We start from the raw sequence: 55,361 nt of genomic DNA, 5'->3' as shown, positions 1-55,361 counted from the left end.
TTTGACCTACAAGAAGTCCTAACCCGACCCAGCCTGCCCAGCGTAACATGCCGCCCAAAATGCCAAGGACGCGTGTACTCATATTGGAAACTTTAGGCACAACATTTTTTGTGCCATCGCCCATTTTTGATACCGCCTGCCCTAAGTTATTTGCAGTGCTTGTTGCGGTAGCCAATTGACCGGAAGAGGTTTGAGCAGTCTTACCCAAGCCACCCAATGCAGGAAGGAGTGTTGTAACTAGGCGACTAACTAGGCTTAATTTCCCAAAAAATAAACTTGTCGCTAAGGTTAGGGCGCCAAAACCAGCTCCAAGACCTGTCACAATGGCAATTGCGGGATGCAAATTCATCAAGTTTGCAATGCCGTCTACCGCTTTGGTTAGACCATTAACGAAGCCCGTTAAAAAAGGTAGAAGCGGAGCAAATGATTCAGCCAAACGTCCCAATGAAGCCATTAGGTTGTCTGTGCTACCCTTTAATGTGTCTTGAGCTTCTTTTAGGGCCTGCTGACTTTCTGCTGAACGTTTAGCGCTTTCTGCCACTTCATTTGCGCGGTCAATGAAGCGTTTATCTAACATGGTGGTCAAACCGTCTACGGTTTTATTTGACCAGCCCATGCCAGAAGCCCAACGAGTAAAGCCCGTGCGCTCAATTTTGTTTTGTTCATTCGGATCAACAACTTTGCCTTCGCTGTTGATCATCTGACCTTTCTGGTTGTAGGTCCAACGCTTGGTCCCTTCACCAAAGAAGCGGGTGAAGTTATCTTCACGCATCATGTAATCAAGAATCTGACCGCGTAAAGATGAGAAGAACTTAACCGGATCTTCGCCCATCGACTTCAAGTCCTTGAAGCCCGCGTTCTTCATCATTTTGGTAAATTCTTTGATATTTTTAGCGTTTTCTCTGAACGCCTTCTCAGCATCGCCGTCCTTGAATTCGTTGAGGATATCGGCGCCCATCAGATCGGTTACGGCACGATTGGTAATTGTCTTACCCGAACCGTATAAACCCATCATCTTGAGCATCGTACCTACGGTTGCGATACCCCCGCCACCACCGTTACCACCACCAGCGGTCTTGAACTGCTCACCAAGCGCTGCGATTTTTAACCAGCCATCGGCTGAGACGTCAGCTCGCATACCGCCCATGTTACGCGCAATGGTTTCAACGTCGGCAATTTTGATTTTGCCGTTTGAAATATTGGAGATTTTTAACAGCGTCTCGAATGATTTGTTAATTTCATCGACATTGTTCATGACTTGGCGGGATTCGGCGAATCCGTACAAGTTTTTCACTAGGTCGCTGTTTGAACCTGTTTCATTACCCGTTGCACGTAAGATGTGAGCCACACGGGTAGCAGTTGCTAATGTGGCATCAATGGTCTTTTCGTGGTTGCCACCCATTGCAGCCATAGCGTCAAGACGGGCATCAATGGCTTCTGTATTGGTGAGATATTTCTCAGTCTTGGTTAAATCTCTGGATTTTTGAAGGAATCGTTCTTGTTCTTCTTTTGGAAGATTCCACAATGATAGACGGAATTTAGATTGCTCTAATTCCATATTTTTGTGTACAGCGCCGCCTAGACCTTGATTGATCTTGATACTTGCGTACATTGCGGCAAGGTCTTTGGCAACAGACATTTGCTCTCGATGCAATAGCTCTTGAGCCTTACGCTCTTCATTAAGCTGCTGCATTCTCACGCGATGAGCGTCACGTTCCGCCTGCTCGGCAGCGCGTTGAGCAGCTTGATCTCGGTTATTGAGCGTTCTTGTCCACCAACCCGTATAATCAAGTTCCAGCTTACGACGAGCATCCGCAGTTCGTGTCTGAGCTTGGCGTTCTTCATCGATGTTTCGAATTAGAGGGCGCTGTTTTAGGCGTGCATCGGCTTCTCGGCGTTCGCGTTTGTCGAGTTCGCGATTAAACCAGTTTGAATACTCCTGCTCTAATTGACGTCGTTTTTCAATGCGTCTGCGCTCAGCCTCTTCCTCTCTTCGTTCACGGTTAAAGAGCGCTTCTTTCCACCAAGCCTCGGTTCTCTTTTCAAGCTCTTGGCGTTTACGTGCTGTGTCTAGGCTCTTTTGTTCCTGACGGGATTTGGCTTGTTCTACAGATTGCTGGTTTTTAAGTGCGCGGGTGCGTTCAATCTGCTGATTGAGCAGGTTTACACCTTTTTGCAGCTCGCCATTTTGATATTCAATATCACGAATGACAGACTTGATTTGCTCCTTAACAAGCTTGGCCGCATCTGCCTCTTTACGCCACAATTCAATATTTGCGCGCATTTCCACTGCTTTTTCAGAAGTGGAATTCTTGTTCTTGCCGAAGAATGTGCCGTTATAAAGTTTTTGCTGTACTGCTAAATTAACTTCCGCACGTTTCTGAATCTGTGCGGCCTTATAAGCCATTTCACGGCGTTCAGCGAGCAGCTTCTCGTTATTCTTAATCTCAGCCTGTAAAGCTCTAGCGTTATTCGCAAGTGTTCGTTTTGATTGCTTCTCTAGTTCGTCACCAGTCGCTTTTGCGTGTGCCTCAAGAATCTGCTGACCCTTTGAAACTCTATTCAAAAGTGGGTTTAAATTTTTGAGCTTTTTCTCGTAGGCTTGCGTAAAGTCAGCCAAATTTTCAATACTTTTGGCTGCTTGCGCTGTGGTTTTGGCAGTTTTTGATGCCGATTTGTCTACGCTATCCAATGAGCGTGAAAGTGAGTCAGTATTTTTCTGAACCCCACTTAACATTTTCAAGGAAGCTGCCAGATTGTCATCAAGCGTTTTGAATGAGGAAGAGAGCTGGCGAATATCTCCGCCCAAACCACTAAGAATCTTCTCCAAGCTTTCGACGGAAGCGTTGGTTTTCCCCAGATTGCTGTCTAGCTTATCTAGGCGATCTGATGCCTTTTGAATAGCTTGGTCAAATTGATTGACATCAAGTTTGAGCGTATTGTTAATTTCGCCAGCCATATTTACTGCCTCGGTGCGCTAAGTCTTCGCAGCATTTCAAGACCGTCTCTGTCCAATTTGGCTTCTAATGGATTTGATTTAACTTTTACGACATCCCCCCGTTCCGCGAGTAATTGGTCGGTAACGTCTTTGGTCAAGGTAGATTTACTGTTACCGCTCATGAACGCTGCCGCACCAAACGTGGCTGCTGTAGAAACGTTTAGATGGCGTAAGTCGTTTCTGGCCTGAATGCGTTGAATGTTTTTGCTAAGAAGCCAGAAAATGCGTATTGGTAGTTTCAATACGCATTCATAGCTCATTGAATAGAAGTGCATGATTTGGCAAAAGATGAAGCCAAAATCGATTGCCAATACTTCTACTTTCCCTCTGGGTCTTCCTGAGTCTCTTCGGATGAGACTTCCTCTACCCCTTCGACGTCGTTGCCTTTTGCAAATTCAGCAATGGCTTGAATCTGGCTTACGTCAAGCTTGTTGATTTCTTCTTCCGTCATGGTTGGAATAGCCAAGCCGACGACTTTTCTCGTTAAGCGAACTTCATCTGCCAATGTGAATTCGCCCTTTTCTGCGCGTTCCACAATCGACTTGGACTCATCGACGATTTGGAGAAACTGCTCCACATTCAATGTGCGGATTTCGTGATTTTTTCCATTTACGACGACTACACGTTTTTCTACTGATTTAACTAATGGATCTAGGTTGAGTAATTTCATAAGCGAACTTCCTGAAAAATCTTATAAAGCAGCCTCACGGGTATGAGGCTGCATAAATATATTAGTAAGTGCTTACTAATATATTGTGAGAAAATTAAGCTTTAGCTGCTGGTGGTGTAACTGTGCCGACCTGATAAAGCACTTCATCATTGCCTTCAATGACTGGGTAGCCTTTGAAGTTACAGTTGAAGATTCGTTCTTCATCAAGCTTATAAGCAAAGGTCATGGCACCCGGAGTTGCCGCTTTAGGAACGCGTACTGCATCGTTGTAGTTCAATGAGCCGTTTACGCCTTTAGGAACCAATACCAACTCGTCAGCGAAATCAAGCAAGTTCACGCCAACGCCTGTAGGTACAATGGCTTTTGAAGTTCCGGCTGTTGAATCTGTTACCAGTTTTGCACCCGGCATAGTGGCAACAAGGTTATCTAACGTGGTTTCAGCCAAAGGAACGGCTACGGTAATGGTACGACCCATTACATATTCAGAAATTGGGGTATTACCGTATTGGTCTACTTGAACTTCGTGGGTTTCAGTTTCTACCGTCACTTCAACGCCACCTTTGGTGAAGCCAAGATCAACACCGCCAAAGAAGACTTTACATACACCAAGCTTAACGTTTGAGGTATCGTTGTTAGCCATACATTACTCCAATACTATTAATAAGCGCTTACTAATAATTGCATTGCCAAGAATACCATAATGTTTGGAATTTAAACACTTTCACTAGAACAAAGTTTTAATAAACTCGTCCGCTCTGTGCTGCAAAAGTTTGGTAATTTGCACTTCGTATTTGACTCTGGCCCGTTCCATGAATCGACCGCCCGCAACTTCGCCAAGTAGTGCGCTATTCATCACGGAATATTCGGAAGGCTGGAACTCTCCTCCAGTACGACCGACGCTCATGTGCTCGTGTACAAAGAAGAAATACTTTGCAACCGTTGCTCCGCGACTCGGCTGATTCAAATTAACGTAAACGGTATGCTGACCCAAGCCTCCCTTAAAGAACTGTCCTAGCTTGTTACGTTCATAACCGACCCGACGATATTTGATCGATTCGCGTAATCCACCATATTCAATGGGTGCCATAGCCTTGGCAGTATCGCGCATCTGTTTGGCAATACTGCCTAGCTCGGAATCCAGAACATTTGGCATTTCACTTAACTTGGTGAGTTTCTTGCGAAGCTCATTGAGTCCTGTGGTCTGAAGGTTCTTTCGGGCCATTAGGTAATCTCGCTAAAGGCAATCTTGAAGTCTGATGCCAGTTCGAGAGTGTTCCCTTCTGAGATCGGATATTCGATTGGCTCATTGTCCGGATAACATTGTTTAATGTGCATACCTTCAACAAAATGGTTATCCAGTGTAAGAAGCTTGAATACCTTCTTCATCAATTTATAACCCGTCTCATAATTGGTGGTCCTTACAATGACCTTGAATTCGGTGTTGTAATGACCCTTTAACTCATGATCAATTTTGGTTCCGTTGATTGGATTCCTTAGCAGGATTCCGTTTGTTACGGAAATTGGCATCATGTTGATAAACAGGTTTTGCCCTAAAGTGGCGACCCCTGCATCATTGAGCATTTGAGCGATAGGAATTAGTGGATTCATTCGTTATCACTCCAGTAGGTACATGCCGCTTCGGTGTGATCATGCTTGCCGCGAATATCAAACCGTTTATGGACTGATTTCACCACATACATGTCCCCACCAAACTCAATGATTGAGTCAATGGTTGCCGTGGTTTTGGGTTCAAGCAAAATGACCAGATCTGCAACCACTTCCCTTGCGTTGCCGCGCGAAGCAGACGAGTCCGCACGAACTGAGGTCTTGTTGCTTTGCTGAATCATCTTGACGATGGCGCAACGTTCCTTTCGTCTTAGCCCAAATTTGGCTAAACCGAAGTGATCATAGCCATTCCTTGCCCGAACGAAGCAGAACTGATTAGGTGTGAACATCTGTGTAGCCTACAGGTAAGTCATATCCATTCGGATGGAAGTGATGTCTTACGTCTTTTAAAGCCACATAACCTGCCTGCCCTTGAATGGACACAGGCTTATCAATGTCAGGTACAGCAATCAGGTCAATGCCAGATTCATGCAATGCCTTAATCTGGTGATCTACAAGTGATTGATAAATGAAATCCCGAACGATGGTTTTTACAAGACTAGATGGCTCTCTCCATTTACGCCCTGCACTATCTGTTGCGGTAATTTCCAGTTCAGCCATTTTCTTTTGTACTAACAAGCCCATTGCGCCGTGAGCATTATTCTTTCCAAGCAGTTCAATCGCCTTGTTTTGGATTCCTGTAGAAATTGCGCGGTTCGCTTGGCGCAACATATCAATGGAAATAGATACAAGTTGATTTTTGACATGTTCAAGTTCGAACATGTTGTAAGCCACCTCTTGAGCGTCCAAATTTGATGCAATCTGCTCAAGAGTGTTGCCAGCAGCTTCAAGGAATAAATAATGTGCGTTAGCCACAAAATTCTTGGCGTTTTCAATCTGATACTGCGAAGGCGTATAGCCTGCGCGCCTTGTAGTGAAAAAAGCGCCATTTATTGCCATAACATAATTATCCATGAGACTCGTGAATCTCATTGAGAAATAATCCAACAAATAGCGCTTTTGTTCGTCCATTTTAAACCCTCGCAATAACCTTGCTTGTCGATACAAAGCCACTCAAATATCTTAGAGTTGCCTTGCTAACCGCTAACCTGAGTTGTCGCCCACCGATATAGCTCTCATGGGTTTCGCCAATGGTTTTGGATTTAAGGCCCTGTGCAAGAGCTAATTCGATGGGATCACCACCGCCAAGAATTGCATTCGCTTCCGCAACTTGCGCCTTTCTCAAGGCAGCCTTAAATTGCTCTGATAGCTTCTGGTAGGCGGATGGTGTCGTGGCTCGTAAATTGACACTTGGAATATTGAGCGTGCAAATCCGCTGTCTCGCCTCAATCAAAGCCGCTACCTTACGAACTTCGCCTTCTGTGAGGAAAACTTCCGTTTCCGGCATCGTCAATGCTGTCAGCTTTGCCTGATTTAATGTCTGAAAACTGTTTAAACCTACAATCAACCGTTCTCTTGGTGAAATGAGGTAGCTGACGTCAAACGCATAGGTATTCCCATCCCGATTGATTAGATCAAATTGGAGAATACGCAAATGATCGATCTCAATTGAGTCCATGTCCTCAACCTTGATTTCCATAGGGTTGAGAGCGGGAATCTGGTTATATTCAGCCTCTACAGTTACCTTGGTTTGGGTGACATCGAATTCGGCCTTTGGCTTAATCTCTACACCGTTTTGATCGACAATACGGTAGCTTCCTTGGGTCACTTCAAGGGGATTTCCGTCGTCATCGACAAAGTTGATAGGAAGAGATACTGACGTTCCGGCAAGGTAGTAATTCATCAGGTATTATTCCTGTGCATTCATGATGGCTTTGATTAATGTGGCAATTGAATTGCCTTTGACATTAAATTCGGCTGCAATCTCGCGTAATCCCGCAATGCCACTTTCATCAGCAATCTTTTCCAAAGCTTCCTGAGTGTATTTAGGTTCCGCTTTCTTGGCTGTACTTTCCTGCTTTTCTACCCCAGTCGTTAAACTGGCAACCTGATCGGAATGCTGCTGAACCTGATCTGCATTTAAGTGAGCATGACCAGTAATCGAGTGCAGCAATTCAAGTCCCGACTGTTGGCGAATATCAGGTGCGGGAGTCATAAGGTTCTGTGTATGAATTGCACCTAAATTCGCGGGATCGCCGTTTTCCCATACTGCGCCAATGGTACTTGCAATGCGAATTGCATCATTAGGCATCACGTCATATTTCGATAAGCCATTTTCAAAAAATACCACGCCCATTTGACCTGTATAATTTTCGAATCCAGCTCCGGTTAATTTTAATTTCATGCTTAATCCAACCTGCCATTTTAGTTAAATAATAAGTTATAACTAATATTTAAACAATCAATATAAATAATGCTTTCAATAAAAAAGAGACTATTTCTAGTCTCTTTTTTATCAATAAGTGCTAACTAATATTTATAGTTAAATATTAGTCACGCCACGAATTGCTGCAATTGAGCGAGTGGATTTAAGAGCTAAACCACAGTACCACTTGATACGTGTACGAGTAGCATCTTTGTTTTGCACTGTACCGATGTCTTCAACAACGATACCTGCATTTCCACCACCATAAAGGCCGTGTAAACCGTCAACTTCATTTAAGCGTACAGCATAAATCGAAGTGGTTTTTGAGTTCGTGCCTTTCACTTCATCGCCGGCAATCCAATCATTCATGATGATAGGAATACCGTTGTGAGTAAGCATTGGGCGACCAAAGTTAGATAACTGTTGCATTACGGCATCAGTACCATAGGTTGCACGAAGCAATGCACGGTAGGCACGGATCGTACCACGACGCATTACGATCACGTCTGCGCCATTCGGCACAGCGTCACACAATTCGTCCAACATGGTAAGAGTTAATGGATTGCCGTCAGCACCAGCGTCAACGATTTGAGTAGAGGTTACAAGCTTGTCAAAGCCGTCAAACTCTTTCGCGTTAGTTTTCGAATCACCACGAGCCAAAGTACGGTGGAATTCGCGAGCAACACCTTTGGCCTTTTGCTTGATTTGAATCGCCTTTTGAGCGTTCGTATCACCCATTGTAGAGTCTAAGAATTTATCAACATCAACGTCACCAGCTAAGATGCGTAAATGCGCTGTCACTTCGTCGAATGTTGAGCCTTCTTCTTCGATCACTTCATTAGGATCAAGCCAGTTGGCACCACCAAGGGTTTTTTCACGGTTGTAAACATATGCCTTACCATTTACTTGTGTAAAAGGCAAAATGGCAAAAAGGTCATCGCGGTCAATGATTTCTTCAACAACGCCTTGAACAAGTTGGTTGTTCGAGAGTTTTTCCGCTTCTTCGCGCAATAAAGGCATTAATAATGCTCCATTTACTGATTAGCTTTCTTCGGACGAACTAACTCTCTCTAGCGCCGATGGTTACTGGTCAAATATTAGCAAACGCCTATTTGATTATCAATAAGCGCTTACTAATAATTTTTAGTGAAAATATTAACTTTCACCCCTTAAGCCAGCCATGATTTTTTCCAAGGAAGTCTTAGGTTGCTCTTTCTGCAAACCTTTATTTTCTTGCTTGGTTTTTGAGCCAGCTCCAGGATTAACTTTAGAGCGGATCAAGGTGTCTCGCTCTGGATCTGCTTCGATGATTTTTTGCATCGCTTTGTCGAAAGATAACGGATTGCCATAACTGTCAACCAATGCAGTACGATTTGCAGCGCCGCGAGGTTTGTCATAGCCAATCACTTCTCCATTTTCGATTTCAAAGTGTGCGCCATATAAAGCACGCGCCTTATTTGGGGTTAAGGTCAATTCCTCTGCAATGTATGCGGAACGTGAGAAGTTAGAGCCGATAGTTAATTCATTGATCTGGCTATCCTTGCTTCCCAACTGTTGTTGTAAGTCTTTAATTTGTTGTTGCAGACGATTAACTTCTGCCTGATGCTGTTGGGCCATACTTTGCTTAACGCGCTCGTATTCCCCTTTTTCTTCCAGCTCACGAGTTTCTTTTTCTTTTTGAGCGGCAATTGCCTTACGTGCCAATTCTGGATCAATGTCTGCAAACTGGCGTTTGAATTCGTCAAATTCTTGAAGAAGCTTCTTTTCACGATCCTTGCGTTTCATTACTTCCTTGATTAATTCAGCTTCTTTGTCGGTAAGCTTGTTTTTACCACCATTAGGCTGTTTGTCTTTTTGCTCATCGGCATCATCTTTATCTTTTTCCGAATCAGCCTCTTTGCCCTGATCGTCATCGTCAGTAACATCGTCATTGTTACCGCCGCCCTCACCGCCACCGCCGAGGTCATTTCCCTCGCCGTCTGCTGGGTTTCGTAAAACGCCGCCGTTAATAAGTAATTGCATCCATAAAGGCATAATGTGTCTCCGCTGTTCTCTTAGCTAAAATCTCGCTGTTCTCTTAGCTTGTTGATTCTGTCACTTGCCCTTGGCGAGTTTTTTTGTTCGCCTTTGTTGAGCTATTGGACGATGGTTTGGTTGGTGTGCCGGAAGAGGAGCGTGTAATGTTACGCTTTAGATTCCCCTCTCCCGTCGTATCGGTAGTTCTGTTGGTCAACTCTTCCAAAGGGTCTGTCGGCCAGTTCTTTAGGTCGCGTAGCATTTCGTCTTTCAACGCCTTGCTTAATTGAGGAAAGAGCTTTTCAACAATGGACTCCATTTGATGTCTGCGAATGGTTTCTGGTGCATCAATCAGCATCAGGCGTGCAGCAATATCAAATTCGTCGTATAAGCCGCGTGTATCGAAGTTATCTGGATATGAAACTAAAGGAGTGCTGTCTTCCTTCAATTTGACCCCATGACGTTTGCAAACCAGATCAACGATTTTGTTTTCAATCGCTTCAAGGCTATCTGCCTTCGCTGCTAACAATGCGTTTACCCGTTCAAAGTCATAGGCTTTAGCTACACCAGAACTATTGTCGATACCTACGGCGTTATCCTGTTTGGTTCTTTCGCCGGCCAACCCAACGGTGTGATAGATTTCGTTAATGATTTTGGTGACCACTTGAATGATCAGGTCAGCCTGCTTTACATCAGGCGATAGGTAGTAAGGTTTTGCGCCATCAGACCCATCATAGGTAAAGAGACGTTTGGTGCCCATTTCAATGAGCTTTTTCTCGCTTTCATCGCCCGGCAGCATGCCTTGTACTGGCATGGCTAACTGGCTGAAGGTTTGGTCCTGAATGATGGCGTCAAGGTTTGATAGATAATTGGCAACCGCCCTGTCCAGATAGGCGATGTCATCGATCAGGGATGGTGCAGAATATTCTTCGTCTGAAATGATGTTGTCAGCCAGAATGATTGGGACTTCACCAATGGTATTGCTACCTCGATCAATCTCTTTAATCGTAATCTTGCCGTTCTGATCATCATTCTGCTTTTCGAACAGTTTCCATTCCGTTTTCGTCCATAAGCGGAAGCGGTGAATCGCCTTGCCTGTTGAATTTAGTGGATCCTCATCATCGCGAACCACTTCATGAATCAGCATCCAGTTTAATTTGCCGTGATCATCAAACGAATAATCCAGCATTTGAAGCGGAGTGATGATGTAGGCGTAAGCAGATAGCCCAGCTTCCTTTTCTTCCCGTTTGTTTAAGGGTCTTTGATCTTCTGGTACCGCATCCATATCAATAACTACCCCAATACGACCGTAAATTGAGGTTTTCTTACTGATCTGGCGAACGAAATCATTAATCGTCAAGCCGCTCTTGGTGCAGTTTTTCCAAAACTTCACCACGTCGGCAGGAGCATCTACCTTATTGCGGGTGATTTCCTGCTTGAATAAATATTTATTAATTAAATCTACAACTTCGCGGGTATGGTTGAAACGATAAGCGCGTGAGATACGATCCTTGAATTCGGCATCACCCTCTTTGATGTATTTGAAGATATGATGATTAAACCATTCTCTGCCACCGCTATAGGTGTCATCCATAAACATCCAGTGTTTGGACATGGCTTCATATAGTGGATGACGACGTGATACTAAACGTACAAGAGGGTCATTCGCTTCTTCTGAGGAAGCGGTCGAACTTATTGCATGTCGGTCGTATGAGGATAGTTCGGTTGTCATCTTATCGCCTTCAAAATATTAGTAAGCGCTTACTAATAATATAGGTTAAATTGAAACGCCTTTAATTTCAATCTTACGAAGTGGGAATTGGTGTTCGATTGCATATCCAATGGCGTCGGCACTGTGTTCTACACCACCTGATTTATCAACATCACGTCCACCTGGTTTGTAGATGGTCTGTTCAAATGAATTGATCAAATGCTTACATTTTTCATCAACCCTTAATGCAACTGTTCCATCCGCAGTTCTCAACATGCGGTTAACTGCATTTACCCTGTCGGCAATTGCAGGGTGCTTTCTTCTGTAAAGAATTTTCTTAAATCCCTTCTCGCGCATGATGTCCAAGTCGGACTCACCACGAGCATGTTGGCGTTGACCGCCAGCAGGATCGGGGAAAATGACAATCTGTTTCATATACCGCCAGTATTTCCGTTCAATCTCTTCACAAATCTCTTCCGTGTTAGAGCCAAACTGGACAATCTCATCAACCACCCAAACTTCGCCATTTGGTTGCGGCTGCATGATGACGGTACTCATTGGGTCGATGTTAAAGTCCATGCCGATCCAGATTGGCAGTTTTGGATCAAAAGGATATTTCCCGACATGTTCCTTACGATCAAACGGGTAATAAACACGTCCAGACATGGTTTCGAAGGAAGCCAAAAATTCCTGCTTGAATGATTTCTCATCCATATCGGCTCTAGCCGCTTCAATTTCCGATTCAGGAATAAATGGAGATGTAATGGTTGGGAACTGCCATGACTGCCATTGGCCAGCTTTGACCTTTTTCGGGTCTTGTCCCTGCATATAGACGGTATATAACTGGTTATATGCTTTAGGTGTGCCGATAAAGATGGCATGACCACCTGTAGAGGCAAGGGTAGGACGCAAACATTGTGTCCATGCCTCTTCGCTAATGTCTTGGAATTCGTCCAATACCAAGAAATCGATACCCACACCACGCAAAGAGTCTGGGTCATCAGCGCCTTTAAGTTCAATCAGGGTGCCATTAACAAGTTCAATAGATAGACTTGAATGGTTAATCTTAACTACCCACTTCCTAGGAATGGCTTCAATCAAATCCTTCCACATGATTTGTTTTGCCATTCGGTAAGTTGGCGCTACGTACCAGATTCTTTGTCTTGGCTTTCTACTTTTACTGATAATCAGAGTACGCGAAAGGCTGGTCTTACCCCATCGGCGACCAGCAACCACTACGCGAAATCGAGCATTTGAAAGATAGACTTCCATTTGCTTTGGATGCAATGAAAGCCGAACCTTATCTGCCATCTAAAACCATCATTCCCCTGAATCATTTGATGGCTCTAACATGTCCTCATCTTCAAAGTCGTAATTACCATTGTTGAAATCACGCTCTTTCAATTGTTGAACCTGATCGGCCGTCAATTCTTCAATTACCAATTCCGGAAGTTGAGTAGCATCTACAGCATCAGGCTTATCCAAACCTAAAACGGCGTACCGTTCTTGGCGGATCTTTGCCAAAACATTCGAAGCGATTTCTAGTGCTTTTAAATTTTGTTGAATCGCCGCATAAGCACCGCCCTTTGCCTTGGCAGTGACAATTTCATTCCAAGTCAGGCGAGCTAGACCCGTCGCCATCTTGTAATGTTCTTCTTTGGTTTCCTTAATTCTTTGGCTATGTACGGTCCCTTCTGACAAAATATCTTCGGCGACCTGTTTGGAGATACGCTCGGAATGTTCCTTGGCCTTCTCCCCTTTCGTGATTTTCCGCTTCTTCATGTGAAGGGAAACGGAAGTTGCGCTTACCCCGACTTTCTTGGCTAAGTCCTCTAGGGTCACATCACCAGAAGCCCATAACGCCTCTGCTTCTGCCCAAGCACTTGCTGAAGGGTATCTGCGTTTGTTGGCTGTTTCTTCAGTCATGCAATCACCTAAAAAAAAGGCGCGTACCAGCTACTAAATGATATGCGCCCTCTAAAAAGTCAGACACGCACCATTTCAAACATGTCCGATGGCCTCTAGGATAAGCAAAATAAAACCAAAAGTAAATAATAAGCGCTTATTAATAATTTTATTTAAGAGTAATAAGCAAGCGCATACCAAAGCACGCAAGCTAGTGCTGTATTTTCACTTTCAAATGGTCTGGTTACGTAAAATTCAGAGCCAAGAATAAAGACTGCAACAAACTTGTCTTGAAGCTGTTCGGCTTTCTCTAAAGCTTTTTTAGAGCGTCTTTTGGAGGATTCATGGCTGGCTGGAAGGATGAGTGGATGTAAGTTTAATTTGTATAACTCCCTGAAAGTTATATTCTTATCCTCGCAATAGTCCGGACAGTGTGTATAGCCATCTTCCTTCCTGATTGCGAACTCTCCACAGATCGCCGTGTCATGGCCCAATAAAATATCAATTTCAGAATTTCCGACGATGCCTGGCTCAAAATCTTCGCCGATAAGAAAGATTTCCTGTACTTGGGACATTTGGGAGTTCCGCAGTTTTCCGAATATATTAATAATACAATAAAGTAAGCACTTATTAATAATATATTATTCGAAGAGTTGCGGAAAACCCAAATTACCCAAATGTCGGAATTAAACAAGGTCGGGCTGTTTTTTATGTTTAATGGCTTTACTCTCGGTATGGGCTTTATTGATTTCCACTAACTTGCGGTATTCAGTCAGGACGTTTCCAAAAATCTCATCAATGGTATAAGCCTCAAATTCACGCGAAGGCTCGTGTTCATGTAGGCTTTCCGCGAATTCCTGCCATATGTGAACACACTCATGGCAAAGCACGGTTAGTACCTCATTTTCGTCAGCGTCAAACATCCTCGGATAATAGATCGCGGCAATCAACTCGCCCGAATTGTTGGCGGCATAGAAAGTGATGGCTTTAAAATGGGACTGAAAATGCTCTTTAGCAATCTCGTAAAGCGCATGATGGCTTTCATCTTCCATAGCCAAGAATTGTTTTGGGTCTTGGACCAAAACATACCATAAGCGATTGTACGGAGTGCGGAACCAACTTGGCGAGGTTTTCTTAACGCTTTTTACCTTAGAAGATTTTTTCAATTTCCTCATCCTCATTTTCTACAAGTACCTGCCGTAGCGAAGGTACATAGGCGTTTAGTATTTCCTCGCCCAATGGCTTGATGCTGACGACCGTAAATCTACGCCCGTTTCTCACCACGTTTTGCCCGCTCTTCTCAATCAGGCCTCTTTTAATCAGAAAATTTAGGCTGCATGTAATGGCTTGTCGGGTGCAGGTGTAACTCACGGCGTCATGAAGCTGTTCGATTGAGAGCAAAGAACCGTCTGGATTTTTATCGCGAATCTTTGTCAGTAATTCGATCTGTTTTGGGGTTAGACCTAATTGCATTCGAATAAAAGCCCTCTTGATTTAATGAGTTCAACATTTAGGGGTTCGTCTGGTTTCTGACAGTCAAATGCCAAAATTGATACCCGTTTGGGAATCTCGTGCTCAGGATGTTTGGCTTTGTAGATCAAGTCAGGATTGGTATAGACCCCATATAACGGAGACGCAAAAACCAGTTGTTGAATGTTCTTTAGCAGCTTTTCGACAGGCATGCTCTCTACACGGCTAAAACCATTCAGCCGGTTATTGCCGGATTTTTCCAAAGAGCTGTATTGGTAATAGAACTTCCGCATTTCAGCGATGATCTTCTTTTTGATAGGTTCGGGTTTGGAGCTCAGCTCCTCCAGAATCCCCACAACATCTGTCGGATGCTTGGTTTCAAACCATTTCACAAAGAAGTCCACACCGCGTTGATAATTGGTCGCCTGCTTAGGCGGGGTGAACTTGATGCCTGCCCTTTCCGCGAATGGATTGAATTTCGACATCGAGCTTTGGAACTCGGTATGTTTTCTATCCACCATGCGCATCATTAAATTTTGGGCACGATACGCAATCCCGCAACCACGGTAGATGGTGTCCAGTACAAGTCGGCTATTGGTGCAGACATTTTCGTTTAGCCATTCAGCCCGACTTTTATTGATCAGGCGGGTATCCTTGCCGTTGACGTTTGGACGTAGATATTTGAACAAGTCATTACGACCCGAAAGCAACATTTTGGGAACAGCCAGAATCCCGACACCAATGGTCTTGCCATGCAGGGTTACTTTCCAGAACCTTGAACCGATCGGCAGCGTTTCTGCCTTGTAGTGCAATTCGTGCAGAAGGTCCCAGTCACTCTTGTCACCCGGCTCCACAATGATGTCCTTGAGCAATGACAGGTTGTGGTTTTGCTTAGGTGATTTACGAGTAACGAGAATATCTGGTGTATCGAGTAAAACCTTTTCCATACCTTTCTCAATCAAGTAAGGGCGTTAAACGCCCTTTGTTAAATCACTTCCCAAGCTTTCAAGACATCGAGTAGCGGTCGAACACCACTGTATCCCGATAAACGACCTACCTCTTTGCCATCTTCCTTGCAGATCAGGGTAGGCACTTGCGTTACGCCCGCTTCTTCAAACTGCTGTTTGATTTCAGGTTCGATATTGTTTGGATCAATGGTCAGCACATGGTATTCGGTTGCGCGACCTAGCATTTGTTTTTCCAGAATCGGCTTGATGGTCTTGCAAGGTGAGCAGACGGTTGAAGAATATAGGGTTAATGTGCGCTTGGTTTGCGCTGGTTCGCTCTCAGAACGCTCCACAACTTCTGCTTGAACGATTTGCTCTGCAACAGTTTCGGATGCTTCTGACGCGAATTCATGAGCATCTACAGTGTCTTTAGTTACAACTTTTTTTGATCGATTAGTCATACTTGTTTAAATCCTTCAGGTGCTTTGGTGATTACCACTTTTTCGCGGTATCGCTTATCAATGAAGAGGCTTGGGTTGAGGTCTTCAACCATGTCGTCATGCGTTGTGGCAACCAGTACGGTTGTTCCGAGTTTTCGGGCAATTTTCTGAATGTTGTACGCAACAACTTTGGCAACAGTTCGATCAAGAACGGCAAGAAATTCATCTGCAATCCAGACGTCCGCCTTGCTCTCAATCAGTTTTGCCAGTTTGAAGCGATAACGTTGGCCGTCCGAGAGGGCATCAAACTTGTTTAGCCAGATATAGGCATCAGTGATGCCGGCAATGGTGAGTACATCCAGAGCGTCTTTTAGTGTTTCGCCAATCTGGTCGACGATTGGACGGTCATCATGCTCAATGGCATTCAGGTCAGCGACTTTTAAGCCGCTTTGTTCCATTTGTTCCGCCAGCTTCCGTAGCAGGGTCGATTTACCGCCACCAGACTGACCAGTGATGTAAACGATGTCTCCCTGCTCGATTTCAATTGGCGTGTTATCGAAAACCACAAATTCCTTCGCATCTAAGCCCAACCCGAACGACTCGGCAATTTCCAGTACACGTTCGGTACGCTCAACTGACGTTTTGTATCGGACATCGATGTTATAAACAGCCATTAAGCGCTCTCCACCAATTTGCTGATATACGTTACGAAAGCGTCCTTCCCTTCTAGTCCAGTTGCATCTTCTGCAATGGCCATAAAGTAGTGAATGGAACGTGATTCTTTGCCCGATACTTCGCTGAACCCTAAAACCTTGTCGATTCGGATAGGTTTTTCGTTCGATTCCGATACTGCATTTGCCGTATGGCGCTGTTGCTCGGCTACCGCGCTGTCCAGATCATCAACAATCACATCGACGTTCATTTCGGAGAGGTCGGCTTGCATGAACTCCAGCTCCTTGCTGTCGAAGATGTCCTCAAGGAACTCGATGTTGATGGATTGCAGCTCCAGCTTGAGCAGGTCGGCATCAATGTCACCAATGGCAACTCGGTTATCGGCCAAGCGTGCAGCTTTCACCTGTTCTTCATTCAAGTCATCGCGGACCAGAACAGGTACTTCGATTAAACCTAACTTGATGGCTGCAAGACGGCGACCATGCCCCTTGATGATTACGCCATTTTTATCTACCACAATGGGTTGATCCCAACCGAAGCGGGCAATCGACTCGGCAATCTTGGCGACTTGTTCTTCACTGTGGATTTTGGCGTTGAGTTCGTAAGGCTTTACATCGTCAACAATCCACATTTGGATTTTTAGTTCGCTCATTCGGCCACCCGCGTATCGGTTTGCTCAATCAACTGCTTGTTGATCTGGTAGAACTTTTCGCGTTGCCGATCCCTGACGGTAGTTAATTCCCAAGGGAGCGCTACCCATCCGAAGCCACCTTCAGGTTCGATATAGAGACGACCTTCTACGTTGGCTTCTGCAATCTGCAATTCTGTTAGGTCGCATGTTGAAACGATGCGGTATCCATTGCAGAACTTCTTCAAAAACTTCAAGGCGCCGTCATCTACTTCGGGAACCGCCCCTTCATGTTCCTGTTCAGGCGTGTTGAAAGTGATAACTTCCTGAAACTCGCTCTCGAAATAGTCTGGCTTGAGGATGACCACCGTTCCATCTAGGTTTTTAGCGATGTAATCACCTGCCTCGGCTGTACCAATGCCGGGAATGACAAGGGAAAAGTCTTCATCAGTATTTCCCCCTACTCTGGCTACTGTTTTCATTTGGGTTGAGCAGTGAACCCCAAGCCAGAGTTCAATTTCGGAGCCGTTGTTTCCATTAAACTGGATTGCTTCAAGGTCTACAGGGTATTGGCCACCCCGTCGGTACATTCGAACCTGCCCTTTTTGAGATAAATCGGTCATTAGCCATCCCATCCTTCATATGGTTTCATTACTTGCTTCCCAAGAGATAAACCAAGGCATCCCCTGCATTCGTCAAGCTGTCGGATTCGGTAAAGCCCTGTGCCTTAATGGTCTTCTCGATGAGTTTGGTAATTGCGTCTACGTCCTCGATCGGAACCTTGAAACGCATGATTTGGTGAGTTTGAACTTTGGTTGTCTTGGGTAATTCAACTTCCTCTGATGGCGAATCGAGATCGCTTAGAGCGTCCAGCGCTATATTAGTGCTAGAGAAGATGTCGATTTCTTCACTTGACCAAGGCATTACATCGATCAATTCATCGATACCGCCAAGATCATGAAGAATTTCGTTGAGCTTAACGATGTCATCTTCGCCATAACGACCGTTGTCGATTAGACCGATCTCTTTTGCTCTGGCTTCGTCAATGCGCCCAAGGTTCATTACCGGCACAGTGAGTAGACCAAGACGTTTAGCAATCATTGCTCGGTGCTGACCGCCAATGATCTGTAAGCGGCCATCAAGAAGGGTACGAACGATAATTGGCTTAAACATACCGTGACGTTTAATACCTTCTTCGATTTTTCGCTCGTTTTCAGGTGATACGACGTTTGAATTCCAAGGATTAGGCCAAAGCTCTCCTGGGTCGATTTCTAAATATTCAACTGACATAGGAAACTACTTTGAAATATTAGTAAGTGCTTACTTATAATTTAAGCCAAATATTAAGCAAATGCAAAAGGTATTGAAATGGGAAAAGTTGTAACAATCGCTTATGACGCCGTAAATGCCATCCTACACAAGCCTCCTGTTGAGGCGAAACTTGAAGTACAGTCGGCGCTTAGTTATTTGGTGGATGGCGCCGAAGAAACTCTAGCGTTTAGACAGCACCGTTGGGATGGCAGATCGTCATTTTTTGACTTTGCCAAGTGCTCTTTTCCAGCAGGATTTGTAGTCCATGTTACGGATCGACTCAAGAAGGCAGGTTTTGAAGTAAAACTCGCACGAAAACCCCTCCCCGCTCCACTTGGACCTGCCCGACCAGTGGTAGATAGTTACGGATATGACCCTCGTTACGATTACCAGCCGGAAGTTATGGATCGTCTTGTACGTCATGGCCAGATTATCGCTCAAGTCGCTACTGGTGGCGGTAAATCACGCATTGCCATGTTGTGTCAGGCCCGAATTAACCGCCCTACCTTGTTTTTAACAACCCGTTCGATTCTGATGTATCAGATGAAAGATGCATTCGAAGCAAATGGCGTTGCATGTTCGGTCATTGGTGATGGCAGTTTTGGACAGGTGAATGAAAAAGGTCAGCTCTCCATCAAGAAAATGACGGTCGGAATGGTTCAAACCCTCGCCGCCAAGCTGGAAGAGACGACTTTAGAGAAGGAATTTCAGATCCTTTATGACAACGTAGTCAAAAAACACGAAAAAGAGATTTCGGACACTAAAAAACAGCTAATTAAGGTCGGTAAAGTCGAGTCCGAAATCAAAAAAGTGCTTCATAACCTTGCACTGCAACATGAAAAGGAGCTTCAGGACAAGGCGCCAGCGATGCAAGCTAAGGCAGAAGCAAAATTCAAGGAAAAATCACTCGTAAGACAGCAAACCATCAAGCTTTTGGAGCTTTTTGAGTTCGTAATTCTCGAAGAAGCACATGAGGCAGGTGGAAATTCGTATTACGAGATCATGCGCCACTGTAAAAACGCCTATTACCGCTTGGCATTGACCGGAACGCCGTTCATGCGTGAAAGCCAAGAGTCAAATATGCGTTTGATGGCTTGTTCCGGACCGATTGCCATCAAGGTTACGGAAAAAATGCTGATTGATCGCGGAATCCTTGCTAAGCCTTACTTCAAAATCGTCGAATTGAAGAAAAAGCCAGCCAAATTACACTCTATTACCCCTTGGCAAGCTGCCTATCGCTTGGGAATCGTGCAAAACGAAGAGCGGAACAATGCCATCTGTATGGAAATTCTCAAAGCCCGTGAATATGGCATGACGGCGATGGTTCTCGTCCAGCATACCTCGCATGGCGACACCCTATTGAAGCTGTTTGACGATATAGGTATCAGAGCGAGATATATTCGCGGTGAAGATGATCAGGGAGAACGTAAATCTGCGCTCACCGAACTTGCCAATAAGGATATTGATGTACTGATTGGAACAACAATTCTTGATGTGGGTGTGGATGTCCCTGCTGTCGGGTTGATTATTCTTGCCGGTGGTGGGAAAGCGGAAGTTGCCTTACGCCAGCGTATTGGGCGCGGGTTACGTGCTAAGAAATTCGGTCCAAACGTTGCGTTTATTGTTGATTTCACAGACCAGCACAATTCAACGCTCAAATCTCACGCTAGACAGCGTTTACAGATCATCAGAGAAACACCCGGCTTTGGCGAGAATATCGTTGCGAATTTCGAGTTTGAAAAGCTCGGTTTCAAAAAAGCTGCATAGTGTTCTGGGCTTGTTCAATGTTTTGGGCAAGCCCGTTTTATTTTGTGGTATTTCAGCGTGATCAATGCAATAATAACTATAATATGCAAGTTTTAATTTTCATCAAATTTTAATTGGAGCAAATAATGGCAGCTACTAACTCTTCCAAATTTTATAAAGAAAAAGGTTTAGTTCGAACATCCATCACTTTGCGTCCAGAGACAATCCAGACCTTAGAAAATATGGCAAAACAGCATAAACTCACTCAAGGCGAGATTGTTGACGCTTTTGCACGTTTGCTTGAAAGTGGCAATCTGTCTGATCAGCTTTTCGGTGTGCATATTGAAGCCATTCGCGAAGAAAAGATTGCTGAAAAAGAGCGTAGGAAGGAATTGAAGAAAAAAGCGCTAGAGTTAATTAAATCTGGCCAAGTGCAGTAAGAAATGCCCCAAGTGATATATGGGGCATTAATTTATTCGGAATATCATAGGTAATTAAAAAGCTTAGCTCAATAAATTGTAGCCCAAATATTTTTTCAGCTTGTTCAATACGCGACAAAATATCTTTACTTGATCGGGAGTTAAATTAAGTTTGCCCAAAAGTAATCTAAAATTTCTACTATCGAGCTGGTTTGAAGCCCAAAGCAATGTAGCGGCTTTATTTTCGCCGAATTCGTAAAGACGATCTATTTTTTCGTTAATATAAGAATTATCTAAACCCTGTTCTTCCAGAATTTCGATAATGTGGTAAGCAACATAATTTAAATCATCCTTTGAAGCCATCTTTTCCCTCTATACTTGGTCAAATAGCTTAAAGCTAATAAGAACTAACGAAATCGTTGAACTTAATAATTTCCTTATAAACGTTTCTCTTGCAACTGGTCATCGAGTCATAAGGCTTAGTCATATTCGGATTATTGCATGACATGTTGGCCACGATCGCATAGGTTCCCTTCCCATAAGGCTCCTTAGAAACCTTTACGATGATCTCACCAGTGAACTCGCGCGGAGCGTATGTTTCGATTAATACGTTATTTGAACTTCTGATCTTGTAATCAGCGTATTTACTCACCCACAAATGAGCAGCTTCCATTTTCTTGTCACATTCTTCTTTGCTTGAGCACGTTGGTCGGGTCTTTGCAATCGCAGCCAGATATTCGTCCTTATTCATCTTTTTCATGATTGCCAGCTTTTGCCCAACATAAACAGTTGGTGGATCAGGGAGATCATTGTCTTCTGCCAGCTTTGCCCACGTGGTCCCGTTACGCTTGGCTATATCATTTAATGATTCGCTCGGTTTCACGGTGTACTCGGCGAACGGGCCCTCCCCTTCTGCCATTGCATTTGAACAAACTAAAATCAAAGTAGCCAAAAAAAATCTTTTCATATTGATCCTTAAATATTATTAGAAAGTCGTCCTGAAAAGAATAATGGACATGGCGTACTGGGACAAGGATAAGTGTATGGATTTAAGCGGCGCAAGGGTAAAGTATTTGTTATATAGGCCTGGTGGTGAAAGGGTGTTTGGAAAATGGTCGCGATTGACACAGGCTATGCACCCGACACATTCGCATTTTTTCTAGGACTTCGATATTAATATATAAAGAAATATAGTAATCACTTACTATATTTCTTTATCTTTGCATGTTCACTTATTACGCTTGTTATCTTGTCTCATAATTAACACAGCGATTAATAGTTTATGTTCGTTGCTAATCATGTTCTTACTCTCTATTAGAGTGATATTAGTAAGTGCTTACTAATATCACTGATTACTAAATTATGCGCTTGCTTGTTTTTCGCTTAACTCTTTCTTAATGTCATGCTGTACGCGCTCTAATTCTTGTTGTGTATTCTCTTTCATTTGTAAGAATGACAATACTGCTTCAATAAACTGAGAATTTTCATTAAACGTTATTTCACTGTCTTTTACAGACTTCACAACGTTACAGATATTAAGCGCTCTCAGTGTCATACGTGAGCTAGACGCTTGTGATGATGCTGTGCTGTGCGCTGATAAGTAATACTGTCTTACTTTCTTTTCATGCGACTGTGCGCGTATTTCAGTAGTGCAGCATAAACGACATTCATTAACCGTAAGTGAACCGTACTGTAATAAGTTTAGCAAGATTGACATTGTGTAACCGTCTAGCTTGCGTCTGTCGTTTTCAGCGATAGCTGTAATCGCTTGAAAGATTTTTCTAATGACTTTCACTTGTACAAAGTCAATGTGTGATTTATCAGTGTGAGCGATGATTGTTGCTAGATCTGATAAATCAAACTTAGCTTTTTGAAGCGTGTCTATTTTATTAAGCATAGAGCGTGAACATGCTTCTTTTAAGTCACTGAATAACGTGCTTGATATTTTTTGTTCTGTCTCAAGCTTGTTATTCATACGGTTTATGATCGCGTTTGCTATATCAAGCTGTACTGCTACTGCTTTGCTCGTTACTTTCTGCTGTCTTGCATACGCTTTTATTGTCTCTTGATCTATAACTATTGCATTACGTGCTTCATGAGCTGAAAAATTAACGTCTGCAAAGATGTTTAGAATTTCTGTGTTTTTAACTTGTGCATTCATGATTTTTGACCTTTTGTTAGTAAGCTTTATTGCTTGATTAAATATTAGTGCAAATAAAAATTTAGTGCAAGTTTTTTATTGATTGAAAGTTATTTAGTGCAAATAAAATTTAATCGAAATTTTCATTAATAAAAAACTTGCACTAATAAATAAACTCCGCTATTCGCGTGCGTGCGCGTTTCATCTATATGCTTTATACAGACATTCTCTAGGCATGCATTGGGTTGTTTGCTGGCGGTTTTTCTTGAGGTTCGGGCGCGCACCCGGTAGTGATTAGAGTCCTAGGTCTGCCTTGGTTGTTAAAGATAAGAAGGTGGCATTCCAAGGAGCTGCTAGGCGCTCTTTGGTTATATAGATGCGTGGCGCTTGGTTATAAAAATAGGATGTCGGCCAAAGTTTTGATTTTTTTTGGTGGGCTGTTTTGGAATATTAGGATGAGCCTATGCCCATCCTACCGCTTCATTAAGATTTGAGTCATAGGCATGACCAGTCTCAATATCTATAAACATGAGATTGGTACGCTCGAAATCTTCCCGCTCATCTTCATAGGCGGTTTTCTCATCATAATTTACCGCAGCATCATAAATATCACCGACCGCTACACCAATGGCATCAATGATGCTTTGATCTATGGATGAAAGGTCGGCATCCGTTTCAATCCCATATTCGCTGCCGATATCATCACTGAGTTTATAGCGGGTAAATTTCGGTTCTACCTGTTTGCCCTGCAATAATGAAAGAATCACGACAAAACCGTTGTCTAGCCCAATCTTTTGCGCTTGGTTCGCTGATATAAAGCCCCATTGAGCTAATTTACCTTTACTTGCAAGGCGACGAATTTTCAGCATTTTCCGCTTAACTAGCATTATTAAACTCCTTGTTTATTTAGTTGAAGAAAATATTAGCAAGAAGAAATAGGTGTAACAAAATTTAGTTAATGTAAGTTTGCATTTCACTAATTCATGTATTTAGGTGGGGAAATTTAATTTTCAATATGCGCGCCGCGAATTTTTGAAGATCCAGCATAAAAAAAGCCCGACCTAGAGGGACGTCGGGCAAAGGAGTTTTTCAGACGCAGAGTTGTTGTAAGTTATGTTAATTCGATAGATTTGGAATTCTAAGGAAATGTTTTTAATTTTTCAAATTCCATATTCTATATTTTGGTATGCCCTTTTCTTACAGCGGAAACCACTAACGTTAAGGAACGCCCCCCCAAACCCCCCCATAGAATTTTGCCTAGAAAATCTTGGAGAGAGTTTGGGGAGACGTAACCTAACCTAGCCAATTTCCACCACAAGAAAAGGAACTTTTCTTTACAGTGCAAACCACTGACACGGTATAAGCCACGACCCCCATCAAGCAAATCGCGTCGGGGAGAAAATCTCAACCCAAAACCCATTTGGCAGAAGTATAGTAAGCGCTCACTAGATTGTAAACCCCTAGGCATGCCATGTTTGTCCTATTTTTGCCTTGGTATGCCGTGGTACAGCGTCAAAAAGCCAACTTTACGCTGGCAATGGAATAACTTTAAATTTTCGAATACCAATACCGCTAACTTCAATCATTAGCGCGTAATTCAGGATGAATAAATAACATGATTACTTATCCTCTTTCCAAAGACTGTTGTGATTCACATGTCTGCCCAAATCAATCAGCTTTTGCATATCCTCTATAGATAGACCGTGATAACGTGCAAATGCCTCAACGCTTAAAAAGTCGTTGTAATACTGAATATAGAGGTCGTTAAGGCGTGTAGTGATTGCATTAACCATCTCGCTCATTAGCTCGTTTTGTTTTATAGGCATGACTGTAAAACTCTATGTGTACTTAGATGCATAACAGTGTATAGAGATAGAGCAGGAAACAAAGCTAGAAAACTAAAAATCCATTTATATAGCTGTGTAGATAGATTTCTATATTTCTACATAAGTGCCTAGGCATACCTATTGGTTGATGGCGATGTGTGGCGATTGGTGCATTGCCTCAACCCTAGATAGAGAGGTGCAGGTATAATAGTGGTATGGGCTAATCTGGAAGTGAAGCTGACCGGCTTACCTATGTGCGCCGTGGTGTGCTTGGTTATAAAAATAAGAATGTCGCCCGAAGTTTTGATTTTTATATTTTCTGTTGGTCAAAGGAATGGCTAGGAAGACGATTGATTGAAACACACAATTCTTTGGCTCACTCCGTTCGCCTTTGTTTTACCGTCTTATCTCTCTATTAAGTGCTTAATATCCTCTATCTCTCTCCTTATACCTGTTTATCTATCTACATATCTATATAGATAAATATTGAGCTATTTTCCTTATACCTGTTCTATCTCTATCTACGCTTACCTATGTCTATCCGTATAGTTCTATTGTTATCTATCTATATAGATTTCTACATTACTACACAGTTTTACTTGTTCTTTATCTCTATATGATTGGCTTTGTGTATTGCTAGTTTTCTACATTTCTATATAGATAGATTGCTTGTATATTTCCTCGATATTTCTATCTATCTAGGTTTCTACATTTCTATAAGTATTGGTGCATAAGTGTTTGCCTATATTGATGTTTATTTCTATCACTTCTTATATGTTTGAGGATTTTCTTTAGCCGCGTATCTCTATCTCTACGTTTACCGAGACTTGGGTGTACTTGGGTATTCCGAGAGTTTTCGATTATATAAATATACTTTCTTAGAACATTCTTATATTTCTTATTCTCGGAAATGTAGGCGCGGTTCACTTGGGTTTTTAGAGATTCTTCTCATGTATCTTTCAAACCGGCATAAAAGCTATCGTATTTCTTCACCGTTTCGCGTATTTCGCATTTTTCATCTTTAGACGACTCTCTTTATATCTTATGCTTAAAATTGCTTAAAACGCTCTAAAAACGCGAAATAGAGTAGAGTTATAAAAACGATTAATTCACACCAAAATCAGCTTTAATTGCCTGAAGGAAAATGCCGAGGATAAAGTCTATAAAAATGCCTTAAAAATCAATTAACTAAGTTGTAGTTTATATTATTTTATATACCACTATTCAAATTATCGCGGATTAGCCTGATTTTTAACATATTTTGCCTGTTTTTAAGCTGTTTTGGGTTACTATAATGGGCATATGTCATTAGGGAGTGTCTATTACATGCTTGCTGTAATTATTGTTTTAGGTGCTTTGCTGATTCTTTCACTCATGTCAAAATTTACGGCGTTGCAGAATGAAAGAAATAAGGCTGCTAGATTACGCCAGCTTTCCGCGAAGGCATCTGAGGCACGAGCAAACTTGGATATGCACCAAACGAGACTTACTACAATGTCTCCAGAGGACGCCTTTATTTCTATCTTAACCGATGAAGAACGAGAAAAATATTTAAGCCTTACCACTACGCTTGAGCGACTAGAATTTAAAGTAAATCGGGCTGATGAGGATATTAAGAAGATGGCGAAAAATGTTCAAAATCTCGTTAGTTCCCTTTCATAAAATTATAACTACGTCTTTTTTTGATTTATCGCTACTAATCACATTGAACATATGAGGTGACTTATGTTGATCTTGATTGGTATGGCACTTGTAGCGTTATCGGTCTACCGTGGTATAAGTTTAGGCAGAGATTTAGAAGGCTCGTCGGTAACCCAACTATCCAATAGCATGTATATTCAGGAAATGGTAATCGCGCAGATTAAGCAGGCTTGGTATTGTATTGTCGGTTTTACCGGAGCAACTATGATTGCAATGGGGGTATGGCATACCTGGCTATCTTAAGTGAGTTTTTGGCTCCTAACAGGAGCCAGTATCATGATATATAAGATTCAGGTTTTTAATGTTTCGTTGTAGAGTGCGCTCAAACATGTGATCTTTAACCTGAAAAGATGACGCTTAAAGATCACATTAAACAACTTGTCGGCGAAGAAGAATTTAATAACGTCCTATCGGAGGTAAAAGAAAACATTTCGGTAGAAACAAAGAACTTTAGAAACACTAAGTACATTTCAAATGGCTGCTTGATTATCGGGTTCCTTTGTTTGTTTTTCCCGCCATTTTGGATAGGGGTAGCAATTTTTCTTGTCATTGGCATGGCTACACATATGATAAAAGCCGGTGTTCAAAAGAAATTGAATATATTCAACGAGGTGTGGTTTTTCTTGACGGAAGAGCTTGAGAATTCCGAGGAAAATATTGATCGCTACAAATGTTTGATTGATCAATTGTAACTTGAACCTATCAATAGATAGGATAATATGATGGCTTAATTAAGCTGGGAAGGCAATCATGGAGATTGATCAAGATACGCCTCGCATGACGCCGGAAGAATTAAGACAGGCGGGTGAAATACTCTACGGCACGCATTGGCAAAGCGAATTGGCTCGCGCTATTGATGTGGATCCACGCAGAGTTAGACAATGGATAACAAGAGAGCGCCCAATTCCTGCAGGCATAAGAAATGAGATTATTTTGCTTCTTAAAGAGAAAAGTAGAAAATCTGTGGAATACGCCGATTACTTGGATCAGCAGTTTTAGAAATCGGTTATCAAGCCATCCAAACAAAAAAGCTCGCAATAAGCGAGCTTTATTTTAAGCAACTTCATCAAATTTCTAACCATGAGCGATTAACACTACGTTGGCAAGAGGAACATCTGTTCGCACGCAAAAATCCATGATTAAAAACTTTTCATTTTCCTCAGGAAAGTTATAAGGAATTGACCACGGCTTGAAACCTTTCGACTCGTCTATAGGATGGAAGGAACTGATAAATTTTTGCTCAATACAATCATAAGCTTTTACCTTCCCCCATTTAAGAACACTTAAAACCCATAAATTGTGTCCCTGATAGGTTTGTTGGTTGTCGCTTATTAAATGTGAATATTTATTCGCCAGAAATTGATAAATGAAAGTGGCAATTTTAAATTGTTGAAATTCTTTTTCAATATATGCCCCTCTGATCTGTTTGCCAAATTTGGTCTCTTCATGATCCTGAAATGTGAAATCCTTATAAGTATATCGACCTATTAGTTTTTCATAATCGTAGTCCAAGCCGGCTTTAAATACCTCGGCTGCAACTTCATAAGGATCACAATGGTCTTCAGCTATCGCTAGCATGGCACCTTTCGCCATTTCATTATAATGGCAATAATGCACCTCAATGCAGCCACTATAATCGCAGCCAGGATTGCCTTTAAGTTCTACAAACTTAAAAATAGAATCAGATACTTGATTAAAGAAAAACCTAGTTTCAATAGGTTTTTCATAGTCAAAGTCTAGGGGTAGCGGATCAAGAAGTTTTTGATAATTATCTTGAGTTAAAAGACTAGGAGACACAGTTATCCTTGTTTCTTATGAAATTACTAATGAGCTATTGTTAATGATAGCATTAATTTTAGCTTCTAAAAGCTTTTCATAATCTGCAAGTTCTGGATACTGTTTAGAAATCTTAATATTGAATCGAAGATTATGGTTGCGTTCCTGAATCTCAGCAACGACCTTTACATCTTCCCAATCTTTCTTTTGGTTGATTACATTCTTGAAGATAAGAATGTAGTGTTTATAGCGGTCTTTATTAGAAAGACGGCGTAATTCAAAATCTTCATGAATTTCAGGCATAGCAAATCTTTGAACAAGATCTGTGCTATTTTTAAGGGTTTGAACCGTTCTTGTGAACATTTCGCTGCACCTATTCTGCCTGTGATAAATAGAAATGTATAAAAATACTTTACTATTGAGAATATAAACGCTTACTACTCGAAAAGCAATGCAATCGTTTCAAAATGCAAAATAGCCGTTTCTATTTTAAAAACGTGCAAACGGTGAATTTGCATCAACAATTACAAATTTATGTAGAAATATAGAAATATAGATAGAAATCTACATAGATTATAAGCCATTAATATTGTTAATTATTTAACTAACTTTTCTTTTACGGAAGTAAAGCAATCTTCATTAATTTCTTGGTGTTGATGATTAAAGACAAATTCATATTTTTGATTGTTCTTTTCAAATTTTGCAAAACCACTACTTAACTTCACATGAATCGACTCATGGACGCCCTTTTTATCCTTTGTGTGCGTAACTTTTACTTCATTCTTTTCATAAGCCAGCGCATCAAAGAATTTTGCCATCGGTGTTCTGTCGGCGTATGACATTTCGGTCCCTGAGTACAAGAGGAGCATATAAGGAGATTGGCTGCGTAGACTGGGTTCGAACCAGTGACCAACGGATTAACAGTCCGCTGCTCTACCTACTGAGCTACTACGCAATATAGTTAGGATATTATATTGTTTTATAAGTAACTTTCAATATTGTTATGTAGTAATATAGGAATATAGAAATGTAGATAACTAGATAGATATAAAGCTTGTAATATGGGAGTATAATTATATTGAAGAGGGCGTTTGGCAGATGCCATTGCAAGTAATGCAAGCAATTTAGCACTCGATGGGCTTTGTTGCACAAACCTATCTGTAACGGCTTTTTCAGCGATATAATTTTCAAATGAAGAAGCCTACACAGAAAATCTACCGCACAACCAATTGGCCAGCATATAACCGAGCACTCATGAGTCGCAGAAATATTGCCATTTGGTTTGATCCTGCTACGCAATGGTATGCTCCATCAAAAGGCAAACAAGGGCGAAATCAAACATACTCCGACGCAGCCATCGAATGCTGCTTAATGATTAAATCCTTATTCCGTCTGACTTTACGTATGGTTACTGGCTTTTTGCAAAGTCTGATTAAACTTTGCGGATGAGCAGCCCCGAATATCAGTGATATTCGTACACCACGCTTTGTAGAAGACAAAAGCATATTGATATTGTAATCAGCTACCAAAAAAGTAGCGATGGGCTGCATCTACTCATGGACTCTACAGGCATGAAGTTTCTAGGTGAGAGCGAATGGAAACGCAAGAAACATGGACCTGAATATCGTCGCCAATGGCGTAAACTTCATATTGGCATAGATTCTAAAACCCTACAAATACGAGCAGTTCAGCTTACAACCAATAATGTCAGTAATTCACAGGTGCTTGGTGATTTACTTAATCAGATTCCACAAGATGAGAGGATTGACTCTGTTTATACCGATGGAGCTTATGACACCAAGCAATGCCGTCAGGTCATTGCAGATCGGCAAGCGCATGCGGTGATTCCACCTAGAAAAAATGCGAAACCATGGAAAGATACAAAGAGTAGCTCGCTAGAGCGAAATGAATTACTTCGAACAGTTAAGCGTTTAGGCAGGACACTATGGAAAAAATGGTCAGGCTATCATCGGCGAAGTTTGGTTGAAACTAAGATGAACTGCATTAAATTATTAGGGGATAAACTCAGTGCAAGGAGTTTTGATAGCCAAGTGAATGAGATCCATGCACGTGTAGCAGTCCTTAACAGATTTACGGAATTAGGTCGACCACTTACCCAAGTTACGCCTTAAATTTGGCTCAATTAGGGGCGCTTTGCATTTCAAATCTTTGTGCAACAAAGCCCTTAAAAACAAGAAAAAGAGGATTGATAAAATGATGATAAAAAATAAAAAAGCGCCTGACGGCGCTTTCATTTAATCATATTTATGGCGTCAGAATCACTTTACGACAGTCTTCTTCTTTTTTATCAAAAATACGGTAACCTTCCGCAGCATCTTCCAGTTTCATGCGATGGGTAATGATCAGATCTGGAGACAGATCTCCATTTTCAATATGTTCTAGCAACTGCGGCAAGTAATTATGCACATGAGTTTGTCCCATTTTAAAGGTTAAACCTTTGTCAAAGGCATCACCAAACAGGAAGCCATGAATTGGACCGGCATAAACTCCAGGTACACTCACCACACCGCCGCGGCGGACCGCTGCAATACATTGTCTTAACGCTGAACCACTCGAACCTTCTAATTTCAGGTTAGTCATTACGGTTTCCAGCATGCTGCCTTTGGCTTCAAAACCGACCGCATCAATGACGGCATCGACTCCACGATAACCCGTGGTATTTTGAATGATAAATTCAGCGGCATCGACTTCATCAAAATTGACCGGAATCACTCCATAGGTTTGATGTGCGAAACGCAGACGATAAGGATGGTGATCGACCATAAAAATCTGCTCGGCACCGAGCATCCGCGCACAGGCAGCAGCCAGCAGACCGACTGGGCCAGCACCATAAATCGCCACACTGGAACCTCGACCAACTTGGGCATTGTTTACTGCTTGCCAGGCGGTTGGTAGAATATCGGTCAGGAATAATACTTTTTCATCAGGCAGGGAGCCTGGCACTTTAAATGGTCCGACATTGCCCTTGGGGATCCGCACATATTCAGCTTGACCACCCGGTATACCACCATACAAATGGCTAAAGCCAAATAAAGCTGCCCCTGGTGGGATCTGTTTTTTATTGAGAATTGCACCACGGCCGGTATTGGTATTTTCACAGGCAGCCATGAGTTCATGTTCACAGAAAAAACAGTGACCGCATGCAATCACAAAGGGAATAATTACCCGATCACCTTTTTTGACTTCGGTTACTTCTGGGCCGACTTCTTCTACAATTCCCATAAATTCATGGCCGAAAATATCACCGTCTTCAGTGGCCGGGATTTTTCCCCGGTATAAATGCAGATCTGAGCCACAGATGGCGGTGGCTGTCACCCTTAAAATAACGTCATCTGGTTCCTGAATCACTGGATCTGGAACAGATTCAACTCGTACATCCCTAGCACCATGATAGGTAAGAGCACGCATGCGGATTTCCTCTTTCTAGTTCAACATTAAACAGACTCCTAGCAAGGCTGCCAAGAATTAAAAAACACTTGTATTAGAGCCTTAGGATGAAACGGCACGCTGTAAATTAATGTATGAAATAAGGTATTCAACTGTTTAAAAAATAAACTTATATAGGGTTTACGTAATTCGTGACCTTATGTGTCGAATGAATAGAAAAGAACAGAATTAAAGAAACATCTAGCTAAATCTTTATAAAGTATTCAACTTACCTTGTTGCATACTTGCGGGTGCTGTAGCCAAATGTTCGTTGATTAATTTGGCTTCTTTCAAGAATGAACTGCTCTGTTTTGGTTATGTGATAAATCATCTTATTTAGAGAGTCAATTTTTTCTTGATCATCATGAGTGAGTATACCAATAGCAAGATTTTTACGTACTTGCTCTTCATGATTGAAGCTTTGATAGATTCCTTTTTTTAAGGTTATTTTTTGCCATAATTCACCAAGTTTATAGGCAAAGTTTTTATCTTCTGTAAAAGTATTCGCATCCATGAAAAATAGGAAATGATAGTGGTAACTTTTTAATACTGAGTATTCTAATTTCCAAACAAAACCGACAATGGGTGGAACTTTATCATTCGGTGCATGAAGTTTTTTGATGAACATTCGAAGGTAGGTTTTTAATAATTCAAGCGTGACTGTATGATCAGTATGTATGGAGAAATCCATTTTAATTATAAGTAACCTTCTGAATGTGATGTGTGCTGACAAAAACGGAGACTTTAACTTGGTAAGCTAAACATACTCATCAGGAGTTTACCATGAGCAAAAAACAAAAGATTTATACGGCAGAATTTAAAGCTGAAGCAATCAAGGCTATTGAGTTAAATCAAGGAAATGTCTCGGAAACAGCACGACAACTTGGTGTTTCCATGCAAACGCTGTCGAATTGGTATAATAAAGCAAAAGCAGGAACATTAGAGGGAACACAACAATATTCACCTGACCTCGTTGCTCTGCTCGAAGAAAATAAAAAGCTCAAACAACAACTCAAAACTGCCGAAATGGAGAAAGAGTTTCTAAAAAAGCAGCAGCGTACTTTGCCAAGGAAAATCAGTGAGGTACGCTTACATGAAAGAGTACAAAAACACCTACCCAACAACGATGATGGCTAGACTGCTTAAAGTTTCAATATCAAGGTTTTATGATTGGGTAAAGCAAGGCTTAAGTAAACGAGCTATTCAAAGAAACCAACAGACAATCTTTGTCAAAATAGCCCATCAAGAAACTAAAGAAAGTTATGGTCATATTCGCTTAACGAAGTACTTACAGTCACAAGGCACTCAAATTAGCGCGTATGCAGTCCGTTGTATAAAAAGGCTAAATCAACTGTATTGTAAACGTCATAAACGTTTTAAAAGGACAACAAATAGCGATCACAGTCGTTCTGTTTACAACAATTTGTTAGAGCAAAACTTTACAGCGACTACTCCCAACATTGCGTGGGTAAGTGACATTACATACATATGGACAGCTGAAGGATGGCTGTATCTAGCGGCTTTAAAAGACCTTTGTACCAAACAAGTGGTTGGTTATAGCTTAAGTGAACGTATGACAGCCCAACTTGTCTGCAATGCACTGAATATGGCAATTAGGAATCGCAAACCACCACAAGGATTAATTGTTCACTCAGACAGAGGCAGTCAATATTGCAGTCATGAATATCGTAACATGATTGAAAAATATGGATTTCATGGTTCGATGAGTAAGAAAGGAGACTGTTATGATAATGCTCCAATTGAAAGTTTCTGGGGAATATTAAAGAACGAATTGGTGCATCATCGCAATTATAAAACGAGGGAAGAAGCCAAAGCAGATATTACAAAATACATAGAGCTATTTTATAATCAGCAGAGAATTCAGAAAGGACTGGATTTTAAGACACCAAATCAAATGGCAGAGGACTTTTATAAGTTGGTTGCCTAGAATATCCTAAGTGAAAGTGTTCTGTTATTTCAGCACACATCATCAGCTCTACGATGTTAATTTAAAAAAACTAAAAACAGGGATAGAAAATTTTCGCTAAAGGTCTTTTTGATTTTCGATTTATAAAAAATATTGCTTTTCTTATACTATGGGGTACTATAGTATCAATGCTAGCAAATAAGGAGGTCTGATGCCTAATCAGGTTGAAGACAAAAAAAAGATTCTTCTACGCGTCAGAAAGATCAAAGGTCAGACACAAGCGATTGAAAAAGCGCTAGAAGACAATGTGGAATGTGGTGCGATTCTGCAACAAATATGCTCTGTGCGTGGTGCTATTAATGGTCTAATGAATGAGATGTTAGAGGTTCATTTAAAGGACACTTTAGTATCAGGTGAAACCACAGAACAACAACGAAAAGAAGAATTGGCTGAAATCGCCAAGATTCTAAAATCATATTTAAAATAGATCTGTATAAGGAATTATTCCATGAAGTCACGTGCTGCCGTTGCGTTTGGTCCTGGTCAACCTCTTCAAATTGTTGAAGTTGATGTTGCACCACCGAAGAAAGGTGAAGTATTAATCAAGATTTCCCATACCGGTGTGTGTCATACAGACGCATTTACTTTATCTGGCGATGATCCTGAAGGCGTTTTTCCGGCTATTCTCGGGCATGAAGGTGCTGGTGTCGTAGTTGAGGTTGGTGAAGGCGTGACTAGCGTCAAACCAGGTGATCATGTAATTCCACTTTACACCGCTGAATGTGGCGAGTGCCTATTCTGTAAATCTGGAAAATCGAACTTGTGTATTTCCGTTCGAGAAACTCAAGGTAGAGGCGTAATGCCAGATGGCACCACTCGTTTTTCCTACAATGGTCAACCGATTTACCACTATATGGGCTGCTCAACGTTCAGTGAATACACGGTAGTGGCAGAAGTATCATTGGCTAAAATCAATCCTGAAGCCAATCACGAACATGTCTGCTTACTAGGTTGTGGTGTAACAACGGGTATCGGTGCAGTACACAACACGGCTAAAGTACAAGAAGGTGATAGTGTTGCGGTCTTTGGTTTAGGTGGTATTGGTCTAGCAGTCGTACAAGCCGCACGTCAAGCTAAAGCAGGACGTATTATTGTGGTTGACATGAATCCAGATAAATTTGTGCTGGCAAAAGAGTTTGGCGCAACGGACTTCTTGAACCCTAAAGACTACGATAAACCAATCCAGCAAGTCATTGTCGAAATGACTGGTTGGGGTGTAGATCATTCATTTGAATGTATTGGCAACGTGAATGTAATGCGTGCAGCCCTTGAAAGTGCACACCGTGGCTGGGGACAATCTGTAATTATTGGTGTAGCTGGCGCAGGTCAAGAAATCTCTACCCGTCCATTCCAACTGGTTACTGGTCGTAAATGGCTAGGTTCTGCGTTTGGTGGCGTAAAAGGTCGTACGCAACTTCCAGGAATGGTTGAAGATGCCATGAAAGGTAAAATTCAATTAGAACCATTTGTGACACATACGATGGGCTTGGATCAGATCAATGAAGCCTTTGATCTAATGCATGAAGGTAAGTCAATTCGTACTGTAATTCATTACGAATAATTCCGTCAGACCTTATAGTTTTCCATGCATGTGCATCATGAATGACATGCATGGAATCCTCTAAAACGGCACATTATCTGTAAAACCCATCTATCTGTGTAGGCATCGTGTATAGGTTCAACAAACCTGCCTACATTTTAAATCTTAATCACTATTCTCTGTGGAGAATGACAGACTCTTTGTTTACTCGATTTCTCATGAAGTCTTGCTCAACATAGGTAATTGATTATGGAAATAATTGAGAAACATGCTTCTTTTGGTGGATCGCAAGAAGTGTATTGCCATCAGTCAACAGCATTAAACTGTTCAATGAAATTCTCAATATATCTGCCACCTCATGACAAAGATGAGCGGTTGCCAGTTTTATATTGGTTATCAGGGCTGACTTGCAACGAACAGAACTTTATTACTAAAGCCGGAGCACAAAAGTATGCGGCTGAACATAAAGTCATTATTGTTGCACCAGATACCAGCCCACGTGGAGAAGATGTACCAGATCATGCAGATTATGATTTAGGCCAAGGTGCAGGATTCTATGTGAATGCAACACAAGCACCCTGGTCACAGCATTTCAAAATGTATGATTATATTGTGGAAGAGCTCAGAAATCTGATTGACCTGAATTTTCCGACCAACCAAGTCCAAAGCATTATGGGGCATAGCATGGGTGGTCATGGTGCATTAGTCATTGGGTTAAAAAACCCTGAGCTGTATAAAAGTATTTCTGCTTTTGCACCAATTGTTGCACCTAGCCAAGTACCTTGGGGGAAAAAGGCTTTCACACACTACCTAGGTGAAAACGAAACTTTATGGAAAAGCTATGATGCGATTGAATTAATCAAAAACGCGGAAGTTCATTTACCTATTTTAGTCGATCAGGGAACAGCTGATGATTTTCTTGAAGAACAGTTAAGACCTAAGCTGCTTAGTGATATTTGTTTGGAACAAGAATATCCTCTTACACTTAACCTAAGAGAAGGGTATGACCATAGCTATTACTTCATTGCGAGCTTTATAGAGAAACATATAGAGTTTCACAGCAAATTCCTAGCAAAAAAACTTTCATAGATATGAGGATATACATGTTGTTCTTGAATGCTTCTTGAGCAATATAATCTCCAGATGAAGAGGTCAGCTTATAAATCTAAGGTAGAGTCAATTGATCCTTATATAACTAAGATTGAATTTAATCATCTCATATCTTGATTTTTGATTCAAATGTTAATGATATTAACTTGAATAAATTCATAGCATTATGTCGAAATAAAAATCTAAATTTTGGCTCAGCTATGGGAAATTTTTTTAACTTTTATACAACAAAACTTTCTGACATGCATACATTAGCAATGTCAGATTCAGTTTGAATTCTAATCAATTATGGAGTTTTAGTCATGCTTAAAACAGCTTTATATGTCCGTCTTGAAGCTAAACCGGGTAAAGAAGACGAAGTGGAAGCTTTTCTTAAAGCCGGTTTACCTATTGTAATGGAAGAACCTGCGACAGTTGCGTGGTTTGGCCTTCGTCTTGGTCCTACAACATTTGGTATTTTTGATGCATTTCCTGATGAGGCGGGTCGCCAAGCGCATTTATCTGGCAAGGTTGCAGCTGCGTTGATGGCTCAGGCCGAAGAGCTATTTTCAGAGCCACCATCTATTGAAAAAGTAGATGTTTTGGCGAGTAAACTACCAGCTTAAACCTATGCTTAAATGTATGAGGGTGCTGTCTGAAATTTTGAATGTAAGGCAGCACTTCAACCCTATGATGTTTGTCAGAGGCTTTTTATTCAAGTTGGGCTACTTTATTTATTGGCTTAATCTCATCGTTTACATGGGTCAATATCCAAAACAGGGTAAATAAACGAATGAATCCACATGCCTTATATTGAACCAATCTATCTAATTTAGCGCTGCATTTGTACATCTGCTAAACCTTGCCAATCTGCTTTTAAAATATTTAATCATTGCTATTTTCTATGAGCCATTCACTGTTTCAGCCAATGCGTTCACGACCATGTCAATAGTCATACGTGTTGATATCTTCCATCCAACAATCGCTCGTGAAAATACATCAATAATAAAAGTGGTATAGAACAAGCCTGAATTTGTTTAAGCATCACTCAAGTTGGCAAGCTGAAATAATTTTTTTAAAAAAATAGACGACTGGTCTATTTTTATGTATAGTTAGCACATGGTGTAGGCAAAAGCCACAGTATTGTCCAATTTTTTAAAGTTTATTTGATGAATAACGGTGGCTTTTCAAATCAATTAGCTGATCATCCTAGGATAAAAATATGCTGAATTTTAACTTTTATAATCCGACCCGCATTATTTTTGGTGGCGATACAATAGCTGAAATCAATGACTATGTGCCTACAGAAGCAAAAGTGTTAATGTTATTTGGTGGTGAAAGTGCACGTAAGAATGGTACTTTAGCTGAAGTGCGTGAAGCATTAGGTGCAAGAGAAATTCATGAATTTGGCGGAATTGAGCCGAATCCGAGTTATGAAACCCTCATGAAAGCTGTAGAGCTGATTCGAGAACAAAAGATTGATTTCTTGATGGCTGTCGGTGGTGGATCGGTAATTGATGGTACTAAATTTATTGCAGCAGCAGTCAATTATACAGGGGATACATGGGAGATTTTAGAAACCCATGGTACTAAAATTACTCAAGCTTTGCCTTTTGCGAGTGTACTCACCCTTCCGGCAACTGGTTCAGAAATGAATAGCGGTGGTGTAGTAACCAGAAAATCGACCCAAGCCAAATTGTCATTTAGCAGTCCCTATGTTTTTCCGCAATTTTCCGTACTAGATCCGAATAAAAGCTTTAGCTTGCCGACGCGCCAGTTGGCTAATGGCGTGGTGGATGCATTTGTTCATGTCATTGAACAGTACTTAACTTACCCTGTGAATGCACAAGTACAAGATCGTTTTGCCGAAGGTCTATTGCAAACTCTGATTGAGATTGGACCGAAAATCTTGGAAGATTCAGCAGATTATGACACGCGTGCGAATTTGATGTGGTCTGCTAGCATGGCACTGAATGGGCTGATTGGAGCTGGTGTACCACAAGATTGGTCAACCCATTTGATTGGACATGAGCTCACGGCTTTACATGGTATTGATCATGCTCGTACCTTGGCCATTGTGTTGCCGGCCAATCTACAAGTGCGTCGTCAAGAGAAGCGAGAAAAATTACTACAGTATGCAGCTCGTGTCTGGCAGATTGTCGAAGGTGATGAAGAACAACGTATTGATACGGCTATTGCTCGTACTCGAGCCTTCTTTGAGCAACTTGGATTGCCGACTCGTCTTAGCGATTATGGACTGGGGGAGACAGATATTGAGATCATCATTACGCAACTTAAATCACACAATCTGACACGGCTAGGCGAACACAAAAATGTTTCATTAGAGATCAGTCGCCAAATTCTTGCGACGAGCATCTAAATAAGCTATCTGGCATGCTCACGCCACACAGCAAGTGATCATGCAACAATGCTCCTCAATCATGAAAATTATCGGAGAAATAACATGAAAATTTTAGTCGTTTTAACCTCACATGTTCAACTTGGCAATACTGGTAAGAAAACAGGTTTCTGGCTAGAAGAACTTGCTGCACCGTATTACACCTTTATTGACTCTGGTGCTGAAGTTACGCTGGCGTCGCCTCAAGGTGGGCAGCCACCACTAGATCCTAAAAGTAATTTAGCCGATGCGCAAACTGAAGCCACTCATCGTTTTGAAGCTGATCCAACTGCAATGCAAGCATTGGCACAGACGCATAAACTTAGCGAAATTTCTGTAGCTGATTATGATGCGGTGTTTTATCCAGGCGGGCATGGTCCATTGTGGGATTTAGCAGAAGATCCGATTTCAATTTCTCTGATTGAACAGGCGATTCAGTCTGGCAAACCTGTTGCAGCAGTGTGTCATGCCCCAGGTGTTCTTCGTCATGTGAAAGCGAGTAATGGAGCGCCTTTAGTCAGCGGTAAATTAGTCACTGGTTTTAGCAATACTGAGGAGGCTGCTGTAGGCTTGACTGAAATTGTACCATTTTTAGTCGAAGACATGCTTAAAGAAAATGGTGGTCATTATTCTAAAGTAGATGATTGGCAAGTACATGTTCAAGTAGATGGCTTGCTGGTTACTGGACAAAATCCAGCCTCTTCTGCTGCAACTGCTACAGCATTACTTCAATTGTTGAAATAAAGAGTAGCTAGCGTCTGTTGTGGTGCTTAGCAGTGAATAACTTCTGACTCTGAGCAACGGGTGCAATAAGCAAAATAACCCTCACTTAATGGTGGAGGGTCTGAGTTAATAGCTTTCTTTCCTTTATTTTTCTATATACAGGAAGGAAGGGTATTTTTTAATTTAGATCAATTAAGTCATGATTACTTGGATACAATGAAATGAAAGACAGCATACTTTTTCAAAACTTAAGCTTAGGCCCTTATGTTTTGCGAAACCGTATTGTATTGCCACCATTAACGCGGTCGCGCAGTACTCAGCCAGGGAATATTCCAAATGAACTGATGGCAACCTATTATCAACAGCGTGCCGGGGCAGGATTTATGGTCACCGAAGGTACGCAAATCGAGCCACGTGGTCAAGGCTATGCTTGGACTCCCGGTATTTACAGCCCTGAACAGATTGCTGGATGGCGTAAAGTGACTGAAGCAGTGCATGCTAAAGGAGGCATTATTTTTGCACAACTTTGGCATGTTGGGCGTGTTTCACATACATCTTTGCAACCTAATCATGCATCACCGGTCGCACCCTCGGCTATTAGGGCTGATAGTAATGTTAAAGTGTTTATTGAGACCGGGCCTAATGCTGGGACCTTGGCTGATCCTTCAATGCCACGTGCTTTAAGCAATGCAGAAGTTAAAGAATTAGTGCAACTCTATGCTCAAGCAGCACGCAATGCCTTGGCTGCTGGTTTTGATGGAGTTGAAATTCATTGTGCAAATGGTTATTTGGTGAATCAATTTATCTCTGCACATAGTAACCACCGTGAAGATGAATATGGTGGATCACTAAACAATCGTTTGCGTTTTTTACGTGAAGTAGTAGAGGCAGTTGCTGAGGTGGTTGGTGCAGATCGTTTAGGAGTGCGTTTTGCCCCGCTATTTGAAAGTACAGAGGAAGATCGTGTTTACATAGGGTTGGTTGAAGATGATCCACATGTGACTTATATTGAAGCCATAAAAATACTTGAAGAAGTTGGGATTGCCTATTTATCGATTGCAGAAGCTGATTGGGATAATGCACCAGAACTTCCTCATGATTTTCGTAGAGATGTCAGAGACACTTTCAGTGGTCGGATTATTTATGCAGGTCGATATACGGCAGAAAGAGGGACTCGAATTTTAGAGGCAGGACTGGCCGATTTAATTGCATTTGGACGCCCATTTATTGCGAATCCAGATTTACCCGATCGCATCGCCAATGGCTGGCCATTGAATCCAGTAGATGCAAGCACTATGTATGGTGGGACAGAAAAAGGCTATATTGATTATCCAGCTTACGCAGATTAGTATTGACTAAGTGAGTTATTTTGCCAACCGTTGTGGTTGGCAAAATAAGGACTTAGGATTGCTGTTGCCAGCATAAATTCTTCTTAAAACAAATTCTTAAAATTTTTTAGCTGTGTAATGAGCCAACCTGCCAGTGGGAAAGAAATCAGTTGCGTTACTGGCACTAATACTATGACTTCAATCAACACCATCATCGGGAAACTTTGATGCTGAGTAATTGGCTTTAATAAAGTAAGTACCAGTAATAGTGTGGGATATAAGCCTAAATATCCGACTAAAATACGAGACATGAGGGCTTTAGAAGGAGAATTCATTGTGCGCTATACTCATGGATTGTAAATTGATCTAATAGCAACACATTAATAAGTAATCATTGGGCTGCTGTCATTAATTATGTAATTGATATTTAATCTAATTTTTATGAATCTTCACTTTTTAATAGAAATTTAGTTGCTCTCAGAGCTTGATGTAATGGTGTTTTATCTTTTTGCAATTTACTCAGTAATGCTGCACCTAACCACATTTGGTAAAGTACTTGTGCCAACGTCGAGGCCTCAGTATCTGCCTGGATAGACTGATCCTGTTTTCCCAAATCAATTAAACCAGCAATACGTTCGATTACATCATCGACGCCAGCGGACATAATCGAGCGCATATCTTCAGATAGATCGGCAACTTCTGCGGCAAGTTTCACAATTAAACAGCTATCCGCCCAACCACACTGTGTTACAGGATCTTCTATCCATAAATTAAAATACTCAATTAGCTTTTGATAAGGGGATTTATCACTACGCCATACATCATTTAAACGGACTTGGTAATTGTCTACATAATGCTGTACCAATTCACATCCGAAAGCTTCCTTGGATTGGAAGTAATGATAAAACGAGCCTTTGGGGATCTCACAGTTCTGTAAAATTTCCTGTAATCCTACACCGGTAAAACCTTTATGCAAAATCAGGTCTGAACTAGTGTTAAGAATGTGTAAGCGCTTCGCTTCAGACTTTTTAATAGGATTAGGCTTCATATTAATTATTTACTCTATTGTAAAAAATAGACCAGTCGTATTTTTTTTATTATAACTCATCTACAATTGATGTAAAGACGTTTTAATCAACAGTCTCAATTATCAATAGAAATACTTTTATACAAAACATGGAGTTATGCGAGTGGAAACAGTTATTAACCAACGCATCGTTTTAGCTAAACGGCCACTCGGTGAGCCAAAACACAGCGATTTTCGTATTGAGCAAGTTGAACTCAATGAACTTAAATAAGGCGAGATATTGTTAAAGACCATTTACTTGTCACTCGATCCTTATATGTGTGGTCGCATGAGTGATGCTCCCTCATATGCAGCACCGGTTGAAATTGGCGAAGTGATGGTCGGTGGAAGAGTCAGTCAAGTAGTGGCCTCTAAAAACCCAAAATTCAAAGAAGGCGAGTGGGTTCTTTCAGGAAATGGCTGGCAGGGCTACGCAATTTCTAATGGGACTGTATGTCAAAGCTTAGGTATGCAACCTGAACATCCATCTTGGGCATTGGATATTTTGGGAATGCCAGGATTTACTGCTTATATGGGGTTGTTAGACATTGGTCAGCCTAAAGCCGGTGAAACTTTAGTCGTTAGCGGCTTTGTTGCACAAAGATTTAAAAGACAACACTCTGCTCATTTGAACAGAATTCAAGTGACAACTTGGGTATGAGGACGACCTAATTCTGTAAATTTATTTAATACTGCCACACGAGCATGAATCTCATTCACTTGGCTCTGAAAGTTTCTCGCACTGAGTTTATCCCCCAATAGTTTGATGCAATGCATCTTGGTTTCAACTAAACTTCGACGATGATAGCCTGCCCATTTTTTCCAAAGCGTTCTTCCTAAACGTTTAACTGTTTTCAGTAACTCATTCCGCTCTAAAGATCTCAATTTCTGATCTTTCCATGGTTTTGCATTTTTTCTTGGCGGAATGACCGCATGTGCATCTCGATCTAGAATGACTTGTCTGCAGTGCTTCGTGTCATAAGCACCATCGGTATAGACCGAATCAATCTGCTCATTCAACGGGATTTGATCAAGTAAATCACCGAGTACTTGCGAATCGCTCACATTATTTATAGTAAGCTGTACTGCACGTATTTGCAAGGTTTCAGCATCGATGCCAATATGAAGCTTACGCCATTGGCAACGATATTCAGGTTCATGTTTCTTACGTTTCCACTCGCCTTCACCTAGAAACTTTAAGCCAGTTGAGTCGACGAGTAGATGTAGCCCATCACTACTTTTTTGATAGCTAATCGCAATATTAATATGTTTTTGTCTTCGACAAAGCGTACTGTAATCTGGTGCGGTCCAATTTAATCCACAAAGTTTAATCAGACTTTGAACAAAACCTGTGACCATGCGTAAAGAGAGTCTAAATAAAGATTTGATCATTAAACAGCATTGAATAGCCTTATCGGAGTAAGTTTGATTTCGACCTTGCTTGTCTTGTGGTTGTGCATACCACTGAGTGTTTGGATCAAACCAAATGGAAATGTTACCCCGATTAATGAGAGCGCGATTATAGGAAGACCAGTTGGTTGTACGATAAGTTTTAGGAGTAGGTTTATTCATTTTGAAATATAGGACTGAATAAACCTTATAGGCTAGGTTTGTGCAACAAAGCCAGTGTTGAGTGAATAGTAAATGTAATTATCTGGAAATATATAGTAAGCGATAACTAATAATATGGATTCTATCTACTGTTTTATATTTTTAAAAGAGTATAACAATATTTATAAGTAAGCGCTTATATATAAGAAGTGCTATTTTGCGTTGTAAAGCGCTAGATTTAATTTTATTTTCAGCGTGAGTGTTTCTTTATAAAAATTTTTTTAACGTAATTAGCGCGCAAATTAGAAGCAGGAAAATAGTGTTTTTGACATAGGCAAAAATAAAGGGAGTTTGACACTCCCTTTTTACCGCTTTTTTCTATTACTTTTCACTTGGAAAGAGATCAGCTTTCATCTTGGCTAAAATTAGCGACTGCTCATTTGGAATTAGCTTATTTCCTTCTTTTGTTGCAATTTTCAATAGGGGGAACATTTGGAGCATCTGTCCCGCCTGCGCTCGCGCTGTACCTTCTGAGTAATGTGCATTCAACAGGTTGTTATATAGATTGCCACCTTTACCAGTTGTAATATAACCATCTGTAATAATCGTCTCAAATGCGATTCTCATGACCTTATTTAAGTTTCCACCGTTCTTGAAATAGGTGAACAAGATAATGACCTTCTCAGCTACTTTCTTTTGAACTGTCTCAACATTACCTCGTGTACCAATTACCGTCGGTTGGTTGTTCAGGATACGTAACAGGTTTTCTTGTTTTTCTTTAAGCTTGTCATTTGGTAAATCAATATCACTCGCTTCAAGAAGAATCATGTCTGCACTACCGCCTAGACGGTCTAGTAAAACTTCCGACTTCTTAGAGTTGTAGTGCGTTACACGTTGCTGTGTAGATTTAGGTACTTGTTTTTCAGTTACATTCTCAGTTTTTAACTTCTCAGGCTCTGTAACTTTCTTATCTGAAACAACAGAATTTTCAACTTCTTCTGCTTCAAGGCTTAAATCTAATTCTTCATCATTAATGAGTGTTTCAAGTTCAGTGTTATTTAAGTCGTCTAATAACTCAACATCATGCAACTCTTCATCGATTAGCTTTTCATCTTGAACAGCAGCAGATTCGGCTGTTGGCTCTAAAGCCATGTCGAGTTCTGATTCATCAATATCAAGTTGATCAAAAAGATTAGATATAAGTAATTCATCATCTTTTACTTGATTAGTAGCTTTTGCGTTCATACTTACATACCTTTATTAGTTGAAGTTATTGCAGTTTTCTTGCTGCTGTATGTAGTTTATTGAGCGCCGTGTGGATAAGAAGCGAAATGATGGCGATGTTGTAGGTAAAGTAAAATAATAAGATTCAGTGTGTTACCACACTGAATCGAAATTGGTCTTCGGTTTGAAGGTAATTGACGGGAGATTTTCTTCTATTAGTCCCTCGACCGTAATTTGTTCATGAATGCACTTGGAAAGATTGTCCTCACTATAGGTAAAGTTACCTTCTTCATCGTAATAACATTTGGAGTATTTCAAGAGGATGTCTTCGTATTCCGCATCGGCTGATGACCGCCGGTTGTGCGTCTTGGATAAAGGTTCTTCATACCATCGGTCATCATTCCGTTTATTTAAGATCGCAATTTTAAAGATTGGATATTGTGACTTGTAGTGGCTGGAAACTATCTTGTCGCTGATTTCGCCGAGCCATATTAATTGCACACATAGGTTTTCATTTTGAAATTCGCGCACCGAAAACATGTTTAGCGGCAAAGTGTCTGGTTCGTTTTCGGCATGCTTTCTAAAAACTTCCTCAAAATGGGCACGTAACTTTTCATATTCTTCCTTAGAAATCTCTTTGCTAAACATGTCAAAGTAACGCGCCATTATTTTTCTCCTTCATTTACGGTATCGTCGTGTTTACTCATAGGTAAGTTTTCTCATAACTTCGCCAACTGTCTGTTGGGCGTAATACAAATCAAGCTCAAACCCATATTTGATCAATTCATCTAAATCGATATATCCAAGCTCCGGATAACCGCCATTAAGTCTGATTACTCCATATGCTTGAGTATGAGGTGGACCAGCAACGTCTAATTCAACGATGTAAACGTCGCTATCTCCCTTGAAGTAATGCATTTGGCATATTGCGTTGTCGCCTTGGCCGTCTGTTTGATAGGTAAGAGGGCATTTGGCTACGATGTCATCGACTTTGATAATCAAGTCTTTGTAATGCTCACTCTCAACACCTTTGGTTCCTGATAGAAGGCAGGCGATTTGATGGTCTGACATAACTTTGCGCAGATTGCCAATACGGCTAAAAATACTTTCAGCAATAATCATAACGTAATACCCATTAATTATAAATAAGTGCTTACTTATTATTGCAATCAAAATTAGGCATTCAATGCTTTCTGATTGGGTTTGATTTTATTAATAAGCGCTTGGAACTCTTTACGGTGTCGGTCTTTGACGTCGGTCCACTTCACGTCCGAAAGGCTAACGATCGGTTTAAATTCGCCATGCCCGGAAGTGTAAATATCAATTGAGCCAACTGGATCTGAAAAAACAATGGTTCCATCACTACGTTGCATTAGATTTGCCGCATGGATGTCATAAAACGCATCACCGTAACTGCCTACGAAATTATTTAGTTTTTCGAAGTAAGGTAGAAGGGTAGGAACGTCCTTCAGTTGAGGAAGCTGATTTGCCATTTCAATGAGAATTTTAGCTGTGGCACCTCGAACACTTATACCGTGCTCTAACCCTGCAAGACGGCGGCGCAATTCATATGTAAGGTTTAAGGCAAGGCTGCGATTAGGACCTTTTGAAATCTTCTCAAGGCGCTCTACTTCAAACAGAAATAATGGAACTAATTTTTTATTTGGTTTTGTGAGGTTTGTTTCTTTCACATTCTTGCCAACCAGGTATTCACCAACTTGGCCATAGTTTTTGATTAATTTAGGTGAGTGAATGTCATCAATCTTAATTGCTTCGTCGTTAAGCATGTAATAAGTGGCTGGACAGACAGTCAATTTAAGAACGGTATTGGGATTTCCGCTTTCAAAGACACCTGAAAACATGCCACTTGCAATGAGTTTTCTACCTTTTAAAGCCTCATGTGTTTTTCTAACGGTTGTCACACTTGAGTCATTCATCAATAAAATTTTCATATCCAATCAATTCATTTCTTAATTAGCAAAACGTTAAGTTATTTTAGTCAGCTAATTGTTAAGTTGATTGGAAAAAGCAAAGGCGGCATGACTTACCCGAAGAACTGATAAATTAAGGCTGCCAACTTATTACTTTAGATTTAAGCATAAGAAATGTCCTCTTTTTGATTTAAGCTTTCTTAAGTACGTTGGTTGGTAATACAAAGCTCGTTTTGTTTCTTCAATCATAATCATAAAAAGCCCTGTATGATCAGGGCATTAATAAAGGCGTTCAATTGAACGCCTTTTAATCCATCTTAAACAGTTTTAGACCATTCAGCTTGCGCCTTACAAAAACTGCATCAGCTCCACCTTTATAGGGAATTTCATTTTTTTGAACGAGAATGTTTAAGACCACATTGTCAAAGGAGGAATACTTCACTCCCTCCAATTCCTTTTCATAAGCCATTATCAGTGACTTTTCGAAGTTTTCGCCAATAAAAGAACATTCAAAATATTCTTCCATGTCTTCGCAATAAACATTAAAACGATATGTAATCTTCACTTTATATTTCCTGTATTTCAGGAAATAGCAAAAATTGGCAAACCCTATAAAAAAATAGAGTATAGAGAGGAGGTAATCTTTTAACTCGAAGAAGGCTTTGTAGAATGAATATGCAGAAGCTAAAGCTGCTGCTGCTAATCCAAGTAGCAGAAGCCCTTTTAAAATATCCTGCCATCTTCGCAATGAGCAAAGATGATTATTTAACTGATGTAGAACGGCCACAAATAAGTCTCCAGAAAGTTAAAAGTCTTAAATAAGCTGCGTAATACCAAGTAAGTCTCCTAGTGAGAGGGAGGCGATTTCCTAAGTGACCTGCTGAATTAGCAGCCTTAGCAATGCGTTCATTTCCAAACTCTTTAGGAAGGGTTTGAGAATTAGAGCCATATTTGGTATTCATTTCTTTAATGATTTGTTGGCAATCTTTTAGACTTAATGGAGCCTTTTCAAGGTGTCCTTTTGACTGTGCCTGATGAGCCTTTGCTCGCTGTAATTTACGTTTACGTTGCTTTCGATTCATAGTCTTTCCTCATAGCTTGATTTAATAGCTTTTTTGCGTTTTGCGAGACGCCAAGGTCTATATCTGATGTCGTAACAGCCCTTACATGTGGCGGTGAATCGTTTTGATCTACCGTTTTTGTTGGTGTGCCACTGCCAGTAAAAGAACTCTTCATCCAAGGGGAAGTAAGATTTGCATTCGATGCATAACTTCTCCTTTCCTAAGTCCGTATAGATGAATCTAGGTAGTTTTTCTTTCATACTTCCACCTGAAAGAAACCTCGCTCTCTTGCCTTAAAGAAGCACTGCATCATCACGTCTACGTCATACGATGCAGCGTGTGCTGCTAATGCGTCATATTCAACGCCTAACGAAAAACACAAATCTGCTAACTTTGGGTATTTGCCATCAAACGTTGCCCAACGGCCATATTCCATCGTGCAGAAAGAAGAAACTTTCTTAGGCGTCATGCCTGCACGTTTCAGTTCAGTTGCGATAAAAGGGCCATCAAATGCAAAGTTATGAGCCACTAACAAAGAGGCGTGATTTACGATTGAGGCAACTTCTTCTGCTATATCTACAAATTTTGGACAACCGATAAGGTCTGAATAGGAAATGCCATGCACCGCTTGAGCTTTTGGATCAATGTTTCGTTCAGGATCAATTCGCTGTACGAATTCCTCTAGCTTTGCGCCGTCCAAGTCATATTTAATGAGAGCGATTTCAATAATCTTGTCGCCATTATCTACTTCTAGCCCTGTCGTTTCAGTATCGACTCCAAGAATATATGGAATCATAGCTAACACTCCGAAATATAAGCAGTTATTTAACTTTCGTTTTGAAATATAGCATTGATAAATAAGGATATTTCAGGGATATATATTTATATTCCTGAAATATATTATAGTAAGCTATTACTAATAATCTTGATTCTTAAAAATTCATTTAATGCGGTCTAAATACGATGCGGTTTTCGCTCTTTCTTTGGTTTTTGAGTGAGTTTAATTACTGTCCAAATTGCAACGATAAAACCAAGTCCTAACATTGCTCCTGTCAGGAATTTATCGAATAGCATTAGCCAATGAATTTTTAATGGAAAAATAAAACAACTATTCATCGCATTATCCCTCTTTAGCTGTTAATACAAAATCTTTCGTTCCAATAATATTTTCTAAATCATCAACTGATTCTTTGAACCATTTGATAGCTTGCTCAATAATTCCGCCTTCTTCACTAGAAATCATTGCAGAACCAAAAGCTTTCATCATGAGAAAAAACTCATTTAAACTTTACTTACAAATAGATAGTAATGATTTTCTTTTGGAACAAAACTGTTCGTGAAATTTATCCAGTAAATGAAAGCCACCCGAAGGTGGCTCTCTCTGAGTAGGGCAACTCAATTAATTATAAGCACAATAATAAAGTAAGTGCTTACTAATAATATAGCCCCAAATAAAAATTATTGCGGGAGACTTGAAGGGGTGAAGTATGCATTAAAACCACTTTCCGAACTGTTCCAGTTAAAGACACGATCATTATCCATATTTCGTAACATTGAACGGGCCAATGCGTCTGAACATACGGCAACTCGACGTTTTAAATTGGTCACATTTCTTGGGATATAAAACATCGGTACTTCGTTTACTCGTTCATCATTAATCAGACCCAAAATAAGCGAATTTAGATGTTCAATAAACCCTAAAGCGGCGGGTGCAGATTTTTCATCCTCTTTAAGTTCGATGCCCGGCTGAACCAGCAAGATGCCGATACAGTGATCTCGTGCTACCTGCGCACAGCGGTCGATATAGCGCATAAGACGCTTAGACTGTTCCTCAGTAATATCAGGTCCAGCATGTATCAACGCATATGCCATAAGATCAATAGGGGAGCGATCCGCTACTGCATCGATGTGGTAATTGGCTTCATAAATGTCATTCAGGCGCTCAATGAGGTGTTCCTGAACTTTCATTCGCTCATCAAAGCTATAGCTCTGATTAGCTGAATTAAAGCCAATTTCCTTTTGCAATCTAGTAATCGACATAGGGATAAATTTTGCCCCTGAAACTCTGGCAAATTCTTGAGCCAAAGTAGTCTTGCCGGTTCTATGACTGCCACATAATGCAAAAATCATGCTTCCACCTTATCCGCACGAGCTTGGGCTTGCTCATTTGAATAAGTGCCTTTGCTATAGCGCTTACCCAATTTTGCCATATTCGCCGCAATCGTTTCCTCACGGCTTACCCCGATGATTTGGCGAATACGTTCCATGTAGAACTCTAAATCACCAAGTTCTTCAATCACGTTTTCACGATCTAGCGGTTTGCCGTAAATTGCATGTTTCTTGATTGCGTCAAGAAGTTCACCAGATTCACCTGAAACACCGACACCCATGTGAAGTAAATCGGCTTGCTCTGGTGTCATATCATTCAGGATGTCCTGACCTTTTTTCACCAAAGCCGTGACCATTTCGCTAAAAATGATTTGATCAGCCAACTTTGTTCTCCAAGTTAGTTACACGCGAATTCAAGCTATTGATTGAATTGCCTTGAGTGACATTCACTCCTTCTGCATTATTCATGCGGCTTGTCAAAGTTGAAATTGAGGTGCTTTGACTAGCGTTAGTGTTTTCAACATTTGTAACGCGATTAGCAAGAGTATTAACGGAAGCAACATCAGCCTTTTGAGTCAATTGGCTCTTAAGGTTGTTAATTTCCATTTCGATCTGTTCGTTAGTCATAGTCATGTGCTATCTCCTGTTAATGACATAGACGGTTTAGACTTTTATTTTCTTTTTGACCTCAAGGCCTTCATTACCTGCGGCTTGATAAGCTGCGGTCAAATGCTCAATTGCGGCATCAATGTGGCGATTAAATTCAGGATTGATGCGCTCTAGGTAATACTGATGCCTAGTCAGGTGGTCATTCACCATGCTTAAAAGGACATAAGATGTATGTAATGCCTCATGTCTGAACCACTTAGGATTTACCTTCGTTTTACTCATTACCCGTTCATCTCCTGAAAGACTTCCGTTAATGCTTTTCGTGTTTTGATAGCGCGCGCAATTTCGACATTGTTATCTTCAATGCGAGTTGTAGCGGATCGAATTAATTCATTTTGAACATCGTTGTCCTCTAACAGGCGCTCTTCTAAATCGAAAAGCTCACTCAGCTTTTGCTCAAGATCAGCCGTGATATGGCGAACTGTTTTAGGCTTGACTTGGCCCATGCCAACTTTTTCTTCAAGATGTTCGGTAGCTTTACTTTGTCCGATTCCAAAAATATTCATGACTTACTCCTTGTTTTTCGATAAGAAGATTTCTGCTTCAATGAATTTGCGATGTTGTAACCAGCCTTTTAGATTTCCGTGCATTGTTGGGTTGGCATACTTTTCCGTGCGGTGATCAAAGCTGTCAGGTGTTGCTTGGTGCTCAAAAGGTGAAGCATGCAAAGGTTCAGCTCCGACCAAGCGTTCGCAAAGTTTTAAATCTTCACCAACATTTGATTTATTGCCGTAATGGTTCATGAAAGAGACGCGGCAACAACGGGCACCAGATACCTTTTTTAATACCTCGATTTTGTGCTGCTTCCGTTCCTCGTCTGTGATATATGGCAAGTGCCATTCACCAAATTTGAGCTTTTTAGGTGTTGAAGTACGCATTGCTTTTTCAATGAGATAAGCAACAGCGAAGATTTCGAACTGTGCGTCCTCATGGATACGGAGATCGAAAAAGTTATCCATTTCCGTAGAGCTAAGAACCACATGCATAAATTGCCAAGGCATCAATAAGCGGTTGGCCGTTTGCTTGTGCAGTCCTAATTTCATTAAGGACCATACAACACCGCACATCAGGCGACCTGACCATTTCCATGCAAATCGGCACAAGCGAATCTTGCGTTTTGAAAACTGTTCATTCGCTTGCATGCCAGCCTTGTTTTTGCCCCAAAAGATTGGATATGCCGGATTGTTCCAGACTTGCTGAATGATCTTTGAAATAGGAATGGCGCGGTTAGATGCGGCATTACGGCTGAATACACGATGAGTCATCATTTCGGCATGTATTGGTAACCAATACATAAGCTCAAAGGTGACAAGGCGATCGCCGTATTCATTGATGCTGTCTGCCAAGATTTTTACTTTGATTTGACCTTCCTCAATTGCTTTATCAATGAGGTGTACGAGGTCGAAATTAGTAATTTGCAATTTAGTTCCTCCTTACCAAACCAAAGCACCGCCAACTTTGTAGTCAGTGACGCGGGTTTCGAAGAAGTTCTTTTCTGACGTATTAGGTTTAGAGAACTGCTCAACCCAAGGGAATGGATTTTTTACGCCTGGATATGGCACAAACGGCGCTTGAATTTGTTCAGCACGGAGGTTTGCAAGATGCTTGATGTAATCCTCAATAGCTTTAGGATTCGTTACGCCTTTAGTAATGTATTTCCCCCAACTGATTTCCATTTCTGATGAAGTCAGGAACACTTCAAGAGCTTTATTCCAGAAGGATTGGGTAAAGACGTCTTTATTTTCGTGACGAAGGGTGTCTAGCATATGTGCGAACAAATCTAGGTGCGTTCCTTCTTCATCACGTTGGATATAGCGAATCATGTCGGCTGAACCTAACATTTCACCCTTATCGGCAAGCAGATAGAACGAAAGGAAACCTGAGAAGAAATAAACACCTTCAAGCAAGACGTTTGATACACATGAAAGGGCAAAACCTTCAGCCGAGAATTTTTCACCGAGTAATCGCGACTGTTTGAGAATGAACTGGTTTTTTTGAGCCAATAACCCATCACGTTCAAATGTCATGTAAACGCTCATTGGATCAAGACTGACTGTCTCAATGATCGTGGCGTATGATTTGACGTGTAGCGCTTCTTCCCATGCTTGACGTGACAAACACATGGAAACTTCCGGAGAGGTTACGTGTTTTGCAATATTCTGGTTGATGTTGTTGAATTGAATGCCGTCTAGGTTTGACAAGAAAGCTAATGCTTTATCAAACATGAAACGATCTGCGGCATTTAAGCGGTTATAACTGGCAACATCATCTGCCATATTTACGACATGCGGAAACCACGTATTATTTTCCATGCGGTCGAGAATGCCTTTTGCCCATGTATGCTTCATCGGGCTAATTGCCATTAGGTCATCCTTGGGACCTAAAATTAGACGTCGGTCATTAATACGATTTGCGTAAGTCATAATTTCTTTAATACTCACAAATAAAATAGGGATGAACTTTTCATCCCTATAATTATAGTAAGCGCTTACTAATATTTGCGCCTAAATTAAAAAAGTTTTACTGGCAGCTTTCACAATCTGGATCGAGAATTGAACACATCTTTGGTGCGCTTTCAGTTGGTTCTGAAAGTTTGCCTAAAGCTGCGTTAGCTAATTCCGCAATAACTTTGGTTCGCATTGAAGCGCTCTTCTCTGCATCAGATTGATTGCGTAAGTAGTAAGTGGTTTTCAAGCCAAGTTTTTTAGCTGTTGTATACCACAAATCTAAATCACGACCAGTTGTACCTTGTTTTGCAAAGAGGTTAGTTGATTGAGACTGGTCAATCCACTTTTGACGAACTGCGGCTGCCTTAATGATGTAGAGTTGGTCGACATAATACGATTCTTTGAGCAAGTGATATTTGTCACCGACATGAGCAATTGCAGGATCGACGACTTGGTAAGTACCACCTAGGTTAGACTTGAAGTATTCAAGCAAGAACGGCGGTTCTGTGCATTGAGTTGTTCCTGCAATATTCGAAATCGTTGCAGTCGGCGCAATCGCCATAACGTTCGAGTTACGCATCCCTTTTTTGACTTTTTCACGTAAAGCCTCCCAGTCGAATCGACGAGGTTGATCAAAGAATGGTTTGCCGTCTTCCATCAATTTGGCGTTATCGATTGGCAAGATACCTTTAGACCAGTTAGAACCTTCAAATGATGGATATGAACCGCGTTCTTGAGCCAAGTCTGCTGAAGCCTCGATAGCAAAGTAAGAAATTGCCTCAAACAATGCGTCAGCTTGCTTTAAGTGTTCTTCGCTTTCGAAATCCACACCTTGTTTTACCAGCCATTCGTAATAACCCATCACACCCAAGCCGATAGGGCGGTGTTTGAAGTTAGAGTTGGATGCGCGGTCGCTAGGGTAGTAATTCACGTCAATTACAGAATCCAAATTACGAATAGCCAAGCGGATAACTTCACGTAATCTTTCTAAAGGATTTGGAGCTGACATTACTTGTGAAAGGTTAATAGAACCTAAATTGCATACCGCTGTTTCGTCTTTAGATGTATTTAACGTAATTTCAGTACACAAGTTACTGTGATGAATAACGCCTGCATGTTGTTGAGGATTACGGCGGTTACATTCATCTTTGTAAGTGATCCAAGGATGACCTGTTTCAAATAAATTGGTCAACAAATGGCGCCATACCTGAATAGCCGGAAGTTGGAAATCATATTCACCAGCGGCTTCTAGTTCTTCATAGCGTTTAACGAAATCTTCGCCGTAAAGTTCATGCAATTCAGGGAAGCGTTTAGGCGAGAAGAAAGACCACATGGCATTTGGATCTTCTTTGCGTTCGATCAAGAGATCAGGAACCCAAGCGGCAGGGAATACGTCATGAGCACGGCGGCGGTCGTCACCAGATTCTCTTTTAAGCTCACAAAACGCCATAAAGTCTGGATGCCAAGCTTCTAAGTATGGGGCAACCGAACCCTTACGTTTACCGCCTTGGTTTACGGCAACTGCGGTATTGTTCTGGACCTTGATATATGGAACTACACCACTTGAAATACCATTGGTTCCAAAAATTAATTCATTTTCACCGCGTACTGGCGTCCAGTCTGTACCAATACCGCCCGCAAACTTAGAAAGTAACGCCGTTTCTTCAATTGCTCCAAAAATAGAAGCAAAGCGGTTATCACCTTCATCAGCAGCAATGGTGTCTGAGACTTGGTTCAGGTAACAGCTTGATAACTGAGGATGTAACGTACCAGCATTAAATAGGGTTGGGGTAGAGGAGACGTATTCTAATTTCGAATAAAGCTCATAATAAGCCAGCGCTACAGAAGTACGGATTTCAGGTTTTTCTTTTAAGGCAACACCCATTGCTACACGCATCCAGAAATGCTGTGGCAATTCGATAATATTACCCGACATATTGCCTGTTTCTTTCTCTAGGCGAATATCGCGATTGGCACGAATAAAGTAACGGTCGGCTAATGTATCAAGCCCTAAGTAGTGGAATGATAAGTCCCGCTCAGGCTTGATAGCGGCATTAATGCGCTCAAGGTCATAGTTTAAAAGTTCAGGGTCCAGCAGTTTTAAAGAAACGCCTTTTTCTAAATAATCTTTGATATGAGGATACTGAAAGCCACCACCGCTGACTTTGCCGTTTACACCGCATACGGTTTTATATAAATCTAACAGCAATAAACGCGCAGACACCAAAGATGCATCAGCTTTGGTTGCAGACACTAACTTAGCAGCGCCTTTAATTAATGCCTGTTGAATGTCACTGGTTTTGATACCGTCATAAATTAGTAAAATTGCCTTATCAATCACTTCTTGCGATTCGACCGACGTTCCATCTACAGCCCAGTTGACTGCTTTTTCAATTTTTGATGGTGAAAAAGGTTCTGTCGCGCCATTTCGCTTGGTTACGTTCATATCGTTTCCTTAGTTAGTGAATTACCACTCAACGATGC

Annotated in this window: 68 protein-coding genes, 1 tRNA gene and 3 pseudogenes (1 of these 72 running past the window's edge); 16 read left to right on the top strand and 56 right to left on the bottom strand. The window is 41.2% G+C overall.

What is annotated here, in order from left to right:
- The 24 genes from G9371_RS14395 to G9371_RS14280 form a co-directional block, all read right to left on the bottom strand.
- Nucleotides 1-2,959: the 5' portion of a tail length tape measure protein gene (locus G9371_RS14395; RefSeq protein ID WP_000896671.1), read on the bottom strand. Its footprint begins 2,630 nt before the window's first position; only the first 2,959 of its 5,589 coding nucleotides appear in the window; the start codon lies at nt 2,957-2,959; its stop codon lies off the left edge, out of view.
- Between the two features lie 2 nt (nt 2,960-2,961).
- Nucleotides 2,962-3,309, bottom strand: a complete 348-nt coding sequence (locus G9371_RS14390) for a hypothetical protein (RefSeq protein ID WP_001982243.1) — start codon at nt 3,307-3,309, stop codon at nt 2,962-2,964.
- 5 nt (nt 3,310-3,314) lie between these two features.
- Entirely contained in the window at nt 3,315-3,668 is a 354-nt protein-coding gene (locus tag G9371_RS14385) for a hypothetical protein (RefSeq protein WP_000771531.1), read from the bottom strand.
- Between the two features lie 94 nt (nt 3,669-3,762).
- Nucleotides 3,763-4,308, bottom strand: a complete 546-nt coding sequence (locus G9371_RS14380) for a hypothetical protein (protein ID WP_000002670.1) — start codon at nt 4,306-4,308, stop codon at nt 3,763-3,765.
- A gap of 84 nt (nt 4,309-4,392) precedes the next feature.
- Nucleotides 4,393-4,890, bottom strand: a complete 498-nt coding sequence (locus G9371_RS14375) for an HK97 gp10 family phage protein (protein WP_000101578.1) — start codon at nt 4,888-4,890, stop codon at nt 4,393-4,395.
- Nucleotides 4,890-5,276: a minor capsid protein gene (locus tag G9371_RS14370; protein WP_001068664.1), complete on the bottom strand. Its 387-nt coding sequence runs from the start codon at nt 5,274-5,276 to the stop codon at nt 4,890-4,892. Before G9371_RS14370 ends, G9371_RS14375 begins: the two co-directional genes overlap by 1 nt.
- A complete protein-coding gene (locus G9371_RS14365) occupies nt 5,273-5,623 on the bottom strand; it encodes a hypothetical protein (RefSeq protein WP_000494965.1) in 351 nt (116 codons plus the stop codon). Before G9371_RS14365 ends, G9371_RS14370 begins: the two co-directional genes overlap by 4 nt.
- Nucleotides 5,610-6,248: a hypothetical protein gene (locus G9371_RS14360; protein WP_000371159.1), complete on the bottom strand. Its 639-nt coding sequence runs from the start codon at nt 6,246-6,248 to the stop codon at nt 5,610-5,612. Before G9371_RS14360 ends, G9371_RS14365 begins: the two co-directional genes overlap by 14 nt.
- Nucleotides 6,249-6,306: 58 nt before the next feature.
- Nucleotides 6,307-7,077: a hypothetical protein gene (locus G9371_RS14355; RefSeq protein WP_001110365.1), complete on the bottom strand. Its 771-nt coding sequence runs from the start codon at nt 7,075-7,077 to the stop codon at nt 6,307-6,309.
- Nucleotides 7,078-7,083: 6 nt separating this feature from the next.
- The gene (locus tag G9371_RS14350) at nt 7,084-7,578 is read right to left on the bottom strand and encodes a hypothetical protein (protein WP_000769019.1); all 495 of its coding nucleotides are present in this window, start codon (nt 7,576-7,578) and stop codon (nt 7,084-7,086) included.
- A gap of 138 nt (nt 7,579-7,716) precedes the next feature.
- Nucleotides 7,717-8,619, bottom strand: coding sequence for a major capsid protein (locus tag G9371_RS14345; protein ID WP_001130341.1), 903 nt, complete (start codon nt 8,617-8,619; stop codon nt 7,717-7,719).
- Nucleotides 8,620-8,754: 135 nt separating this feature from the next.
- Nucleotides 8,755-9,633 (bottom strand): DUF6651 domain-containing protein, encoded by an 879-nt coding sequence (locus tag G9371_RS14340; RefSeq protein WP_001131896.1) that lies wholly within the window; start codon nt 9,631-9,633, stop codon nt 8,755-8,757.
- Nucleotides 9,634-9,676: 43 nt separating this feature from the next.
- Nucleotides 9,677-11,347, bottom strand: a complete 1,671-nt coding sequence (locus G9371_RS14335; protein ID WP_000206081.1) for a phage portal protein — start codon at nt 11,345-11,347, stop codon at nt 9,677-9,679.
- A 45-nt stretch (nt 11,348-11,392) separates the two neighbouring features.
- On the bottom strand, nt 11,393-12,637 hold the full coding sequence (locus G9371_RS14330) for a phage terminase large subunit (protein ID WP_000764108.1): 1,245 nt from the start codon (nt 12,635-12,637) through the stop codon (nt 11,393-11,395).
- Between the two features lie 9 nt (nt 12,638-12,646).
- Entirely contained in the window at nt 12,647-13,252 is a 606-nt protein-coding gene (locus G9371_RS14325) for a hypothetical protein (protein WP_000134192.1), read from the bottom strand.
- Nucleotides 13,253-13,404: 152 nt separating this feature from the next.
- Nucleotides 13,405-13,806, bottom strand: a complete 402-nt coding sequence (locus G9371_RS14320) for a hypothetical protein (protein ID WP_000084570.1) — start codon at nt 13,804-13,806, stop codon at nt 13,405-13,407.
- A 111-nt stretch (nt 13,807-13,917) separates the two neighbouring features.
- Nucleotides 13,918-14,406 (bottom strand): hypothetical protein, encoded by a 489-nt coding sequence (locus G9371_RS14315; RefSeq protein WP_001228682.1) that lies wholly within the window; start codon nt 14,404-14,406, stop codon nt 13,918-13,920.
- Nucleotides 14,381-14,704: a hypothetical protein gene (locus G9371_RS14310; protein ID WP_001175928.1), complete on the bottom strand. Its 324-nt coding sequence runs from the start codon at nt 14,702-14,704 to the stop codon at nt 14,381-14,383. Before G9371_RS14310 ends, G9371_RS14315 begins: the two co-directional genes overlap by 26 nt.
- Nucleotides 14,695-15,648, bottom strand: coding sequence for a hypothetical protein (locus tag G9371_RS14305; RefSeq protein ID WP_000416809.1), 954 nt, complete (start codon nt 15,646-15,648; stop codon nt 14,695-14,697). The genes G9371_RS14310 and G9371_RS14305 overlap by 10 nt, the downstream gene beginning before the upstream one ends.
- Nucleotides 15,649-15,686: 38 nt before the next feature.
- Nucleotides 15,687-16,109: a thioredoxin family protein gene (locus tag G9371_RS14300; protein WP_000184979.1), complete on the bottom strand. Its 423-nt coding sequence runs from the start codon at nt 16,107-16,109 to the stop codon at nt 15,687-15,689.
- Nucleotides 16,106-16,762, bottom strand: a complete 657-nt coding sequence (locus G9371_RS14295; RefSeq protein ID WP_000312034.1) for an ATP-binding cassette domain-containing protein — start codon at nt 16,760-16,762, stop codon at nt 16,106-16,108. Before G9371_RS14295 ends, G9371_RS14300 begins: the two co-directional genes overlap by 4 nt.
- Nucleotides 16,762-17,412, bottom strand: a complete 651-nt coding sequence (locus G9371_RS14290; protein WP_001292430.1) for a ParB/Srx family N-terminal domain-containing protein — start codon at nt 17,410-17,412, stop codon at nt 16,762-16,764. Before G9371_RS14290 ends, G9371_RS14295 begins: the two co-directional genes overlap by 1 nt.
- Complete coding sequence (locus G9371_RS14285; protein WP_000131110.1) at nt 17,409-18,011, bottom strand: hypothetical protein; 603 nt, start codon at nt 18,009-18,011, stop codon at nt 17,409-17,411. The genes G9371_RS14290 and G9371_RS14285 overlap by 4 nt, the downstream gene beginning before the upstream one ends.
- A 28-nt stretch (nt 18,012-18,039) precedes the next feature.
- Complete coding sequence (locus tag G9371_RS14280; RefSeq protein WP_000110211.1) at nt 18,040-18,678, bottom strand: ParB/RepB/Spo0J family partition protein; 639 nt, start codon at nt 18,676-18,678, stop codon at nt 18,040-18,042.
- Nucleotides 18,679-18,756: 78 nt separating this feature from the next.
- On the opposite strand from G9371_RS14280, the gene G9371_RS14275 reads away from it, so the two are divergent.
- Nucleotides 18,757-20,466, top strand: a complete 1,710-nt coding sequence (locus G9371_RS14275) for a DEAD/DEAH box helicase (RefSeq protein ID WP_000521251.1) — start codon at nt 18,757-18,759, stop codon at nt 20,464-20,466.
- Nucleotides 20,467-20,591: 125 nt separating this feature from the next.
- Nucleotides 20,592-20,885: a hypothetical protein gene (locus G9371_RS14270; RefSeq protein ID WP_000741665.1), complete on the top strand. Its 294-nt coding sequence runs from the start codon at nt 20,592-20,594 to the stop codon at nt 20,883-20,885.
- A 63-nt stretch (nt 20,886-20,948) separates the two neighbouring features.
- On the opposite strand, the gene G9371_RS14265 is transcribed toward G9371_RS14270, so the two are convergent.
- The 5 genes from G9371_RS14265 to G9371_RS14245 all read right to left on the bottom strand — a co-directional run bounded on the left by G9371_RS14265 (nt 20,949) and on the right by G9371_RS14245 (nt 24,806).
- The gene (locus tag G9371_RS14265) at nt 20,949-21,227 is read right to left on the bottom strand and encodes a hypothetical protein (RefSeq protein ID WP_000146944.1); all 279 of its coding nucleotides are present in this window, start codon (nt 21,225-21,227) and stop codon (nt 20,949-20,951) included.
- Between the two features lie 34 nt (nt 21,228-21,261).
- Entirely contained in the window at nt 21,262-21,831 is a 570-nt protein-coding gene (locus G9371_RS14260) for a LysM peptidoglycan-binding domain-containing protein (RefSeq protein ID WP_000819256.1), read from the bottom strand.
- A gap of 393 nt (nt 21,832-22,224) precedes the next feature.
- A complete protein-coding gene (locus G9371_RS14255) occupies nt 22,225-23,025 on the bottom strand; it encodes a hypothetical protein (protein WP_000993863.1) in 801 nt (266 codons plus the stop codon).
- A gap of 440 nt (nt 23,026-23,465) precedes the next feature.
- Nucleotides 23,466-23,891 carry a hypothetical protein gene (locus G9371_RS14250; protein ID WP_000960557.1) on the bottom strand — a complete coding sequence of 142 codons (426 nt, stop codon included), beginning with the start codon at nt 23,889-23,891 and terminating at the stop codon, nt 23,466-23,468.
- Nucleotides 23,892-24,623: 732 nt separating this feature from the next.
- A complete protein-coding gene (locus G9371_RS14245) occupies nt 24,624-24,806 on the bottom strand; it encodes a hypothetical protein (RefSeq protein WP_223233739.1) in 183 nt (60 codons plus the stop codon).
- 1,350 nt (nt 24,807-26,156) lie between these two features.
- Here G9371_RS14245 and G9371_RS14240 point away from each other — a divergent pair.
- The 4 genes from G9371_RS14240 (at nt 26,157) to G9371_RS14225 (ending at nt 27,530) form a co-directional block, all read left to right on the top strand.
- The gene (locus G9371_RS14240) at nt 26,157-26,492 is read left to right on the top strand and encodes a hypothetical protein (protein ID WP_000881636.1); all 336 of its coding nucleotides are present in this window, start codon (nt 26,157-26,159) and stop codon (nt 26,490-26,492) included.
- 63 nt (nt 26,493-26,555) lie between these two features.
- A complete protein-coding gene (locus tag G9371_RS14235; protein ID WP_000906141.1) occupies nt 26,556-26,774 on the top strand; it encodes a hypothetical protein in 219 nt (72 codons plus the stop codon).
- A gap of 107 nt (nt 26,775-26,881) precedes the next feature.
- On the top strand, nt 26,882-27,223 hold the full coding sequence (locus tag G9371_RS14230; RefSeq protein ID WP_000172716.1) for a hypothetical protein: 342 nt from the start codon (nt 26,882-26,884) through the stop codon (nt 27,221-27,223).
- Nucleotides 27,224-27,281: 58 nt separating this feature from the next.
- Nucleotides 27,282-27,530, top strand: a complete 249-nt coding sequence (locus tag G9371_RS14225; protein WP_000401859.1) for a hypothetical protein — start codon at nt 27,282-27,284, stop codon at nt 27,528-27,530.
- A gap of 75 nt (nt 27,531-27,605) precedes the next feature.
- On the opposite strand, the gene G9371_RS14220 is transcribed toward G9371_RS14225, so the two are convergent.
- The 4 genes from G9371_RS14220 to G9371_RS14205 form a co-directional block, all read right to left on the bottom strand.
- Nucleotides 27,606-28,328 carry a hypothetical protein gene (locus tag G9371_RS14220; protein ID WP_000075093.1) on the bottom strand — a complete coding sequence of 241 codons (723 nt, stop codon included), beginning with the start codon at nt 28,326-28,328 and terminating at the stop codon, nt 27,606-27,608.
- Nucleotides 28,329-28,343: 15 nt separating this feature from the next.
- Complete coding sequence (locus G9371_RS14215) at nt 28,344-28,670, bottom strand: hypothetical protein (protein WP_000495140.1); 327 nt, start codon at nt 28,668-28,670, stop codon at nt 28,344-28,346.
- A gap of 233 nt (nt 28,671-28,903) precedes the next feature.
- The gene (locus G9371_RS14210; RefSeq protein ID WP_000119273.1) at nt 28,904-29,149 is read right to left on the bottom strand and encodes a hypothetical protein; all 246 of its coding nucleotides are present in this window, start codon (nt 29,147-29,149) and stop codon (nt 28,904-28,906) included.
- 37 nt (nt 29,150-29,186) lie between these two features.
- Nucleotides 29,187-29,262, bottom strand: a tRNA-Asn gene (locus G9371_RS14205).
- Between the two features lie 236 nt (nt 29,263-29,498).
- On the opposite strand from G9371_RS14205, the pseudogene G9371_RS14200 reads away from it, so the two are divergent.
- Nucleotides 29,499-30,439 (top strand): annotated as a pseudogene (locus G9371_RS14200) (IS5 family transposase).
- Between the two features lie 133 nt (nt 30,440-30,572).
- Here the strand turns inward: G9371_RS14200 and G9371_RS14195 are convergent.
- Complete coding sequence (locus tag G9371_RS14195; protein WP_001202407.1) at nt 30,573-31,736, bottom strand: zinc-dependent alcohol dehydrogenase; 1,164 nt, start codon at nt 31,734-31,736, stop codon at nt 30,573-30,575.
- A gap of 247 nt (nt 31,737-31,983) precedes the next feature.
- On the bottom strand, nt 31,984-32,487 hold the full coding sequence (locus G9371_RS14190; protein ID WP_002017364.1) for an inovirus-type Gp2 protein: 504 nt from the start codon (nt 32,485-32,487) through the stop codon (nt 31,984-31,986).
- 50 nt (nt 32,488-32,537) lie between these two features.
- Here G9371_RS14190 and G9371_RS14185 point away from each other — a divergent pair.
- The 5 genes from G9371_RS14185 to G9371_RS14165 all read left to right on the top strand — a co-directional run bounded on the left by G9371_RS14185 (nt 32,538) and on the right by G9371_RS14165 (nt 36,996).
- A protein-coding gene (locus tag G9371_RS14185; protein ID WP_085942965.1) for an IS3 family transposase occupies nt 32,538-33,702 on the top strand; the annotation gives its coding sequence in 2 pieces (ribosomal slippage) (nt 32,538-32,806 and nt 32,805-33,702; 1,167 coding nt in all).
- A gap of 190 nt (nt 33,703-33,892) precedes the next feature.
- Nucleotides 33,893-34,168 carry a metal/formaldehyde-sensitive transcriptional repressor gene (locus G9371_RS14180; RefSeq protein ID WP_001133624.1) on the top strand — a complete coding sequence of 92 codons (276 nt, stop codon included), beginning with the start codon at nt 33,893-33,895 and terminating at the stop codon, nt 34,166-34,168.
- Nucleotides 34,169-34,189: 21 nt separating this feature from the next.
- On the top strand, nt 34,190-35,302 hold the full coding sequence (locus tag G9371_RS14175) for an S-(hydroxymethyl)glutathione dehydrogenase/class III alcohol dehydrogenase (RefSeq protein WP_000842147.1): 1,113 nt from the start codon (nt 34,190-34,192) through the stop codon (nt 35,300-35,302).
- A 228-nt stretch (nt 35,303-35,530) separates the two neighbouring features.
- The gene (gene fghA, locus G9371_RS14170; protein ID WP_000402508.1) at nt 35,531-36,370 is read left to right on the top strand and encodes an S-formylglutathione hydrolase; all 840 of its coding nucleotides are present in this window, start codon (nt 35,531-35,533) and stop codon (nt 36,368-36,370) included.
- A 323-nt stretch (nt 36,371-36,693) separates the two neighbouring features.
- Entirely contained in the window at nt 36,694-36,996 is a 303-nt protein-coding gene (locus tag G9371_RS14165; protein WP_000920558.1) for a putative quinol monooxygenase, read from the top strand.
- An 85-nt stretch (nt 36,997-37,081) separates the two neighbouring features.
- Here G9371_RS14165 and G9371_RS19230 read toward each other — a convergent pair.
- Nucleotides 37,082-37,407 (bottom strand): annotated as a pseudogene (locus G9371_RS19230) (IS3 family transposase); the annotation flags it as partial.
- 185 nt (nt 37,408-37,592) lie between these two features.
- On the opposite strand from G9371_RS19230, the gene G9371_RS14160 reads away from it, so the two are divergent.
- From G9371_RS14160 to G9371_RS14150, 3 genes are all read left to right on the top strand, one after another.
- Entirely contained in the window at nt 37,593-38,750 is a 1,158-nt protein-coding gene (locus tag G9371_RS14160; RefSeq protein ID WP_000931662.1) for an iron-containing alcohol dehydrogenase, read from the top strand.
- A gap of 84 nt (nt 38,751-38,834) precedes the next feature.
- A complete protein-coding gene (locus G9371_RS14155) occupies nt 38,835-39,512 on the top strand; it encodes a type 1 glutamine amidotransferase domain-containing protein (RefSeq protein ID WP_029423760.1) in 678 nt (225 codons plus the stop codon).
- A 200-nt stretch (nt 39,513-39,712) separates the two neighbouring features.
- Nucleotides 39,713-40,840, top strand: coding sequence for an alkene reductase (locus G9371_RS14150; protein ID WP_000655271.1), 1,128 nt, complete (start codon nt 39,713-39,715; stop codon nt 40,838-40,840).
- 83 nt (nt 40,841-40,923) lie between these two features.
- Here the strand turns inward: G9371_RS14150 and G9371_RS14145 are convergent, their stop codons facing one another.
- The gene (locus G9371_RS14145; protein ID WP_001087972.1) at nt 40,924-41,154 is read right to left on the bottom strand and encodes a hypothetical protein; all 231 of its coding nucleotides are present in this window, start codon (nt 41,152-41,154) and stop codon (nt 40,924-40,926) included.
- A 104-nt stretch (nt 41,155-41,258) separates the two neighbouring features.
- Complete coding sequence (locus tag G9371_RS14140; protein WP_000804052.1) at nt 41,259-41,867, bottom strand: TetR/AcrR family transcriptional regulator; 609 nt, start codon at nt 41,865-41,867, stop codon at nt 41,259-41,261.
- A gap of 142 nt (nt 41,868-42,009) precedes the next feature.
- Here G9371_RS14140 and G9371_RS14130 point away from each other — a divergent pair.
- Nucleotides 42,010-42,471: pseudogene (locus G9371_RS14130) on the top strand (NADP-dependent oxidoreductase); the annotation flags it as partial.
- 53 nt (nt 42,472-42,524) lie between these two features.
- On the opposite strand, the gene G9371_RS14125 reads toward G9371_RS14130, so the two are convergent.
- The 18 genes from G9371_RS14125 to G9371_RS14040 form a co-directional block, all read right to left on the bottom strand.
- The gene (locus G9371_RS14125) at nt 42,525-43,457 is read right to left on the bottom strand and encodes an IS5 family transposase (protein ID WP_001040034.1); all 933 of its coding nucleotides are present in this window, start codon (nt 43,455-43,457) and stop codon (nt 42,525-42,527) included.
- Between the two features lie 360 nt (nt 43,458-43,817).
- Entirely contained in the window at nt 43,818-44,681 is an 864-nt protein-coding gene (locus tag G9371_RS14120) for a hypothetical protein (RefSeq protein WP_000991896.1), read from the bottom strand.
- A 132-nt stretch (nt 44,682-44,813) separates the two neighbouring features.
- Nucleotides 44,814-45,326: a hypothetical protein gene (locus G9371_RS14115; protein WP_000135193.1), complete on the bottom strand. Its 513-nt coding sequence runs from the start codon at nt 45,324-45,326 to the stop codon at nt 44,814-44,816.
- A gap of 33 nt (nt 45,327-45,359) precedes the next feature.
- On the bottom strand, nt 45,360-45,782 hold the full coding sequence (locus G9371_RS14110; RefSeq protein ID WP_000582280.1) for a hypothetical protein: 423 nt from the start codon (nt 45,780-45,782) through the stop codon (nt 45,360-45,362).
- A 53-nt stretch (nt 45,783-45,835) separates the two neighbouring features.
- The gene (locus G9371_RS14105) at nt 45,836-46,582 is read right to left on the bottom strand and encodes a hypothetical protein (RefSeq protein WP_225452568.1); all 747 of its coding nucleotides are present in this window, start codon (nt 46,580-46,582) and stop codon (nt 45,836-45,838) included.
- A 316-nt stretch (nt 46,583-46,898) separates the two neighbouring features.
- Entirely contained in the window at nt 46,899-47,378 is a 480-nt protein-coding gene (locus tag G9371_RS14100; RefSeq protein ID WP_000279556.1) for a hypothetical protein, read from the bottom strand.
- Nucleotides 47,353-47,673: a hypothetical protein gene (locus G9371_RS14095; protein ID WP_001080572.1), complete on the bottom strand. Its 321-nt coding sequence runs from the start codon at nt 47,671-47,673 to the stop codon at nt 47,353-47,355. Before G9371_RS14095 ends, G9371_RS14100 begins: the two co-directional genes overlap by 26 nt.
- Nucleotides 47,674-47,908: 235 nt before the next feature.
- Nucleotides 47,909-48,448 carry a 3'-5' exonuclease gene (locus tag G9371_RS14090; protein WP_000613547.1) on the bottom strand — a complete coding sequence of 180 codons (540 nt, stop codon included), beginning with the start codon at nt 48,446-48,448 and terminating at the stop codon, nt 47,909-47,911.
- A 158-nt stretch (nt 48,449-48,606) separates the two neighbouring features.
- A complete protein-coding gene (locus tag G9371_RS14085; protein WP_001083422.1) occupies nt 48,607-48,768 on the bottom strand; it encodes a hypothetical protein in 162 nt (53 codons plus the stop codon).
- Nucleotides 48,769-48,772: 4 nt separating this feature from the next.
- Nucleotides 48,773-48,919, bottom strand: coding sequence for a hypothetical protein (locus tag G9371_RS14080; RefSeq protein ID WP_000973813.1), 147 nt, complete (start codon nt 48,917-48,919; stop codon nt 48,773-48,775).
- A 191-nt stretch (nt 48,920-49,110) separates the two neighbouring features.
- On the bottom strand, nt 49,111-49,782 hold the full coding sequence (locus G9371_RS14075; protein WP_000575331.1) for an AAA family ATPase: 672 nt from the start codon (nt 49,780-49,782) through the stop codon (nt 49,111-49,113).
- The gene (locus G9371_RS14070; RefSeq protein WP_000774949.1) at nt 49,779-50,144 is read right to left on the bottom strand and encodes a nucleoside triphosphate pyrophosphohydrolase family protein; all 366 of its coding nucleotides are present in this window, start codon (nt 50,142-50,144) and stop codon (nt 49,779-49,781) included. The genes G9371_RS14075 and G9371_RS14070 overlap by 4 nt, the downstream gene beginning before the upstream one ends.
- Complete coding sequence (locus G9371_RS14065) at nt 50,137-50,394, bottom strand: hypothetical protein (protein ID WP_002017378.1); 258 nt, start codon at nt 50,392-50,394, stop codon at nt 50,137-50,139. Before G9371_RS14065 ends, G9371_RS14070 begins: the two co-directional genes overlap by 8 nt.
- A gap of 30 nt (nt 50,395-50,424) precedes the next feature.
- Nucleotides 50,425-50,652: a hypothetical protein gene (locus G9371_RS14060; protein WP_000047654.1), complete on the bottom strand. Its 228-nt coding sequence runs from the start codon at nt 50,650-50,652 to the stop codon at nt 50,425-50,427.
- Nucleotides 50,652-50,936: a hypothetical protein gene (locus tag G9371_RS14055; protein ID WP_001019929.1), complete on the bottom strand. Its 285-nt coding sequence runs from the start codon at nt 50,934-50,936 to the stop codon at nt 50,652-50,654. The genes G9371_RS14060 and G9371_RS14055 overlap by 1 nt, the downstream gene beginning before the upstream one ends.
- A gap of 3 nt (nt 50,937-50,939) precedes the next feature.
- On the bottom strand, nt 50,940-51,851 hold the full coding sequence (locus G9371_RS14050) for a hypothetical protein (RefSeq protein WP_001167538.1): 912 nt from the start codon (nt 51,849-51,851) through the stop codon (nt 50,940-50,942).
- A gap of 12 nt (nt 51,852-51,863) precedes the next feature.
- The gene (locus G9371_RS14045) at nt 51,864-52,853 is read right to left on the bottom strand and encodes a ribonucleotide-diphosphate reductase subunit beta (RefSeq protein WP_023897602.1); all 990 of its coding nucleotides are present in this window, start codon (nt 52,851-52,853) and stop codon (nt 51,864-51,866) included.
- A 97-nt stretch (nt 52,854-52,950) separates the two neighbouring features.
- Nucleotides 52,951-55,323 (bottom strand): ribonucleoside-diphosphate reductase subunit alpha, encoded by a 2,373-nt coding sequence (locus tag G9371_RS14040; protein ID WP_001103335.1) that lies wholly within the window; start codon nt 55,321-55,323, stop codon nt 52,951-52,953.
- Between the last annotated feature and the right edge of the window lie 38 nt (nt 55,324-55,361).

This window comes from Acinetobacter sp. EKM10A (assembly GCF_011075215.1).
Lineage (GTDB): Bacteria > Pseudomonadota > Gammaproteobacteria > Pseudomonadales > Moraxellaceae > Acinetobacter > Acinetobacter baumannii.
The sequence above is the reverse complement of the archived record's forward strand: the minus strand, read 5'-3'. Positions and strand labels throughout refer to the sequence as shown.

What these genes read in the sequence shown, in the direction of transcription:
- G9371_RS14140 (WP_000804052.1), bottom strand. Translation starts at nt 41,867, where the DNA reads ATGAAGCCTAATCCTATTAAAAAGTCTGAAGCGAAGCGCTTACACATT.
- G9371_RS14120 (WP_000991896.1), bottom strand. Translation starts at nt 44,681, where the DNA reads ATGAACGCAAAAGCTACTAATCAAGTAAAAGATGATGAATTACTTATA.
- G9371_RS14090 (WP_000613547.1), bottom strand. Translation starts at nt 48,448, where the DNA reads ATGATTCCATATATTCTTGGAGTCGATACTGAAACGACAGGGCTAGAA.
- G9371_RS14195 (WP_001202407.1), bottom strand. Translation starts at nt 31,736, where the DNA reads ATGCGTGCTCTTACCTATCATGGTGCTAGGGATGTACGAGTTGAATCT.
- G9371_RS14380 (WP_000002670.1), bottom strand. Translation starts at nt 4,308, where the DNA reads ATGGCTAACAACGATACCTCAAACGTTAAGCTTGGTGTATGTAAAGTC.
- G9371_RS14365 (WP_000494965.1), bottom strand. Translation starts at nt 5,623, where the DNA reads ATGTTCACACCTAATCAGTTCTGCTTCGTTCGGGCAAGGAATGGCTAT.
- G9371_RS14270 (WP_000741665.1), top strand. Translation starts at nt 20,592, where the DNA reads ATGGCAGCTACTAACTCTTCCAAATTTTATAAAGAAAAAGGTTTAGTT.
- G9371_RS14300 (WP_000184979.1), bottom strand. Translation starts at nt 16,109, where the DNA reads ATGACTAATCGATCAAAAAAAGTTGTAACTAAAGACACTGTAGATGCT.
- G9371_RS14085 (WP_001083422.1), bottom strand. Translation starts at nt 48,768, where the DNA reads ATGAATAGTTGTTTTATTTTTCCATTAAAAATTCATTGGCTAATGCTA.
- G9371_RS14235 (WP_000906141.1), top strand. Translation starts at nt 26,556, where the DNA reads ATGTTGATCTTGATTGGTATGGCACTTGTAGCGTTATCGGTCTACCGT.
- G9371_RS14385 (WP_000771531.1), bottom strand. Translation starts at nt 3,668, where the DNA reads ATGAAATTACTCAACCTAGATCCATTAGTTAAATCAGTAGAAAAACGT.
- G9371_RS14165 (WP_000920558.1), top strand. Translation starts at nt 36,694, where the DNA reads ATGCTTAAAACAGCTTTATATGTCCGTCTTGAAGCTAAACCGGGTAAA.
- G9371_RS14150 (WP_000655271.1), top strand. Translation starts at nt 39,713, where the DNA reads ATGAAAGACAGCATACTTTTTCAAAACTTAAGCTTAGGCCCTTATGTT.
- G9371_RS14330 (WP_000764108.1), bottom strand. Translation starts at nt 12,637, where the DNA reads ATGGCAGATAAGGTTCGGCTTTCATTGCATCCAAAGCAAATGGAAGTC.
- G9371_RS14355 (WP_001110365.1), bottom strand. Translation starts at nt 7,077, where the DNA reads ATGAATTACTACCTTGCCGGAACGTCAGTATCTCTTCCTATCAACTTT.
- G9371_RS14215 (WP_000495140.1), bottom strand. Translation starts at nt 28,670, where the DNA reads ATGTTCACAAGAACGGTTCAAACCCTTAAAAATAGCACAGATCTTGTT.
- G9371_RS14115 (WP_000135193.1), bottom strand. Translation starts at nt 45,326, where the DNA reads ATGGCGCGTTACTTTGACATGTTTAGCAAAGAGATTTCTAAGGAAGAA.
- G9371_RS14155 (WP_029423760.1), top strand. Translation starts at nt 38,835, where the DNA reads ATGAAAATTTTAGTCGTTTTAACCTCACATGTTCAACTTGGCAATACT.
- G9371_RS14290 (WP_001292430.1), bottom strand. Translation starts at nt 17,412, where the DNA reads ATGAGCGAACTAAAAATCCAAATGTGGATTGTTGACGATGTAAAGCCT.
- G9371_RS14315 (WP_001228682.1), bottom strand. Translation starts at nt 14,406, where the DNA reads ATGAGGAAATTGAAAAAATCTTCTAAGGTAAAAAGCGTTAAGAAAACC.
- G9371_RS14320 (WP_000084570.1), bottom strand. Translation starts at nt 13,806, where the DNA reads ATGTCCCAAGTACAGGAAATCTTTCTTATCGGCGAAGATTTTGAGCCA.
- G9371_RS14250 (WP_000960557.1), bottom strand. Translation starts at nt 23,891, where the DNA reads ATGCTAGTTAAGCGGAAAATGCTGAAAATTCGTCGCCTTGCAAGTAAA.
- G9371_RS14110 (WP_000582280.1), bottom strand. Translation starts at nt 45,782, where the DNA reads ATGATTATTGCTGAAAGTATTTTTAGCCGTATTGGCAATCTGCGCAAA.
- G9371_RS14305 (WP_000416809.1), bottom strand. Translation starts at nt 15,648, where the DNA reads ATGGAAAAGGTTTTACTCGATACACCAGATATTCTCGTTACTCGTAAA.
- G9371_RS14060 (WP_000047654.1), bottom strand. Translation starts at nt 50,652, where the DNA reads ATGAGTAAAACGAAGGTAAATCCTAAGTGGTTCAGACATGAGGCATTA.
- G9371_RS14055 (WP_001019929.1), bottom strand. Translation starts at nt 50,936, where the DNA reads ATGAATATTTTTGGAATCGGACAAAGTAAAGCTACCGAACATCTTGAA.
- G9371_RS14325 (WP_000134192.1), bottom strand. Translation starts at nt 13,252, where the DNA reads ATGACTGAAGAAACAGCCAACAAACGCAGATACCCTTCAGCAAGTGCT.
- G9371_RS14370 (WP_001068664.1), bottom strand. Translation starts at nt 5,276, where the DNA reads ATGAATCCACTAATTCCTATCGCTCAAATGCTCAATGATGCAGGGGTC.
- G9371_RS14350 (WP_000769019.1), bottom strand. Translation starts at nt 7,578, where the DNA reads ATGAAATTAAAATTAACCGGAGCTGGATTCGAAAATTATACAGGTCAA.
- G9371_RS14080 (WP_000973813.1), bottom strand. Translation starts at nt 48,919, where the DNA reads ATGATGAAAGCTTTTGGTTCTGCAATGATTTCTAGTGAAGAAGGCGGA.
- G9371_RS14310 (WP_001175928.1), bottom strand. Translation starts at nt 14,704, where the DNA reads ATGCAATTAGGTCTAACCCCAAAACAGATCGAATTACTGACAAAGATT.
- G9371_RS14180 (WP_001133624.1), top strand. Translation starts at nt 33,893, where the DNA reads ATGCCTAATCAGGTTGAAGACAAAAAAAAGATTCTTCTACGCGTCAGA.
- G9371_RS14260 (WP_000819256.1), bottom strand. Translation starts at nt 21,831, where the DNA reads ATGAAAAGATTTTTTTTGGCTACTTTGATTTTAGTTTGTTCAAATGCA.
- G9371_RS14295 (WP_000312034.1), bottom strand. Translation starts at nt 16,762, where the DNA reads ATGGCTGTTTATAACATCGATGTCCGATACAAAACGTCAGTTGAGCGT.
- G9371_RS14160 (WP_000931662.1), top strand. Translation starts at nt 37,593, where the DNA reads ATGCTGAATTTTAACTTTTATAATCCGACCCGCATTATTTTTGGTGGC.
- G9371_RS14210 (WP_000119273.1), bottom strand. Translation starts at nt 29,149, where the DNA reads ATGTCATACGCCGACAGAACACCGATGGCAAAATTCTTTGATGCGCTG.
- G9371_RS14125 (WP_001040034.1), bottom strand. Translation starts at nt 43,457, where the DNA reads ATGAATAAACCTACTCCTAAAACTTATCGTACAACCAACTGGTCTTCC.
- G9371_RS14245 (WP_223233739.1), bottom strand. Translation starts at nt 24,806, where the DNA reads ATGAGCGAGATGGTTAATGCAATCACTACACGCCTTAACGACCTCTAT.
- G9371_RS14175 (WP_000842147.1), top strand. Translation starts at nt 34,190, where the DNA reads ATGAAGTCACGTGCTGCCGTTGCGTTTGGTCCTGGTCAACCTCTTCAA.
- G9371_RS14360 (WP_000371159.1), bottom strand. Translation starts at nt 6,248, where the DNA reads ATGGATAATTATGTTATGGCAATAAATGGCGCTTTTTTCACTACAAGG.
- G9371_RS14145 (WP_001087972.1), bottom strand. Translation starts at nt 41,154, where the DNA reads ATGAATTCTCCTTCTAAAGCCCTCATGTCTCGTATTTTAGTCGGATAT.
- G9371_RS14065 (WP_002017378.1), bottom strand. Translation starts at nt 50,394, where the DNA reads ATGACTATGACTAACGAACAGATCGAAATGGAAATTAACAACCTTAAG.
- G9371_RS14340 (WP_001131896.1), bottom strand. Translation starts at nt 9,633, where the DNA reads ATGCCTTTATGGATGCAATTACTTATTAACGGCGGCGTTTTACGAAAC.
- fghA (WP_000402508.1), top strand. Translation starts at nt 35,531, where the DNA reads ATGGAAATAATTGAGAAACATGCTTCTTTTGGTGGATCGCAAGAAGTG.
- G9371_RS14230 (WP_000172716.1), top strand. Translation starts at nt 26,882, where the DNA reads ATGACGCTTAAAGATCACATTAAACAACTTGTCGGCGAAGAAGAATTT.
- G9371_RS14095 (WP_001080572.1), bottom strand. Translation starts at nt 47,673, where the DNA reads ATGAATCGAAAGCAACGTAAACGTAAATTACAGCGAGCAAAGGCTCAT.
- G9371_RS14280 (WP_000110211.1), bottom strand. Translation starts at nt 18,678, where the DNA reads ATGTCAGTTGAATATTTAGAAATCGACCCAGGAGAGCTTTGGCCTAAT.
- G9371_RS14335 (WP_000206081.1), bottom strand. Translation starts at nt 11,347, where the DNA reads ATGACAACCGAACTATCCTCATACGACCGACATGCAATAAGTTCGACC.
- G9371_RS14045 (WP_023897602.1), bottom strand. Translation starts at nt 52,853, where the DNA reads ATGACTTACGCAAATCGTATTAATGACCGACGTCTAATTTTAGGTCCC.
- G9371_RS14345 (WP_001130341.1), bottom strand. Translation starts at nt 8,619, where the DNA reads ATGCCTTTATTGCGCGAAGAAGCGGAAAAACTCTCGAACAACCAACTT.
- G9371_RS14275 (WP_000521251.1), top strand. Translation starts at nt 18,757, where the DNA reads ATGGGAAAAGTTGTAACAATCGCTTATGACGCCGTAAATGCCATCCTA.
- G9371_RS14240 (WP_000881636.1), top strand. Translation starts at nt 26,157, where the DNA reads ATGCTTGCTGTAATTATTGTTTTAGGTGCTTTGCTGATTCTTTCACTC.
- G9371_RS14375 (WP_000101578.1), bottom strand. Translation starts at nt 4,890, where the DNA reads ATGGCCCGAAAGAACCTTCAGACCACAGGACTCAATGAGCTTCGCAAG.
- G9371_RS14225 (WP_000401859.1), top strand. Translation starts at nt 27,282, where the DNA reads ATGGAGATTGATCAAGATACGCCTCGCATGACGCCGGAAGAATTAAGA.
- G9371_RS14285 (WP_000131110.1), bottom strand. Translation starts at nt 18,011, where the DNA reads ATGACCGATTTATCTCAAAAAGGGCAGGTTCGAATGTACCGACGGGGT.
- G9371_RS14265 (WP_000146944.1), bottom strand. Translation starts at nt 21,227, where the DNA reads ATGGCTTCAAAGGATGATTTAAATTATGTTGCTTACCACATTATCGAA.
- G9371_RS14040 (WP_001103335.1), bottom strand. Translation starts at nt 55,323, where the DNA reads ATGAACGTAACCAAGCGAAATGGCGCGACAGAACCTTTTTCACCATCA.
- G9371_RS14075 (WP_000575331.1), bottom strand. Translation starts at nt 49,782, where the DNA reads ATGATTTTTGCATTATGTGGCAGTCATAGAACCGGCAAGACTACTTTG.
- G9371_RS14255 (WP_000993863.1), bottom strand. Translation starts at nt 23,025, where the DNA reads ATGAATGCACAAGTTAAAAACACAGAAATTCTAAACATCTTTGCAGAC.